Source organism: Shinella sp. M27 (genome assembly GCF_049199905.1).
GTDB lineage: Bacteria > Pseudomonadota > Alphaproteobacteria > Rhizobiales > Rhizobiaceae > Shinella.
Genome location: NZ_JBLZPK010000034.1, coordinates 61,518 through 118,556, shown reverse-complemented (window position 1 = coordinate 118,556; position 57,039 = coordinate 61,518). Strand labels below are relative to the sequence as shown.

The following is a 57,039-nucleotide window of genomic DNA, read 5'->3' as shown; positions in this document are numbered from 1 at the left end:
CGACCTTGCCGACGACCGTGTACTGGCCATTCAGGAAGTCGCCGGGGGCGAACATGATGAAGAACTGCGAGTTGGCGGAGTTCGGATCCTGCGAACGGGCCATGCCAACCGTGCCGCGCTCGAACGGGATGTCGGAGAATTCCGCCGGCAGGTCCGGCTGGCTGGAACCGCCCGTGCCGGCAGCCTGCGCCTGATAGCCATCGGCCATATCGCCGTACTGCACGTCGCCGGTCTGCGCCATGAAGCCCTTGATCACGCGGTGAAAGGCGACATTGTCATATTCGCCGGCCGCGGCCAGCACCTTGATGCGCTCGGCATGCTTCGGCGCCTTGTCGTTCAGCTCGATGACGACGGGGCCGTCCTTCAGCTGGATCGTGATGAAATCGGCAGCCTGAGCGACGAATGCGCCGGTGGCGGTTGCCAGGAACAGGGCTCCTGCAAAGGCGGTACGAAGAATGTTCATGATAGCTCCCTTGAGGGGTTCAGGATGATTGGGCTCAGCCCTTCTGGCGGGCTTTGAGAGCCGCGAAGACGGGCGCCGGCACGAAAGCGCTGACATCGCCGCCCATGGCCGCGATCTGGCGGACCAATGTGGCGGTAATGGGCCGCGAGGCGACGCCTGCCGGCAGAAACACCGTCTGCACGTCGGACGCCATCTGGCGATTCATGCCGGCCATCTGCATTTCGTAATCGAGATCCGTGCCGTCGCGCAGACCCCGGATAAGGAGGCCCGCCTTGTGGCTACGTGCCGCATCGACCACCAGATTGGAGAAGGACACGACGCTGACATCCCCTGCCCGCTCCGGCAATGCTTCGGCGATGGAAAGACGGATCAGCTCGGCGCGTTCTTCGAAGGAAAACAGCGGTGTCTTGCCGGGGTGGATGCCGATCGCGACGATGACCTTGGGCGCGACGTTCAGCGCCTGCACGAGCACGTCGATATGGCCGTTGGTGATCGGATCGAAAGAGCCAGGATAGAAAGCGACTGTCATCGGCAGGGTCCCGTTTGCCGCCTTTTGTCATGGTCCGCCGTGATCCGCAAGGGTGCCCGCCGTCGCATCCCGAACTGTCCCCTGCCAAGACGATGAACCCGGGATGAACGGGTCGTTCAAGAGCATTTCAGCTGCACCATGCATAAATACCAGCATGGACGTCGGGAACAAAGGTCGCAATCGCGCATTTCCCCGACCGAACACAACGGAACAAGTAACGCGTTTCCTTAGGCTGGAAGGAATACGAAAATGGCACTCGCTCTACTCTGCATGACCATGTTCATTGCGCTTAGCGTGGCGACGATCCATGCGCTTCGCGAAGAGGATCGCCCGGCCGCTTCGAAGCTCGCGGCGCGCGGCAAGTGGCTGCGCTGAGCGAGGACACAACCATGGTCGGTCTCACCATTCTTTTCACAGTCTTCATAAGCGTGGTCTTCACCTTCGACTTCACGCGCACGATCCTCGACCTGAAGCGGGATCGCGCGGTGCTGAAAGCCACAAAGCTGAAAACAGAAGCAGGCGGCTTCGGCGTCTAAAGCGCCCCCTTGCCGCCGACCCTGCGGGTGGCCTTTCCTCCGGGCTACCCGCAATAAATGAAAAGCCGGACGGTCGTTCCCTGCCCGTCCGGCTTTTTCGTGTCTTGATGTGGCGAGGATGTTATGCCTCGCCCTCGCCTGCATCGCCGGCCTGAACGTTACCGTCGGCTACTGCCGCTTCCGCCTCGATCTCGGCGTCTTCATCGCCTTCCGGCTCGCTGATGCGTTCGACGGAGACCACCTTCTCGTCCTTGGCGGTCGAGAAGATCGTGACGCCCTTCGTGGCGCGGCTTGCGATGCGGATGCCATCGACCGGTACGCGGATGAGCTGCCCGCCGTCGGAGACCAGCATCAGCTGGTTCTTCTCCTCGACCGGGAAGGCGGCGACGAGTTCACCGATCTCATTGGTCTTGGAGGTGTCGGTGGCGCGGATGCCCTTGCCGCCACGGCCCGAGGTGCGGAAGTCGTAGGACGAGGAGCGCTTGCCGAAGCCCTTCTGCGAGACGGTCAGAACGAACTGTTCCTGCGCCTTGAGCGCCTGATAGCGCTCCTCGGAGAGATCACCGATCTCGCCGATCTCCTCGCCGACCAATGCGATATCCTCCTCATCGACACCGCTCGCGCGGCGCTCGGTGGCGGAGCGCTTGAGATAGGCGGCACGTTCCCACGGTTCGGCATCGACGTGGCTTACGATTGTCATCGAGATTATGCGGTCGCCGGCACCCAGATTGATGCCGCGCACGCCGACCGAGTTGCGGCCGGCGAAGACGCGCACGTCATCGACCGGGAAGCGTATGCACTGGCCGAGCGCCGTCGTCAGGAGAACGTCGTCCTGCTCGGTGCAGGTCTCGACGTTGAGGATCTCATCGCCCTCTTCCTCCAGCTTCATCGCAATCTTGCCGTTACGGTTGACCTGGACGAAGTCGGACAGCTTGTTGCGGCGTACCGTGCCGCGGGTCGTCGAGAACATGACGTCGAGGTTTTCCCACGTCGCCTCGTCCTCGGGCAGCGGCATGATGGTGGTGATGCGTTCGCCGGGCTCGATCGGAAGCATGTTGATCAGCGCCTTGCCCTTGGACTGCGGCGTGCCGATCGGCAGGCGCCAGACCTTCTCCTTATAGACGATGCCGCGCGAGGAGAAGAACAGGACCGGCGTGTGCGTGTTGGCAACGAACAGGCGGGTCGCGAAATCCTCGTCCTTCATGGCCATGCCCGAGCGGCCCTTGCCGCCGCGACGCTGCGCGCGATAGGTCGCGAGCGGCACGCGCTTGACATAGCCGGCATGCGAGACCGTCACGACCATGTCCTCGCGGGCGATGAGGTCCTCGTCGTCCATGTCGGGACCGCCCTCGGCGATCTCGGTACGGCGCGGCGTGCCGAACTCGTCGCGCACGGCAATGAGCTCGTCCTTGACGATGGTCATGATGCGCAGGCGCGAGGAGAGGATATCGAGGTAATCCTTGATCTCCTCGCCGATCTTGTTCAGTTCCTCGTCGATTTCATCGCGACCGAGCGCCGTCAGGCGGGCGAGACGCAGTTCGAGGATCGCACGGGCCTGCTCTTCGGAGAGATTGTAGGTCAGGTCCTCATTGATGCGGTGGCGCGGATCGTCGATGAGCTTGATCAGCACGTCGACGTCCTTGGCCGGCCACCGGCGCTCCATCAACTGCTCGCGCGCCGTCTGCGGATCGGGCGCGCGGCGGATGAGGGCGATCACCTCGTCGATATTGGCAACCGCGATGGCGAGACCGACCAAGACATGGGCGCGGTCGCGCGCCTTGCGCAGCAGGTACTTCGTGCGGCGGCTGACGACTTCCTCGCGGAAGGAGACGAAGGCGCGCAGCATGTCGAGCAGCGTCATCAGCTCCGGCTTGCCGCCGTTCAGCGCCACCATGTTGCAGCCGAAGGAGGTCTGCAGCGGCGTGTAGCGATAGAGCTGGTTCAGGATGACATCGGCATTGGCATCGCGCTTCAGCTCGATGACGACACGGTAGCCGTCGCGGTCGGATTCGTCGCGCAGATCGGAAATGCCCTCGATGCGCTTGTCGCGCACCAGTTCGGCCATCTTCTCGATCATCGTCGCCTTGTTCACCTGGAAGGGAACTTCCGTGATGATGATCTGCTCACGGTCGCCGCGCATCGGCTCGATGGTGGCGCGGCCGCGCATGACGACAGAGCCGCGGCCGGTCTCATAGGCCTGGCGGATGCCGGCGCGGCCGAGGATCAGAGCGCCGGTCGGGAAGTCCGGACCCGGAATGTGCTGCATCAGGTCGAGCAACTCGATTGCCGGATTGTCGATCAGCGCGATACAGCCGTTGATGACCTCGGCGAGATTGTGCGGCGGGATGTTGGTCGCCATGCCGACGGCGATGCCGCCCGCGCCGTTGACCAGCAGGTTCGGGAACTTCGCGGGAACGACAACGGGCTCGCTCATCGTGCCGTCGTAGTTGTCGCGGAAGTTGACCGTTTCCTTGTCGAGGTCGTCGAGCAGCGAGTGCGCGGCCTTCTCAAGGCGGCATTCGGTGTAACGCTGTGCCGCCGGCGGGTCGCCGTCGATGGAACCGAAATTGCCCTGGCCGTCGATCAGCGGCAGGCGGAGCGACCAGTCCTGCGCCATGCGCGCCAAGGCGTCGTAGATCGCCGAGTCGCCGTGCGGATGGTATTTACCCATCACGTCACCGGTCACGCGGGCCGACTTCACGTATTTCTTGTTCCAGTCGACGCCCATCTCGCTCATCGAGTAGAGGATGCGCCGGTGCACGGGCTTCAGGCCGTCGCGCACATCGGGCAGCGCGCGCGACACGATTACGCTCATGGCGTAGTCGAGATAGGACCGCTGCATTTCCTCGATGATGGAAATCGGCTCAATGCCGGGAGTCTTGCCGCCGGGTGTCGATTGTTCTGTCAATTTCGGTCACGATCGTTGTTCAGAATCAGATGCAATTTTATAGCCTACCGAGGCTGGAAGCGCCAATTTCACCAGGGGTTGTGAACAGGCTTTTCCCAGGAAATCCGCCAATTTGCGCATTTTCATGGCCACTTTCCGGCCACCCTTCCCTTCCTCTCCACGCTCGCCTAACAATGGGGCGGCAAGGCCGTCGAAAACGGCCGCTCAACGGCGAGGGGAACGCCTGACATGCTCAATATCGATCTCGTGGTCAACGCGATCACGACCCTGCTCGTGACCATCGATCCGCCCGGCCTCGCGCCGATCTTCCTCGGCCTCACGGTGGGCATGACGCGGCCGCAGCGCAAGCAGGTGGCGTTGCGCGGCTCCATCATCGCGTTCTGCATCCTTGCCGTCTTCGCGCTGACGGGTGCGGGCGTGCTGTCGCTGCTCGGCATCTCCATCGGCGCCTTCCGCATCGCCGGCGGCCTGCTACTCTTCTGGATCGCCTTCGAGATGATTTTCGAGCGCCGCAACGAGCGCAAGGAGAAGACCAGCGAGGTGGCGATCACCCGCGATCACATCCACAACATCGCCGTCTTCCCGCTCGCTTTGCCGCTGATTGCCGGCCCCGGCGCGATCTCCGCGACGATCCTGCTCTCCGGCTCCTTCCCCTCCGCTCTGGAGCGCTCCGCCCTCATCGGCGTGCTCGCGCTCTGCATCGGCATCCTGTTCCTGGCGCTGGTCATCGCCGACCGCATCGACCGCTTCCTCGGCAACACCGGCCGCGCCATCCTGACACGCCTGCTCGGTGTGATCCTGGCGGCGCTGGCGGTGCAGTTCGTCGTGGACGGGGTGAAGTCGGCCTTCGCGCTTTGACAGCTTTCCGGAGCTCGCACGGACCCGCAACGTCTAGGGATTGTCTGGAAACCATTTGGCGATAGCCGGCATATTTTCCTCGAAACCACCGGGCAGGAAGATGTTGAGCAGGCCGACCCGCTCGTCCGTCCGGTTCTCGAATTCGTGCATCACGGTTGCCGGAATGCGTACGAAACTGCCGGCCGGCGCCTCCAGCCAGTCCTCGCCGGCCAGAATGCTCGCCACGCCCGAAAGCACGTAGAAGAGCTCGACATTCTCCTCATGGGAATGCGCACCCGGTCCCGGCGTCCTCGGCTCCAGCCACCATTCGGAAACGCAATAGGCATTGTCCGTCTCGCCGTGATCGGCCTTGAAGACCGCACTCATGCGCCCGAGCGGATAGGTTCGCCCCTCGCCCGGCCGGAGGAAAAGTACGTCCGTCCCGGTCTTTTCCATGCACCCGCCGCGCCTCCCGCGCACCCTTTCACCCCGTCCGCACCAAAGAAAAAGGCCGGCGCTTTGCCGGCCTTTGTCCGTTCTCAGAACGGAATGTCGTCATCCATATCGCGTGATAGCGAACCGCCGCCACTACCGCCCGAACGGTTGCCGCCTCCGCTGCTGCTGCCACCGCCCGAAGCGGGCCGCGAGCCGTAATCGTCATAGCTCGGCGCGCCGCCGCCGAAATCGCCGCCGCCACGGCTTGCACCACCACCTTCGCCACGGCCATCCAGCATAGTAAGCGTCGAGTTGAAGCCCTGCAGCACGATTTCCGTCGAATAACGGTCGTTGCCGTTCTGGTCCTGCCACTTGCGGGTCTGCAGCGCGCCTTCGATATAGAGCTTGGCGCCCTTCTTCACATATTGTTCGACGACCTTGCACAGGCCTTCATTGAAGACGACGACGGTGTGCCATTCGGTCTTCTCGCGGCGCTCGCCGCTGTTGCGGTCGCGCCAGGTTTCCGAAGTCGCGATGCGCAGGTTGGCGATCGGTGTGCCGGATTGCGTGCGCCGGATTTCCGGATCCGCACCCACATTCCCGATCAAGATCACCTTGTTGACGCTTCCAGCCATACCCGTACTTCCCGTTGTCGCGCCGGGCATCTGGCGCCCGACATCTTTTCACTACACGAATGCGCCATCTTATCGGCTGCCGCGCCGCCGCGCCGCCCCGCAAAAGGAATAATCCACAGATCAATTGCGAAATTTCGTTCTTTTTTTGTTCTAATAATTCCCTACACTCTTGTCAACCGAATCGGAAACGGGCACGGAATCTTCTGACCGCGCGATGGACAGGCCTCGATCAATCCCTACATAGGGGCCTACCCCTTTTAAGAATGCGCAACGACTTCTGACGCTGGATACCATGAGCGAACTCAAGACCATTTCCATTCGCGGCGCACGCGAACACAATCTCAAGGGCATCGATCTCGACCTGCCCCGCAACAAGCTGATCGTAATGACCGGGCTTTCGGGCTCCGGCAAATCGTCGCTTGCCTTCGACACGATCTATGCCGAGGGCCAGCGCCGCTATGTCGAGAGCCTGTCGGCCTATGCGCGCCAGTTCCTCGAGATGATGCAGAAGCCGGACGTCGACCAGATCGACGGTCTGTCGCCGGCCATTTCCATCGAGCAGAAGACGACCTCGAAGAACCCGCGCTCGACCGTCGGCACGGTCACCGAGATCTACGACTACATGCGCCTGCTTTTTGCGCGCGTCGGCGTGCCGTATTCGCCGGCGACGGGCCTGCCGATCGAAAGCCAGACGGTCAGCCAGATGGTCGACCGCATCATCGATTTCGGCGAAGGCACGCGCCTCTATATCCTCGCGCCCATCGTGCGCGGCCGCAAGGGCGAGTACAAAAAGGAACTCGCCGAGCTCATGAAAAAGGGCTTTCAGCGCGTCAAGGTCGACGGTCAGTTTTACGAGATCGCCGACGTACCCGCCCTCGACAAGAAGTACAAACATGACATCGACGTGGTGGTCGACCGCGTCGTTGTGCGTGCCGATCTTTCCTCGCGCCTCGCCGACAGTATCGAAACCTGCCTGAAGCTCGCCGATGGCCTCGCCATCGCCGAATTCGCCGATAAGCCGCTGCCCGTCGAGGAAACGTCGGCCGGCGGCTCGGCCAACAAGTCGCTGAACGAGACGCATGAGCGTGTCATGTTCTCCGAAAAATTCGCCTGCCCGGTGTCCGGCTTCACCATCCCGGAAATCGAGCCGCGGCTGTTCTCGTTCAACAACCCCTTCGGCGCCTGCCCGACCTGCGACGGCCTCGGCAGCCAGCAGAAGATCGACCCGGACCTCATCGTGCCGGAAACCGAACGCACGCTGCGCGACGGCGCCATCGCGCCCTGGGCCAAGTCCTCTTCGCCCTATTACAACCAGACGCTGGAAGCGCTCGGCGCCGCCTATGGCTTCAAGCTTTCCAACCGCTGGTCGGAACTGTCGGAAAAGGCGCAGAACGCCATCCTGAAGGGCACGGACGAGAAGATCGAGTTCAACTACAAGGATGGCGCGCGCTCCTACAAGACGGTCAAGACCTTCGAAGGCATCGTGCCGAACCTCGAGCGCCGCTGGAAGGAAACGGATTCAGCCTGGTCGCGCGAGGAAATCGAGCGCTACATGTCGGCCGCGCCCTGCCCGGCCTGCGCCGGCTATCGCCTGAAGCCCGAGGCGCTGGCGGTCAAGATCAACAAGCTGCATATCGGCGAGACGACGGCCATGTCGATCCGTGTCGCCCGCGACTGGTTCGAGGCGCTGCCGGAGCACCTCAACGCCAAGCAGAACGAGATCGCGGTGCGCATTCTCAAGGAAATCCGCGAGCGCCTGCGGTTCCTGAACGATGTCGGCCTAGAATATCTTTCGTTGTCGCGCAATTCCGGCACGCTGTCGGGCGGCGAAAGCCAGCGCATCCGGCTGGCGTCGCAGATCGGCTCCGGCCTGACGGGCGTGCTCTATGTGCTTGACGAGCCATCGATCGGCCTGCACCAGCGAGACAATGCGCGCCTGCTCGATACGCTCAGGCATCTCCGCGACATCGGCAACACCGTCATCGTCGTCGAGCATGACGAGGACGCGATCCTGACGGCGGATTATGTCGTCGATATCGGTCCCGCCGCCGGCATCCACGGTGGTGAGGTCATCGCGCAGGGCACGCCCGGCGAGGTCATCGCCAATCCGGCCTCGCTGACGGGGAAATATCTCTCCGGCGAACTCTCCGTCGCGGTGCCCGCCGAGCGCCGCAAGCCGAAGAAGAAAAAGGAAATCAAGGTCGTCGGCGCCCGCGCCAACAACCTGAAGAACGTCACGGCCTCCATTCCGCTCGGCGTCTTCACGGCGGTCACGGGCGTTTCCGGCGGCGGCAAGTCGACCTTCCTGATCGAGACGCTCTATAAGTCGGCCGCCCGCCGCATCATGGGCGCCCGTGAAATCCCCGCCGAGCACGAGCGCATCGACGGCTTCGAATATATCGACAAGGTCATCGATATCGACCAGTCGCCGATCGGCCGCACGCCGCGCTCCAACCCGGCGACCTATACCGGTGCCTTCACGCCGATCCGCGACTGGTTCGCCGGCCTGCCGGAGGCCAAGGCGCGCGGCTACCAGCCGGGCCGCTTCTCGTTCAACGTCAAGGGCGGCCGCTGCGAGGCCTGCCAGGGCGACGGCGTCATCAAGATCGAGATGCACTTTCTGCCCGACGTCTATGTCACCTGCGACGTCTGCCACGGCAAGCGCTACAATCGCGAGACGCTCGACGTGGCCTTCAAGGGCAAGTCGATCGCCGACGTGCTGGACATGACCGTCGAGGAAGGCGTCGAGTTCTTCGCCGCCGTGCCCGCCGTGCGTGACAAGCTGGTCACGCTGAACCAGGTCGGTCTCGGCTATATCAAGGTCGGCCAACAGGCGAACACGCTGTCGGGTGGTGAAGCGCAGCGCGTCAAGCTCGCCAAGGAACTGTCGAAGCGCTCCACCGGCCGTACGCTCTACATTCTCGATGAGCCGACGACCGGCTTGCACTTCCATGACGTGGCGAAGCTGCTGGAGGTGCTGCACGAACTGGTCAATCAGGGCAACTCCGTCGTCGTCATCGAGCACAATCTGGAAGTCATCAAGACCGCTGACTGGATCATCGACTTCGGCCCCGAAGGCGGCGATGGCGGCGGCGAGGTAATTGCCGAGGGCACGCCGGAAGATGTCGTGAAGGTCGAGCGCTCCTATACCGGCCAGTTCCTGAAGGAGCTGCTGGAGCGTCGTCCGATCAAGAAGATCGCGGCGGAGTAGCCGGATGATCCTGATCGGCCAGTACGATTCGTCCTATGTGCGCCGTGTCGGGATCGCGCTCAGGCTCTACGATCTCCCGTTCGAACACCGGCCCTGGTCGGTGTTCAGCGAGGGCGAGAAGGTTCAGGCGGTCAATCCGCTGATGCGGGTGCCGACGCTGGTGCTCGACGATGGCGAGGTGGTGGCCGACAGCAACTCTATCCTCGATTATCTCGACGGCCTCGTACCGGCGGAGAAGCGGCTTTTGCCACAGGTCGAGCCGGAGCGCCGTCAGGTTCTGAAGGTGATGACCTTTGCGACCGGTTTCGCCGACAAGGGCATCAGCCTTTTCTACGAGCTTCATCTGCACGAGACACCGTCGGCCTACTTCGCCGAGCGTTGCCGTTCACAAATCCTGACGGTGCTTGCTGCGCTGGAGGACGAGCGCGCTAAGCGGTCCGGAATATTCTGGTTCGGGCGGATCACCCATGCCGATATCGCCGTCGCCTGCGCCTGGCGGCATATGCGCGAGGCGCATCCGGGCCTCATCGACCCGGCCGCCTATCCCGCGCTCGCAAACCATTGCGCCGGCATGGAGGCCCTGCCGGTGTTCCAGGAGATTTCCCAGCCTTTCATCGCGCCCGCCTGATCGGCGCGCCGCCATCCGTCTGTCGAGGAGAACTGACATGAGCACATCCGGCACCATCAGAACCGGCATCGGCGGCTGGACCTTCGATCCGTGGGAAGGCACGTTTTATCCGGAAAAGCTGACAAAGAAGCGGCAGCTGGAATTTGCCAGCCGCGAGCTTGCGGCCATCGAGGTCAACGGCACCTATTACGGCTCACAGAAGCCGGAAACCTTCGCCAAATGGGCCTCCGAAGTGCCCGACGGTTTCATCTTCTCGCTGAAGGCCAGCCGCTTCACGACCAATCGCAAGGTTCTGGCTGATGGCGGTGAATCCGTCGAAAAGTTTTTGACGCAGGGCCTCACGGAACTCGGCGATCATCTCGGCCCGATCCTCTGGCAGTTCCCGCCGACGAAGAAATTCGAGCCCGACGATTTCGAGGGCTTCTTGAAACTGCTGCCGGAAAAGCTCGATGGCCTGACGCTGAAGCACGCGCTGGAAGTGCGCAACGAGACGTTCATGACGCCGGAATTCGCCGCTTTGGCCCGTAAATACAACGCGGCCATCGTCTATGCGCAGCACGAAGAATACCCTGAGATCGCCGATGTCACGGCCGATTTCGTCTATGCACGTCTGCAAAAAGGGTCCGACGACATCAAGACCTGCTATCCGGAAGACGCGCTCGACGAATGGGCCGGGCGGATCAAGGACTGGGCTGCCGGCGGCGAGCCGTCGGATCTGCCGAAGATCGCCCCCGACACGAAGCCGGCCAAGGTAGCGCGCGACGTCTTCGCCTTCTTCATCACATCGGGCAAGGTGAATGCGCCAAACGGCGCGCGGGAACTGCAAAAGCGCGTGCGCTGAGAAAACTCGATCCAGGCGGCAGCCGATGCCGCCTGGATCTGCTTCGCCTTGGGAGCACAAAAGCGGCGCGTCCCCGAACCGCACGGGTCCTATGGCAAATATAGGCCGCCCCTGCCTGTGGCCTGCTTACAGACACGAGTGCGTCGAGACGTTCAGTTCGAGCCTTCTCGACCGCACCAAAATAGAGTCATAGATCCACCCAGGCAGGAATGGCGGCCGACAGGTCTTCAGCGGTCAGCCCCTCGCCCGCGATCTGCCCAGCCTTGCCATGGCGCCAGACGGCGCTCGCGGCGGCCTCGAAGGTGGGCATGCCCTGCGCCAGATGGGCGCCGACGATGCCGGCCAGGACATCGCCGGAGCCGGCCGTCGCAAGCCATGGCGGGGCGTTGTCGTTGACGAGCACGCGGCCGTCAGGGGCGGCGATGACGGTATCGGCTCCCTTGAGGATGACGACGCCGTTGCTGCGGGCGGCGGCCTTGCGGGCACGGTCGATCTTGGAGAGCGTGGCGTCGTCGGCGAGATCGGGAAAGAGCCGGGCGAATTCGCCGTCATGCGGGGTGAGGACGAGCCGCGGGCTTTCCGTGGCAAAGAGGGAGAACAGAGCCTGCGGATCGTCGCGGAAGGCGCTGATGCCATCGGCATCCAGAACCAGCCGGTGATCCTGTTCGGCGAGCAGGCGAACATATCGCCTCGCCATGTCCGGATCGCCGAAGCCGGGGCCGAGCACGAAGGTTTTCAGCCGTTCGTCCTCCAGCAGTTTGGACAGGTCTTTTTCACCGTCGATGATCTTCAGCATGACGGCGGTCAGCTGGGCGGCATTGGCGGGTGCGGCCTCTTGCGGCGAGAGCACGGTGACGAGGCCGGCGCCGGCGCGAAGACCGGCCGCGGCGGACAGCCTTGCAGCGCCGGTGGCAACGGGCGGACCGGAAAACACGGCGAGATGGCCGCGGACATATTTGTGGGTCGCGCCGGTCTGCGCCGGCCGGGCCAGGTGCCAGATGGCCGGCCTGTTGACCCGCATATGGTCGCCATGCTGCGCGAGAAGGCGTCCGGGAATGCCGATGTCGAAGATTTCCAGTGCGCCGGCGCGATCTCTGCCGGGGAGCAGCAGATGGCCGGGCTTTCGGCACAGGAAGGTGACGGTCGCCTCGGCCTCGAAGGCAGCACCCCTCATCTGCCCCGTGCGCCCGTCGACGCCGGAGGGAAGATCGACGGCGAGCACGGCAATGGCGGCCTTGCGCACCGCATCGATAACGCGCGCCACCGCGTCGGGAACATTACGCGACAGGCCGGCGCCGAACAGGGCGTCGATGACGACATCGCCGGTGCGTGGCGCATAGCCCGAAAGCGGTGCAACGCGGCCGTGGAAGGCGGCGATGGCGATGGCGGCGTCGCCCGTAAGCGTGGTCGGGTCGCCGAGGGCGTGCACGGTCACCGTAGCCCCCGTGTCCATCAGCGCCCGCGCGGCGACATAGCCGTCGCCGCCATTGTTGCCGGGGCCGCAAAGCACGGCGAAACGCAGCGCGCCGGGATATCGGCGAAGGGCCGCCGCTGCGACGGCCTGGCCTGCCCGCTCCATGAGACCGTAGCTTGAAAGGCCCGATGCGGCGGCGACGCGGTCTATATGGCCCATATCCTCGGGCGTGACGATCAGCGTATCGATTTCCTGGTGCATGCCCCACCATGCCCGCAAAGGACAGGCGGAGACAAGCCCGGCGGCAAATCCATGCATTCGCTCATTTATTCGGCATCTGCATAGTCTATGTGCTCAAATTTGCAGCTTTGCGCGCCACTCCTGAGCGAGGCGCTGTATGCCGCTGCCTGCCGACGTAGAAAGTGACAATTTTTAGGCAGATTCCACTAGCCCTTTTACACGGAAAGCCGCATCATCGCAGCGTGATGACGAGCAGGATCAACAAAGACACGAAATTCGTCCGATCTGGCATGCATTCTGCTTCAAGTTGGCATGCTACGTGCATTTGGAGTTTGCAGCGGGCGCAAACCGCGCGCGAACGGGAGAAGCGGAGAGACATTTTCTCATGAAAAAGATCGAAGCGATCATCAAGCCCTTCAAGCTCGATGAGGTGAAGGAGGCGCTGCAGGAAGTCGGCCTGCAGGGTATCACCGTCACCGAGGCGAAGGGCTTTGGACGCCAGAAGGGACACACGGAACTCTACCGTGGTGCCGAATATGTTGTCGACTTTCTGCCCAAGGTGAAGGTCGAGGTCGTTCTGGCGGACGAAAACGCGGAGGCCGTGATCGAGGCGATCCGCAATGCGGCCCAGACTGGCCGCATCGGCGATGGCAAGATCTTTGTCTCCAACGTCGAAGAAGTCATCCGCATCCGCACCGGCGAGACCGGCGTCGACGCCATCTGATCCCGCCCGGCCGTCCGGCCGAGGCTTATCCACTCGTCATTTCACACAGGGACCAATACACATGACGACTGCCAACGAAATCCTCAAGCAAATCAAGGAAAACGACGTCAAGTTCGTCGACCTGCGCTTCACCGATCCCAAGGGTAAGCTGCATCACGTCACGATGGATGTCGGTTGCGTCGATGAAGACATGTTCGCCGATGGCGTCATGTTCGACGGTTCCTCGATCGGCGGCTGGAAGGCCATCAACGAGTCCGACATGGTGCTGATGCCCGATCCGGCAACGGTTCACGTCGATCCGTTCTTCGCGCAGTCGACCCTCGTTATCATGTGCGACATCCTCGACCCGGTCTCGGGCGAAGCCTATAACCGCGACCCGCGCGGCACCGCCAAGAAGGCCGAAGCCTACCTCAAGGCCTCTGGTATCGGCGACACGGTCTATGCCGGCCCGGAACCGGAATTCTTCGTGTTTGACGACGTGAAGTACAAGGCCGACCCGTACAACACGGGCTTCAAGCTCGACTCGTCCGAACTGCCGTCCAACGATGACACCGACTACGAGACCGGCAACCTCGGCCACCGTCCGCGCGTCAAGGGCGGCTACTTCCCGGTTCCCCCGGTCGATTCGTGCCAGGACATGCGCTCGGAAATGCTCACGGTCCTGACCGAGATGGGCGTCACCGTCGAAAAGCAGCACCATGAAGTGGCAGCCGCCCAGCACGAGCTCGGCGTAAAGTTCGACACGCTCGTTCGCAGCGCCGACAAGGTGCAGATCTACAAATACGTCGTGCACCAGGTCGCCAATGCCTATGGCAAGACGGCCACCTTCATGCCGAAGCCGATCTTCGGCGACAACGGCTCGGGCATGCACGTCCACCTGTCGATCTGGAAGGATTCCAAGCCCCAGTTCGCCGGCGACGAATATGCCGGCCTGTCGGAAAGCTGCCTCTACTTCATCGGCGGCATCATCAAGCATGCCAAGTCGATCAACGCCTTCACCAACCCGACGACGAACTCCTACAAGCGTCTCGTTCCGGGTTATGAAGCGCCGGTTCTGCTCGCCTATTCGGCCCGCAACCGCTCGGCCTCCTGCCGCATTCCGTTCGGCACGGGTCCGAAGTCAAAGCGCGTCGAAATCCGCTTCCCCGATCCGCTTGGCAACCCCTATCTCGGCTTCGCCGCCATGCTGATGGCCGGCCTCGACGGCATCAAGAACAAGATCCATCCCGGCAAGGCCATGGACAAGGATCTATACGACCTGCCGCCGAAGGAACTGAAGAAGATCCCGACGGTCTGCGGCTCGCTGCGCGAAGCGCTGGAAAGCCTCGACAAAGACCGCAAGTACCTGACGGCCGGCGGCGTGTTCGACGACGACCAGATCGACAGCTACATCGAGCTGAAGATGGTCGAAGTCATGCGTTTCGAAATGACCCCGCACCCAGTCGAATTCGACATGTACTATTCGGCTTAAAACAGACTTGAGAAGGCTTCTCCGTGAGGCCTTCTCAAAAAGCATACAGTTGCGAAGGCTGGCGTTTTGGGCCTAGCCGAAGCACCACCTCGCAACTGTCGTGCCATGCTCCGCAAGCGCCTGACGACGTCGGAACTACCGTGCATCGCCAGATTGAAAGAAATGAAGGGCCAAGTCTGCTTCCCGTCGAATTGCAGCAATCTCGTCCTTGCCAGCCTTACACTCCTCCAGGAGCAGGCCGATCATTCTGAAGTGGTCGGCAAAGGAGAAGGTTGCGGCGTCGATCTTTTCCCTGGTCAGCACATTCCAGATGACGATCGGTTTTTCCTTGAAATCGTAACGCACGAACGGTCGGTTGAACCAATGTGCATCGCGATCGAGTGCTCTCGTCGTCCGCTCATATCCTCGAATACCGCCCATCTCATCGGCATGGACGGCCGTAGTCACCGAATGAACGAACATCCAGGCATAGGCCTCCGCGAGGGATGGCACGCGGTTGGCGCGGACTTCCTTCCAAGCCTTGTTCAAGGTCGCGATGGGTACAGTGTGTTCTATGTGAATTGTACGCCCGCTTCGCGCCTTGCCGCACCGATTGCCTTGAGCGGTTTTCATAAAGTTTTCCGTCCGATAAAGGGCGCCGGAGCAAAGGCCAAGCTTGTCCAGACTATCACCGGCCTTCCAGCCGAAAAGATTGTGGCTGTGCCGGAAGGACATGCCGAAGGTTTCTTTCTTCGGATCGATCAGTGCCCGGACCGAGGCCCTAGGCTCGCTCATCCACCCCCTCGAAAGAGCAATCTTCCAAACCGAAACCAATTGCTCGTGCTCACAAGAAAGATCAAACATATCATCCCCTCACTCGAATACAGCAACCAAAGTATGGGTGCTTTGTTTGGGGCAGGCTAATCTCGCGGAGATAAATTAATCGTTTCAAAATCGTTGCAGGTTCGAAGCGGTTTCTTCGCCCCGCTTTTTCACGCAAGTGATTGATATGACCACAACGAAAGCACAAAAAACCCGGCCAGTGGCCGGGTTTTTCTTGGTGTGCCGTGGACTTATTGCTGCAGCCGCTTCTTCAAGAGATCCAGATATTCCTCATTCGAATCGTCCGCACCGCCGGATGCGGCGCCGGCGGCCGGTTTGCAGCTCGGCTTGTAGTCCATCGCCATGCCGGCCTTCACGCAGACGCCGACCTGCCAGCCGGGTGGCAGGGCCGTGAGGTCAACGGTCTTCCACTTCGGGTGCCCCGTCGTCTTCAGCTTGTCGAGGCCCGTGATGATGAGGTTGGAGAAGTCGGCGACCGTCTTGCAGCTGTCGCGATGATAGGCGTTGCGCTTGATGTCGTAATCATAGGTCATCATCACGGCCTTTACCGCGATGAGATCGACCGGCTGGTCCTGGAAGGAATAGGTGCCGGCCTCGATGCGCGACGGCGTATAGGTCGCGAGCAGCGGTGCTTCGGTGATCGGCAGGAGATGGAATTTCGCCTTGTCGATCGTGGTGCTGGTGAAGAGCGATGCGGGCGCGCCGGCGACATAGAAGAAGGCGTCGATCTCGCCGGAGAGCAGTTTCGGCAAGGCCTCGTCCGGGTTGATATCGAGCCGTTCTTCGGCCTTCACGCGCAGAATGTCCATGATGAGCGTCGCCGTCAGGAAGGTGCCCGAATCCTTCTTGCCGACCGCGATCTTCTTGCCGGCAAGGTCCTTCATGCCGGCAATGTCCTTGCGCGCCAACACATGGATCTCTTCGTTGTAGAGCGGGAACATGATGCGCACGCCCTTGACCGCCTTCTGAACCTCCGGGTCGTTCGCCTCGAAGGTCTTCAGATACTCCAGCACGTCGCTCTGCACGATGCCGAATTGCGTGTTGCGCCGGTTGCGCACGCCGACGAAGTTTTCGAGCGAGCCTGCGCTTTCCACCACATTGAGGTTCAGGCCGCATTCAGCGCCGAGGGCTGCGATATCGCGGCCGATCTTGATATAAGTACCCTGCGGACCGCCCGTCATGATGTTGCGCTCGAAACTCTGCGCGGATGCGCCGCCGACGGAAAGCGCAAGGCCGAGCGCGGCCGCCAGAACAGATCGCTTCATCGAAATCTCCTTCCCAGACCCGGCAAAGCGCCGGTGTGATTAACAGCCGCTGTCGAGATCGCGCATCAGGTTGCGCATCGCCAGCGCCGGTATGTGCTTGAAGACGCCGCCGAGCGCAATGGTGACGCATTCGCCCGAGACAAGCGTGCGCTCGAGCTGGTCACGCTGGTCGCCGGTCAACCGGTCGAGACCCGGCATCACGCGTATCGCCGCGGCCACCAAAGCTGCATTGCGCGGGCTGCGTCCGTCTGTTGCGGGTTTTGCGTTGTCGAGCGCCGGCTTGGTGCCACCGTCCTTCTGGCCACCCGGCTTTGTGGCGGCGGCCGCGGCCTCCAGCGCCTCGATACGCGCCGTCAGCGCCTGATTGCGCGCATTCAGCGTGGCGACCTCGCGTTCCTTGGTGGCGATGCCTTCCTGCAGGATCGGGATTTCCTTCGCGCGCAGCTGTTCTTCCGCGTTTTGCGCTTCCTCGAGTTCACGGCGCAGCGTATCGGCCTCGGCCTCGAGACGCTCGGTCTCGGCGTTCTGCGTCGTGTTCCGGGTGCTGCGGGCCTCATCCAGCGCCTTTTCCAGCCGCGCGATCTGGTCGGCCTGTAGCGAAAGCCGGCGCTCGCGGTCGAGCACGGCCTCCTCGGCACGCTTTTTCAGGGCTTCGGCATCGGCGACGCGCTGGCCGGCAAGCTCGAGATCGTTTTCAAGTTTCGGCAAGACGTCGCGATTGAGGCGGGTGTTTTCGGCCACGGCATCGGCTGCATCGCTCGCGGTGGTGTTGCTCCGAAGGGATTCGACCTGACGCTTGAGTGTGCCGTTCTCCTCGGTCAGCGCCTGCGCCTTCTGGCTGTTTTCCTCGACCTGGGCCGCGCGGGCATCGAGCTCCTTGGCAAGGTCGGCGATGCGCTGGTCGCGCGCCTTGATCTCGCCTGCCGGAGCCGCATCATCCATCACGCGGAAGGCGCCGTAGCCCCCGGCCCCGCCGAGCGCCAGGCTGACGACGACGGCAAACAGGATGCCGCCGATGCCGCCGCCACCCGAGGTCTGTCCGTTGCCGCTCCTGCCCCACTGATTGTTCATGCTGCCCGATCCGCCTGAGATGCCGTCCTTCGAGGTACGCCGAAACCGCTGGAGGCGCAAGCGCCACACCCCGTCTATGAAAGATGTATGACAGCAGCGGAACTATTGATGTTTCTCAGCAATTACCCAAATATAAGGGGAAAGGTAGGTACGCCATGAAGATGCGTAACGCAAAATTTGCCATCGGCGACATCGTCCGCCACCGGGTCTTTCCCTTCCGTGGCGTGGTCTTTGATGTCGATCCCGAATTCGCCAATACGGAGGAGTGGTGGAATGCCATTCCGGCGGAAATCCGGCCGTCGAGGGATCAGCCCTTCTATCACCTGTTCGCCGAGAACGCGGACAGCGAATATGTCGCCTATGTCTCCGAGCAGAACCTGGTGGCCGACGATAGCGGTCAGCCGATCCGTCACCCGCAGGTTCGCGCGCTGATGGACGTGGACCAGGGCCACTATCGCTGGAAAGAAGAGACCGGCGTCTTCCACTGACCGGTCTTCCCCGACGCCAGACAACAAAAAACCCGGCCATTGGCCGGGTTTTCCATATCTCGGATGAAGCGGGACGCTTACTGGCTCTTGGCAGCCTTCTGGGCGTCTTCGAGCTTCTTGCGGGCTTCCTCGGCCTTCTTCTGCATTTCGTCCTGCAGCAGGCGCTGGCGCTCTTCGAGCTTCGACTGTTCGATCGGCTCGCCGTCGAACACGCCGGTGAAGCCTTCGAGCGACATCTTGATCGGGTTCGGCGCGCGCTGGAAGTTGATCGAGGTCAGGACCAGCTCGCCGCCCTTCTTGAGGCTTGCGATCATCTGGTCGGTGAGCAGCACTTCAGCAACGCACTTGTCGGGCATGCAGATGGCGTAATCGAGCTTCAGGCCCTTGCCGCCGTCGATCTGCATCTGGATACCCGGCGGGATCAGGCGTGCGCTCGGAACCGAGACCTGCATGATCTTGCGGTTGGTCTTGCCGGTGACGGTGATGAGGCCGACAGCCGTGATGAGCTGGCCGCTGCTGGCCGTCAGCAGGTTCTGCACGATGCAGACGTCGTTGTCTTCCTGCTTGGTGCAGACCTTGAACCAGCCCTTCGGCGGAGCGGCCTGCTGTGCGAGCGATACGGAAGGAGCCGCCGCCAGGGCAACCGACGCGGCGAAAGCGGAAAGCACGGTCCGCTTGATGAGGTTCGATGTGAAGATCATACGAGTTCGGTCTCCTGAAAATCCGGTGCCGGAGCAACGACGCTCCTCCAAGCCCCTCTGGCGTGGGTCAGTCGTGCGCTCTCCTGTCGGCGAATTGAGGCATTTGCATGACCCGCTTCGGCGACACCTGTTACAATGGGCCGCGCCGGATATCCAGCCTTTCCTTGCGAAATTCGCCTGTAGGACCGATTTCCGGCACCCGCCGCCCTATTGTGTCTATTGCGCGCAGTATAAAGACAGGAATCATATGGAATTGACGAGGAGAGCTTCTTTGCGCCCCATCCTGACGGCCCTCGCGGCCTGCATGTTCGGCCTGCCCGTTTCGCTGGGCCAGGCCGCCCCCCTGCACGGGATCGCGATGCATGGCGAACCGGCGCTGCCGGCGGATTACAAGCACTTCTCCTACGTCAATCCGGATGTGAAGAAAGGCGGGCGCATTGCCTACGGCGTGGTCGGCACTTTCGATAGCCTCAATCCCTTCATCCTGAAAAGCATGCGCACCACCGCACGCGGCATGTGGGATCCGGAATTCGGCAATCTCATCTACGAATCGCTGATGGTGCGCTCGCGCGACGAGGCCTTCAGTATGTATGGCCTGCTTGCCGAAAGCGTGGAATGGGACGGCGACCGCAGCTTCATCGAATTCCACCTCAATCCGAAAGCACATTGGGCGGATGGGCAGCCGGTCACACCCGAAGACGTGATCTTTTCGTTCGAACTGCTGCGCGACAAGGGACGCGCGCCGTTCAGCACCCGTTTGAACGTGGTCGAGAAACTCGAGAAAACCGGCGAGCATAGTGTTCGCTTCACCTTCAACGACAAAAGCGACCGCGAGGCCCCTCTCCTGATCGCCTTCTCGCCGATCCTGCCCAAGCATGCGATCGATCCCGAAACCTTCGACCGGTCGTCGCTCGCCTTGCCGCTCGGCTCCGGCCCCTACAAGGTCAAGGCGGTGAAACCGGGCGAGCGGATCGTCTATGAGCGCGATCCAAACTACTGGGGCAAGGATATTCCCTCCAAGGTCGGTTTCGACAATTACGACGAAATCTCCGTCGAATATTTCCTGCAGGACAATTCGCTGTTCGAGGCTTTCAAGAAAGGCGTGATCGACGTCTATCAGGAAGGCAATCCGACGAAGTGGACGCGCAATTACGATTTCCCAGCGGTCCAGACAGGCACCGTCATCAAGGACGCGGTGAAATCGAAACTGCCCCCCGTAATGTTCGGTTTCGTCTTCAATACGCGCCGGCCGGTCTTCCAGAACGCGGAACTGCGCAAGGCCCTCTCACTCGCCTTCGATTTCCAGTGGGTCAACCGCACGCTGTTTGAAAACGCCTATACGCGCACGGAAAGTTTCTGGCAGAATTCCGAGCTGTCGTCGCTGAATGCCCCCATCGATGCACGCGAGCGTGAGATCATCGGCGCGGCGGCAGGCCGGATCGATCCTGCTGTAGCAGATGGCACCTTCCGTTTCCCCGTGACCGACGGCTCCGGCCGCGACCGCAAGGTACTGCGTCAGGCGATGGATCATTTCGAGAAGGCGGGATATTCGATCAAGGACGGTCGCATGGTGGATACTTCCGGCAAGCCGCTCGCCTTTGAGATCATGACGCAGAATGCCGACCAGGAGAAGCTGGCGCTGGCCTACCAGCGCTTCCTCGCCGCGCTCGGCGTTCGTGTAAGCCTCCGGACGGTCGATGATTCGCAATATCAGAGCCGCAGCCAGACCTTCGACTACGATGTCATCATGAAGGCCTTCCTGTCGTCGCTGTCGCCCGGCCTGGAGCAGGTGCGGCGCTGGGGAACGGACGCGCGCGATCGCCAGGGCAGCGAGAATTTCGCCGGTGTCGCCGATCCCGATCTCGACCGCGTCATGGCCGCCATTCTCTCCGCCCGCACGGCAGAGGATTTCCGCTCCGCCGTGCGCCTTCAGGACAGGATGCTGCTGTCGGGCAATTACATCGTCCCACTCTATCATCTGGGCGAGCAGTGGATTGCCCGCAACAAGCATATCGGGCGGCCGGAGATGACGCCGCTCTGGGGTTTCCAGCTTCCCGCATGGTGGGACGAGAACGCGCAGTAAAGGGGCTATCCCCAGAATTGCGGTTACCTTGAGGTAACCTGTTGAAAGCTGTGGCCGGTGGGCCTATCTCGGCGGTAAGTTTGAAGTGACGGCGCGAGGCCTGCACAGGACCGCGCCAAAGCCGGAGATCCCGGCCTCTCGAAAGGATACCCGGATGGAAGCCATTACGATCGATGTCGTCTCCGATGTCGTCTGCCCCTGGTGCTACCTCGGCAAGAAACGGTTGGAACAGGCAATCGAGAGCGTGAAGGACGATCTCGCCGTCTCGGTGACGTTTCGCCCCTATCAGCTGAACCCCGACATGCCGCCCGAGGGCGTGGACCACAAGAAGCACCTCGCCGAAAAGCTCGGCGGCAAGGATGCCGTGGACCGTGCGCACGACATGCTGGCAGGCCTCGGCAAACAGGATGGCATCGCCTTCGATTTCCCGGCCGTGAAGATCAGCCCGAACACGCTCGACGCGCACCGCCTGCTGCGCTGGGCGATGATCGAAGGTCCCGAAGTCCAGAGCCGCGTGGCCGTCGCCCTGTTCAAGGCCTATTTCGAAGAGGGCCGCAATGTCGGCGACCGCGCCGTGCTGCTCGACGTGGCGGAGGCAGTCGGCATGGACCGCGCCGTCGTCACCGCGCTGTTCTCCGCCGGTGCGGACGTCGATTCGGTCAAGGAAGAGATCGGCATGGCCCGCGACATGGGCGTCACCGGCGTGCCCTGCTTCATCATCGACAACAAATATGCTGTGATGGGCGCCCAGTCCGTGGATGTGCTGACCAACGCTTTGCGGGAGATCGCGGCGATGAAGGCGCAGGAACGCGTCGGCCAGAACTGAATATGTCGAAAGCTCTGAAAAGCCGCCCGTTCAAACCGGGCGGCTTTTTCATGCCTGCTGTTTTGCCAGTCCCGCCAGCTGCGTCATCACCTGTGCCGCGCCCGTCAGGCGCCTTTCCGGCGTCGGATAATCGCGTGACAGGAACAGGCTCTGGTCCGCCCGGATCTTCACCAGCGTGCCTTGCTTGGCGATATAGCCGACGAGCGCCGCTGGGTTCGGGAACTGCTTGTTGCGGAACTGTACGACGACGCCCTTCGGGCCGGCATCGAGTTTTTCGACATTGGCCACGCGGCAGAGCGACTTGATATAGACGATCTTCAGAAGGTGCTGCACCTCGATCGGCAGCGGCCCGAAGCGGTCGATCAGCTCGGCGCCGAAGGCGTCGATATCGCCGAGTTCGGTGATCTCGCCGAGGCGGCGGTAGAGGCCGAGGCGCAGGTGCAGATCCGGCACGTAGTCGTCGGGGATCATGACCGGCGTGCCGACGGAAATCTGCGGCGACCAGCCGCTGTCCGCGACCTCCTCGTCCCCCTTGATCTCGGCGACGGCCTCTTCGAGCATCTGCTGGTACAGCTCGAAGCCGACCTCCTTGATATGGCCGGACTGCTCCTCGCCGAGCAGGTTGCCGGCGCCGCGGATGTCGAGGTCGTGGCTGGCGAGCTGGAAGCCTGCGCCCAGCGTATCGAGCGATTGCAGCACCTTGAGGCGTCGCTCCGCCGTGCCCGTCAGCGTCCGGTTGACCGGCAGCGTCAGCAACGCGAAAGCGCGCACCTTGGAACGACCGACGCGACCGCGCAGCTGGTAAAGCTGGGCGAGACCGAACATGTCGGCGCGATGAATGATCATCGTGTTCGCCGTGGGAACATCGAGGCCGGATTCGACGATGGTCGTCGAGAGCAGCACGTCGTACTGGCCCTCGTAGAAGGCGTTCATGATGTCTTCGAGTTCGGTTGCCGGCATCTGGCCATGCGCGACGGCGACCTTCAGTTCCGGCACATCCTGGCGCAGAAAGTCGTGGATTTCCGAGAGGTCGCTGAGACGTGGGCAGACATAAAAGCTCTGGCCGCCGCGATAGTGCTCTCGCATCAGCGTCTCGCGGATGACCAGCGGATCGAAGGGCGAGATGAAGGTGCGCACCGCCATGCGGTCGACCGGCGGCGTGGTGATCAGCGAAAGCTCGCGCACGCCCGTCATGGCAAGCTGCAGCGTGCGCGGGATCGGCGTCGCCGAAAGCGTCAGCACATGCACGTCGCTCTTCAGCTCCTTCAGCCGCTCCTTGTGCTTCACGCCGAAATGCTGCTCCTCGTCGATGATCAGCAGGCCGAGATTGGCGAATTTGATCGACGAGCCGAGCAGCGCATGGGTGCCGACGACGATATCCGTCTTGCCCTCGGACAACTCCTTCTTCGTCAGCGCCAGCTCTTTCGAGCCAACGAGGCGGGACGCCTGCTGGACGCGAATGGGCAGGCCGCGGAAGCGTTCGGAGAAGGTCTTGAAATGCTGGCGGGCAAGCAGCGTGGTCGGTACGACGACGGCGACCTGCACGCCGTTCATCGCCGCGATGAAGGCGCCACGCAGCGCCACTTCCGTCTTGCCGAAACCGACGTCGCCGCAGACGAGGCGGTCCATCGGCCGGCCCGCGCCGAGATCCTCGCGCACGGCGTCGATGGCGTTGGCCTGATCGTCCGTCTCGTCATAGGGGAAGCGGGCGGCGAATTCGTCGTAGATACCGTCAGGTGCCGCCAGCACCGGCGCATGGCGCACAAGACGCGCGGCGGCGATCTGGATCAGGCCGCCGGCCATGTCGAGCAGGCGCTTCTTCAGCTTGGCCTTGCGTGCCTGCCAGGCGACGCCGCCGAGCTTGTCGAGCATCGCATCCGTGCCCTCACCGCCATAGCGCGTGAGAAGATCGATGTTTTCGACCGGCAGGAAGAGTTTAGCGTCGTCGGCATAGACGAGTTCGAGGCAGGCATGCGGCGCGCCCGCCGCCTCGATGGTGCGCAGCCCGACGAACCGGCCGATGCCATGCTCGGCATGCACGACGATCGAGCCCTCGTCGAGGCCAGCAACCTCGGTGAGGAAATCCGCGCCGCGCTTGCGTCGCTTGGAACGCCGCACCATGCGGTCGCCGAGAATGTCCTGTTCGCCGATGACGACGACATCGCCGGCCTCGAAACCGCTTTCGAGGCTGAGAACGGCGGAGCCCGCCTCGCCCGGTTTCAGTTTCGCGAGATCGCCGAATTTCTCGATCGGAACGACATTGCCGAGACCATGTTCGGAGAGAACCTGCAACAGACGGTCGAGCGAGCCTTCTGACCAGCCGGTCACAAGCACTTTCGCGCCGGAGGCCCGCTTGTCGGCGATATGTTTCACGGCTTGATCGAAGACGTTGACGCGGGCGCCCTCAGCATCCTCGCTGCCCGAAGGCCGCGCCCAGCGCTGACCGGTGCGCGCCTCGACGGTCACGACCTGCCGCGCCTCGCCTTCATGCTCGTTGAAGGGGGTCAGACGGATGGCGTTGCGTTCGTCGAGTTCGCGCGCAAAGCGCTCGGCATCGAGATAGATGAGGCCCGGCGGCACCGGCTTGTAGGGCGTCGATTGCGCGACGTGTCCCTTGCCAGGTGTCGCGGAGGCGAGACGCGCATCGTAATAGTCGCGCACGAGGCGGGAGCGTTCGACGGCGGCCTCACGCACGGTATGGTCCGTGACGATGCGGAAGCCGTCGAGATAGTCGAAGGCGGTTTCCAGTTCGTCGTAGAACAGCGGCAGCCAGTGCTCCATGCCCGCATAGCGCCGGCCCTCGGAAACGGCCTGATACAGCGCGTCGTCGCGCGTCGCCGCACCAAAGGAGGAGAGATATTGCTTGCGGAAATGCGAGATCGTCTCCGGGGTCAGCGTCACCTCGCTCATCGGATTGAGATCGAGCGAACGCGCCTGCCCCGTCGTGCGCTGGCTGGCCGGATCGAAGGAGCGGATGCTCTCCAGTGTATCGCCGAAGAAATCGAGGCGCACCGGCTCCAGGCTGCCCGGTACGAACACGTCCAGAATGCCGCCGCGCACGGCGAATTCACCGACCTCGCGCACCGTCGCGACGCGGTCGAAACCATTGCGCTCCAGCCTTGCTGCGATGTCGTCCATACGGACGGTATTGCCGGGCTTGGCCGAGAAGGCGAGGCTTTCGATTGTCGTGCGCGGCGCCGTCTTCTGCAACATGGCATTGACGGTCACGAGAACGATCGCCGCATGCGGCTTCTTCTGGTGCGCAATCAGCGCCGACAATGCCGAAAGGCGGCGGGCGGAGACTTCGGCGCTCGGCGAGACGCGGTCATAGGGCAGGCAGTCCCAGCCCGGCAGCGTCAGAACCGGAATGTCGGGCGCGACGAAACCGAGCATCTGCTCCAGATCGGAAATGCGCTGGCCATCGGACAGCACATAGGCAACGGGGCCGGTCTTGCGGGCGAGATCGGCAAGGATCAGCGGCTCGACGCCCGCGGGAACGGCGCCGATCGTCAGCGGTCGGCCGGCGGCCGCGATGCGTTCGGGAGAAAATCCGGGGATCATGCGTTTGCGTCTTTGAAGAGCGGAGAGAAATCGGGGCGGTAGGCGGCAATGCGCGGGAAGAGACCGTCGCGGAATTCCTCCGGCACCGGCTTTTCGCCGGTCACCCATTTGACAAGATCGTTGTCCTCTTCGGCCATAATGCGCTCGAGCTCATCCAGTTCCATGTCGGAGAGCGTCGCGATCTCGGCATCGGCAAAACTGCCCAGCACCAGGTCCATCTCGCGGATGCCACGGTGCCAACAGCGGAAGAGGATGCGCTTGCGGCGCGGGTCGATCTCGGCGCTCGAGCGTGTCGTTCCCGTCATGATCGTCCTGCCTTCCCTGAAATGCGGTCCGGCGCTTCTATAAACCGGCAAAAGCCGCTTGTCAGCCTTGCCAAAGGCACCATCTCCGGCGATTTTGCCCGCCATGAGACCCGCATTGCTTGATCCCCTCTTCGCACCGCTCTCCACGCTTCCCGGTATCGGCCCAAAGCTTGGCGAATTGTTTGCACGCCTGCTCGGGCAGGAAAGCATCGAGGATTGCCGGGTCATCGATCTCGTTTTCCATTTCCCGCATTCCATCGTCGACCGGCGCAACCAGCCCGGCATCGCCAATGCGCAGCAGGGCGTCATCGTCACCATCACGGGGCGCGTCGACCGTCACCAGCCACCGCCGCCCGGCAAGTCGAACATGCCCTACCGCGTCTTCCTGCACGACGAGACCGGCGATATTGCGCTCACCTTCTTCCGCGCCAAGGGCAACTGGCTGGAAAAGGCATTGCCGATCGATGAAACCGTCGTCGTCAGCGGCAAGGTGGACTGGTTCAACGGCCGCGCCTCCATGGTGCATCCGGATTATATGGCGCGGCTCACCGAGGCGGACAACGTGCCCTTGGTCGAGCCCGTGCATGGCCTGACTGCCGGCCTCACGTCGCGCGTGTTGCGCAAGGCGGTGGAGGCGGCGGTCGCCCGTGTGCCGCATCTGCCGGAATGGATCGATCCGCCGCTTGCCCAGCGCCAGAGTTTTCCCAGCGCCTACGACGCGATCCACCGCCTGCACGACCCGCGCGACGAGACCGACCTCGACCCGCAGGCCCCCGCCCGCCGCCGCCTCGCCTATGACGAATTCCTGGCCGGACAGGTTTCGCTCGCCCTCGTGCGCCAGCGCCTGCGCAAGGTCGCCGGCCGGCCGGTGATCGCCACGGGTGCATTGAGCCGTCCCGTGATCGATGCCCTGCCCTTTTCGCTGACCAACAGCCAGCAGACGGCAATTGCCGAGGTGCTGAAGGATATCGCCGGCGAGCAGCGCATGCTGCGGCTTCTGCAAGGCGATGTCGGCGCCGGCAAGACGGCCGTGGCGCTGATGGCCATGCTCGCCGCCGTCGAATCCGGCGGGCAGGCCGTGCTGATGGCCCCCACGGAAATTCTGGCCCGGCAGCATTTTGCGACGATCTCCCGCATGGCGGCACCGGCCGGCGTCACCATCGACGTGCTCACCGGCCGCACCAAGGGCCGCGAGCGCGACGCCATCCTCGAACGCATCGCGTCCGGTCAGACGCAGATCGTCATCGGCACGCACGCCCTCTTCCAGGACAACGTCGCCTACAAGGACCTCGTGCTGGCCGTGGTGGACGAGCAGCATCGCTTCGGCGTGCACCAGCGCCTGCGGCTGACGGCCAAGGGTATTTCCCCACACATGCTCGTCATGACGGCAACGCCCATTCCGCGCACGCTTGTTCTGGCCGCCTTCGGCGACATGGACGTCTCGAAACTCACGGAGAAACCGGCTGGCCGCAAGCCGATCCAGACCGTCACCGTACCCCAGGAGCGCGTGGGAGACATCGTCGACCGCCTGCGCGCGGCTCTTGCCGAAGGCAAGAAGGCCTACTGGATCTGCCCGCTGGTCGAGGAGACCGAGGAAAGCGAGTTGATGTCCGTCGAGGAGCGGCATGCCACGCTTGCCAGCGTTTTCGGCAATGCCGCCGGCCTCGTGCATGGGCGCATGAGCGGACCGGAAAAGGATGCCGCTATGCTGGCCTTCAAGAACGGCGAGACGCGGCTTCTCGTGGCAACCACCGTCGTGGAGGTCGGCGTCGACGTGCCCGACGCCTCCATCATGGTCATCGAACATGCCGAGCGCTTCGGCCTTGCCCAGCTCCACCAGTTGCGTGGCCGCGTCGGGCGCGGTGAAGAGGCATCGAGCTGCGTCCTGCTCTACAAGGGTCCGCTCAGTGAGAACGGTCAGGCGCGGCTCTCCATTCTGCGCGAGACGGAGGACGGCTTCCGCATTGCCGAGGAGGACCTGAAACTGCGTGGCGAAGGCGAGCTTCTCGGCACCCGCCAGTCCGGCACGCCCGGCTTTGTCGTCGCAAGCCTCGAGGCGCATGGCGATCTCCTGGAAATCGCCCGCAAGGACGCCGCCTATGTGCTGGAACGCGACCCGGAGCTGACAAGCGAGCGCGGCGAAGCGATCCGCACGCTGCTCTATCTCCACCGCCGCGACGAGGCGATCCGGTTCCTGCGGGCGGGCTGATCCACAAAATCGTGATTTCGCCTTATCGGCGTTCGAAGGCATACTTCTTTCCGCACCAGCGAAGAAGGAGAAATGCCATGAAGACAGTTCTCGTAGTGGCAGCGACGCTCGGCCTTTCGGCATCCGCAGCCTTTGCGGACTGCGCCTGGCATACCAAAACCTCGGCAGAGGTCAACGTCGACAAGACCATCACGACTGCCAGCGTCACCACCACGGAAAAACAATCCCGCCTTCCGGCCGAAGACGGCAAGGTGCTCGTGGGTGACCAGAAGAGCGCCGACGTAACGGAATAATGCGCTCGAGTCGTCTCGTTTTCAAGACGGCTCGAAATTCCGATCACATCCCGGACGCCTCCTTCATCATCCTCAGGCTTGACCGAAGGATCCACGCGGCAAACTCAGCGGGTGTGGCTGGATCCTCGGGTCAAGCCCGAGGATGACGACGGATAGGGCACCGCTCATAGATGACGGGTGGAGCGTTGGTTAGAAAAAGAAAGCGCTCGCGCGTTTTCCTCAGCCCTTTTTTTTTGCCTTGCGCTCTTCGTTCTCGATGAGCTGCAATGCCTTCTCCGGCGGCGTGACGAGGCCGACGGAGATGATGAGCTTGGCGGCATCTTCCGCGCTCATATCGAGCGGCACGAGTTTTTCCCTGGGAACATAGACAAGCCAGCCGGCGGTCGGAAACGGTGTCGGCGGCAGGAAGCAGGCAACCATGTCCTTGCCCATCGACTTGAACTTCGTCGCGATCTCGCCGCGCGCATCCGTCGCCACGAAGACGATGGCCCAGAGCCCCGGCCCCGGATATTCGATCATCGCGGCCTTGTTGAACGAAGACCCCTTGTCCTTCAGCACGGTCTCGAAAATCTGCTTCAGGCTCTTGTGCACCGTGCGCACCAGCGGCGTGCGGTTGAACAATCCGTCGCCGAATTCGACGATGGAGCGGCCGATCAGGTTCTTGCCAAGGAAGCCGACGAGCGTGATCAGCACCAGCGCGATCAGCAGGCCGAAGCCGGGAATGGCGAACTGGAGATAGCTTTCGGGGTTATAGCGCGCGGGGATATAGGGTTTCACCCAGCTGTCGGCCCAGTGGATGAAGGTCCAAGTCAGCCAGATGGTGATGGCGATCGGCGCGCAGATGACGAGGCCGGTCAGGAAATTGTTGCGCAGCCGCGTCGCCAGCGACTGTCTCGGAAGTAGGTCGGTCATCGGATATCCAGCTTGGGCGAGCGTGGGAGGTCGCTCAGCCGTAGAAACCCGGATGATAGGAAACGGTTCCTCCGCCGTAAACCGGAGAAAACGCCACATGCATGAAATACTCCGGGGGCACGCCGTCCAGCGTCAGTTTGGGATCCGACACAAAGCCGAAGCGGCTGTAGTAGGCCGGATCGCCCAAAAGCACGCATCCAGCCGCGCCGAGCGCCTTTAGCCGCTCCAGCCCTTCATGGATGAGCATGCCACCGATACCCTCGCCCTGATGCGCCGGATCGACCGAGATCGGCCCGAGGCCGTACCAGTCCGCACTGTCATCGGAAAGCGAGACCGGGGAAAAGGCGACGTGGCCGACGACTCGGCCATCGGCCTCCGCCACCAGCGAAAGGGTCAGCGCCCCGGCCGCACGCAGGCGATCGATGATCAGATGCTCGGTGCCGTCAGCATGCGGCGCGGTTTTGAAGGCCGTTTCCGTCAGTGTGCGGATCGCATCGATATCGCCTTGGCGCTCGGGCCGCAGGATCATTCCACCGTCACCGACTTTGCGAGGTTGCGCGGCTGGTCGACGTCGGTGCCCATGAAAACGGCCGTATGATAGGCGAGCAGCTGGATCGGCAGCGAATAGATCATCGGCGCGACGATCTCGTTGACCTCGGGCAGGATGATCGTCGCCATGGTCTCCAGCTTCGAGGCGGCAGCACCCTTCGCATCGGTGATGAAGATGATCCGGCCGCCGCGGGCCGCAACTTCCTGCATGTTCGACACGGTCTTTTCGAAGAAGCGGTCATGCGGCGCGATGACGATGACCGGCATGTTCTCATCGATCAGCGCGATCGGGCCATGCTTCAGCTCGCCGGCGGCATAGCCCTCGGCGTGGATATAGGAGATTTCCTTGAGCTTCAGCGCGCCTTCCATGGCCAGCGGATAGCTGGTGCCGCGGCCGAGATAGAGCACATCCTTGCACTTGGAGAGATCGCGCGACAGCTGCTCGATCGACGGCTGGATGGTGTTGAGAACGCTCGCCATGATGCGCGGCATCTCGGCGAGATGGCGCACCAGCTCCTTTTCGTCCGCTTCGCTGATCGTGCCGCGCGCACGGCCGGCGCCGACGGCAAGGGCTGCCAGAACGGTCAGCTGGCAGGTGAAGGCCTTCGTCGAGGCGACACCGATTTCCGGGCCGGCGAGGATCGGGAAGACCACGTCGGATTCCCGCGCAATCGTCGATTCCTTCGTATTGACCACGGCGCCGATCTTCAGGCCGTGCTCCTTGCAATAGCGCAGCGACGCCAGCGTATCGGCGGTCTCGCCGGATTGCGAGATGAAGAGGGCTGCCGATGCCGGGTTGAGCGGGATCTCGCGATAGCGGAACTCCGATGCGACATCGATCTCGACCGGCAGGCGGGCATAACGCTCGAACCAGTATTTGCCGACGAGGCCGGCAAGATAGGCCGTGCCGCAGGCGGAAATCGCAAGGCTCGGCGTCCTGGCAAAGTCGATATCGACAGCCGTCGGGCGCACGGTGTGCGAGAGGAAATCGACATAATGGCTGAGCGCGTGGGAAATCGCCTCCGGCTGCTCATGGATTTCCTTTTCCATGAAGTGGCGGTGATTGCCCTTGTCGACGAGATAGGCGGCAGCGGACGAAATCTGCCTGGGGCGTTCCACCGGGTTGCCGTCGAGGTTGAAGACATGGGCGCCGTCGCGGCCAAGGATCGCCCAATCGCCATCGACGAGATAGGTAATCTCATTGGTGAAGGGAGCGAGCGCGATAGCATCGGACCCCAGGAACATCTCGCCCTTGCCGTGACCGATGGCGAGCGGCGGGCCGTTGCGGGCGGCCATGATGGTCGACGGATCGTCCTCGAAGATTACGGCGAGCGCATAGGCGCCGGTGACGCGGCGCAGCATGGCATGCATGGCTTCACGACGCCCAAGGCCGTCGCGGCGGAGTTTCGCGATCAGTTGCGCAACGACTTCGGTATCGGTCTGGGTGGTGAAGGTTGCGCCGGCAGCGGCAAGCTCATCTTTCAGTTCCGAAAAGTTCTCGATGATTCCGTTGTGCACGACGGCAACGCCGTCGACGAAGTGCGGATGGGCATTGCCTTCCGTGGGAGCGCCGTGGGTTGCCCAGCGGGTGTGCGCAATGCCGATCGTGCCTGCAAGCGGTTCTTCGGAAAGACGCTTCTCAAGGTTGAACAACTTGCCTTCGGCACGGCGACGCGCGAGTTTACCCTGGTTTATCGTGGCAACACCGGCGGAATCATAGCCCCGATATTCGAGGCGCTTCAAGGCATCGACAAGTCTGCCAGCAACGGGCTGGTTTCCAACGATACCGACAATTCCGCACATAGGTTGCTTCCTTCATTCGAAAGGCTTCGATTGCACTCCTTCGTAGAGTGTTTTTATGGCAGTGCAACAACACTGAACTCACTTTCGATTGCATGCGTTAATGTGGGCGCGCCCACCGCGATTTTACAGCGCGGACTTCTTTTTCGCATCCTTGATCGCTCGGTTGCGCTCACGGATCAGCACGGCACGGCCTTCCTTGTTTTCCTGGCGCGCGCGGCCGAAGGCGACGGCATCATCCGGCACGTCCACGGTGATAACGCTGCCGGAGGCGATATAGGCGCCGTTGCCGACGGTCACAGGCGCAACGAGCGACGTATTGGAGCCGATGAAAGCATCGGCACCAATACGGGTGATATGCTTGTTAATGCCATCATAGTTGCAGGTGATGGTGCCCGCGCCGACATTGGTGTGGGCGCCGATGAAGGCATCACCTATGTAGCTCAGATGGTTGACCTTGGCGCCGGCACCGATTTCCGCCTTCTTCACTTCGGTGAAATTGCCGACCTTGGAGCCTTCGCCAAGTTTTGCACCGGGGCGCAGACGCGCATAGGGTCCGATTTCGGCATTGGCACCGACCTGCGCACCCTCGATATGCGAGAAGGAATGGATGACGGCGCCGCTTTCAACAGTGACGCCGGGGCCGAAGACGACATTCGGCTCGATGGTCACGTCGCGGGCAATCTGCGTATCAAAGGACAGGAAGACAGTCTCCGGGGCGATCATCGAGACACCGTCGATCATCATCTGATGCCGGCGGCGCTGCTGCCAGAGGCGTTCGATGACGGCGAGTTCGGCGCGGGTGTTGCAGCCGGTCAGCTCTTCCTCGGGCGCCTCGACGGCGATCGCGCGTCCGCCGTCGGCCCTGACGACCTCGACGATGTCGGTCAGGTAATATTCGCCCTTGGCATTGTTGTTGCCGATGCGGTCGATCAGCCCGAGCGCCTTGCGGCCGTCGATGGCCATCAGGCCGCCGTTGCAATAGGTGATGGCGCGTTCGGCTTCGCTGGCATCCTTGTGCTCGCGGATCGCCAAAAGCTCGCCATTCTCGACCAGAAGGCGGCCATAGCCCGTCGGGTCGGCGGTGCGGAAGCCGATGACCACAACATCGGCGCCGGCAGCAAGCCCCTCGCGGGCGGCGATTAGCGGTGCTTCGGTGATGAGCGGCGTATCGCCGAAGACGATGAGCACGTCGTCATAGCCCTTGGCGATCGCGTTACGGGCGGCCAGCACGGCATGCGCGGTACCGAGACGCTCGGTCTGGAGATGGACGGAGCTTTGGATGGCGGCGTTCTTCGCAGCGGCTTCGACCTTGTCCGCATCGCGGCCGAGCACCAGCGCAATATCGGAAATGCCCGCCTTTGCCAGCGCTTCGACCACATGGGCAATCATTGGCCGGTTAGCGACGGGATGCAGCACCTTCGACTGCGCGGACTTCATGCGCGTGCTTTCGCCGGCAGCCAGGATAACGGCCAGGCAGGTGCGTTTCGTCCGGTCAGCAGTCATGGAATCCCTCGTTCATCCGAATTGACGGCGTTTCTTAGCAAGATCACCGCAGGGAAGACAAAGGGATTTCTTACTTGGCGCTGCGCAGGCGGCTTTCGGTGAGGAGGCCGTTTTCGTCGAGGATCGGATAGGCGACGGAGACGAGGTGGGCATTGACGCGCTTGAGGTCGCGCAGCATGTCGAGATGCAGCGAGCTCGTCTGGAGGCTGTCGAGGCGGCCGTCGCGCAGGCGCTCCAGATGCCGCTCGGACGATTGTTTCTCCATGCGCCGCACATCGACCTTCACCTCCATCAACTGACGGGCAAGGCCGGCGTCGCGCGTGACGAAGATCGTTTGCGCAATGCGCAGGTTCTCGATCGTCAGGTTGAAGAGGTTGGCGAGTTCCTTGTAGCCGTCCTCGGAGAATTTCAGGCCGTTGGCGATCTTCTTGCGCACCTGCTCCTGCAGGCCTTTCTCGATGATGTCGCCGACATGTTCGAGATTGATGGCATAATCGATGATGACGATAGAGCGCGCCGCGCATTCGCCGGTCACACCCTGGCGGCCGAGACGGGAAAGGTAGATCTTCACTTCTTGCTGAAGGGCATCGACCTGGCGCTCCAGCTCGCCGATATCCTTCATCGGCGCGAGGTTGTTGTCGTTGAAGGCGCGCATGGTGCGGATCAGCATGGATTCGATGAGATCACCGACGCGTAGCACCTCGCGCGTCGCACCGGAGAGCGCCACGACCGGGCTCGAAAGCGCGGTATCGTCGAGATATTTCGGTCCGGTCTCCGGCTGCTTCTCTTCGGGAATGAGTTTTTCCATGAGCCGCGACAAGAGACCGGAGAGCGGGAAAAGCACCAGCGCGACCACCACATTGAAGGCAAGGTGCACGTCGACGGGCAGTTTTGAGGCGGGAATGGGCAAGGTTGCAAGGAGCGCTGCGACCTGGCCGGCAAAGGGCAGGACGACGAGGCATCCCACACCGCGCACCAAAAGGTTGCCGAGCGTGACGCGACGCGCCGAAGCGGTCGATTTCAACGTCGCGATGACGGGCGGAACCGCGCCGCCGAGATTGGCGCCGAGCACGAGGATGACGGTCAGAGCCGGCGACAGGATGCCCATCGCCGTCAGCGACAGGATCAGCACGACCACCGCGAGGCTGGAGGAAGAAATGATGGCGAGCACCGTCGAGAAAGCGAGCGCGACCGGCCAGGCGCCATCGAGCAGCTTCAGGAAGGCGGCGAGCGCCGGCGATTGGCGCATCGGCTCCGTCGCCAGGCTGAGCAGGTGCAGCGACAGAAGCATGAGGCCGATGCCGACGAGCGCGGAACCAAGGCCCTGCCGCGCGGTGGAACTGCTCGATTTGTAGAGCACGACACCGACGAGGATGATCAGCGGCGAGACCGATTCGATGCCCGTGGCGACAAGCCACGCCGTGACTGCCGTGCCAACATTGGCGCCGAGCAGCACGATCTGCGCCATGCGGGCTCGCACCAGATTGCGCTCGACGAAGGAGGACACCATCAGCGCCGTGGCGGTGGAGCTTTGCAGGGCGATGGTCGCGACGAAGCCGGCGAAGAAGGAACGGAACGGCCCGCGCGTGCCGAGTGCCAGCCCGGAGCGCAGTTTCACGCCGAAGGCCCGCGTCATGCCATCCTTCACCTGTGCGAGGCCGAACAGGAGCAGCGCGACCGCGCCGAACAGGTTGATCATGACAACAGTCGATTCCACCGTAATATTCCTCCTGTCCCTCGGAAGGGACTCAAACCCGCCTCACCCCGTATCGGATCACGTTCCACGCCGTACCGATAGGGTATTGTGACAGGAATACGTCAATAATTTCAAAAAAATTTGTTTCGCCGACGAACAAAATCGGCATGCGATATCCGATCAGCGCCGGGCGTGATTTTCCCGTAGCATCAAGGCGGTCTGCGCACTTCAATTCGCGCAAACTTTCCGATAAGAGACGAACTCCGGCCGCATGGCCGCCGATATTGAGGAAATGTAGACGATGCTCGAAGCCCTGAGAAGCGCCGCCCAGACCTGGGTGGCAAAAGCCCTGATGATCGTATTGGTCGGTTCCTTTGCGATCTGGGGTGTTTCGAGTTCGCTGGTGACGGGCGCATCGAATTCCGTCGTCACAGTCGGCGATGTCAGCGTATCCCCGACGGATTTCCGCCTCGCCTATGAGCGCCAGGTCGCGACGCTGTCGCAGCGCTTCGGCACGCGTCTCAATGCCGAGCAGGCTCGCGCCTTCGGCGTCGAAAATCAGGTCTTTGCCGAACTCGTCGCGGGTGCCGCGCTCGATCAGCTGTCGCGCGACATGAACCTCGGCCTCTCCGAAGGCCGCCTTGCGCAGCTGATCGCCGACGATCCGGCCTTCAAGGGCGTCAACGGCCAGTTCGACCGCACCGCCTTCTCCGCCGTGCTGCGCAATGCCGGCCTGCGCGAGAACGACTACATCAACAACCGCAGCCAGGTCGCCGTGCGCACGCAAATCGTCGAAGCGGTGTCCGACGGCTACAAGGCGCCGGAAACGCTGACCACCGCGCTGCGCCAGTATCGCAACGAATCCCGCACCATCGATTTCCTGCTCTTGAGCAACGCCAATATCGACCCGATCAAGACGCCGGGTGACGACGTGCTGGCGCCCTGGTTCGAACAGAACAAGGCGAAGTACCGCGCGCCTGAGTACCGCAAATTCGTCTATGTCGCGCTGGAACCGAAGGATCTCGTCGACACCGCCGCCATCACCGAGGATATGGTGAAGGCCGAATACGAGCGCATCAAGGACAAGTACCGCATGCCGGCCACGCGCACGATCGAGCAGCTGACCTTCAAGGACCGCGCCGCCGCCGATGCCGCCGCCGCCAAGCTCGCCGCCGGCACGACCTTCGACGCGCTGGTGACCGAAGAGGGCAAGACCGCAGCTGACGTGCTGCTGGGCGATTTCACGCAGGCGAACGTTCCCGACCAGAAGCTTGCCGAGCCGGCCTTCGCCATTGCGGCAAACGGCGGCACGACGCCCGTCATCGACGGCACCTTCGGCCCGATCATCCTGCGCGTCACCAATATCCGTCCGGAAACCACCAAGACCTATGACGAGGTCAAGGAAGAACTGCGCAACGAGCTTGCGCTTTCCGAAGCCGCCGACGGTATTCTCGCCGTGCACGACCGCATCGAGGACAGCCGCGCCGAAGGCCTGACGCTGGCCGAGGCCGCCGCCAAGAACAACCTCAAGGCCGTGACGGTCGATGCTGCCGACGCGCAGGGCAACGACCAGAAGGGCGACGAGATCGCAGCGCTTCCGGAAAAGGCCGCCCTGCTTGGCGAAGTCTTCAAGACCGATGTCGGCACAGAGACCCAGCCGATCAATGTCGGTCGCGAAGGCTATGCCTGGTTCGAAGTGCTCGACGTGGTTCCGGATCGCGACCGCACGCTCGACGAAGTGCGCGAGCGCGTCGCCGCCGACTGGACGGCCGAGCAGCAGCGCCAAGCGCTTGCCAAGAAGGCCGGCGAACTGGCCGAGCGCGTACGCAAGGGCGAGGATCTCGCCGCCATCGCCAGCGAGTTGGGCCTGACCGTCGAAAACAAGACGGGCCTGCACCGCGGCGCGCAGGATGCGATCCTCAGCCCGGCGACCATTGCCTCGGCGTTTTCCGGCCCGGTCGGCACCGTCGCCAACACGCCCGGCACGGATGGCGAAGGCCAGATCCTGCTGAAGGTGACGGAAGTCAATGCGGATGCGACGACCGACGCGCTGTCCAACGACGAGCAGCAGATCGAAGCCGTCGCCCGCGCCAGCGGCGACGACATCCTCGACCAGATGGTGAGCGCGCTCCAGACGTCCTACGGCGTCTCGATCAACCGCACGCTCGCCGAGCAGAACATGACGCGATAGGGAGACGGGAGCCGCATGTCCGACCTGAAACCCTTTATCGCCAAGGTCGCCGCCGGCAATGCGCTGGACCGCGAGGAAGCCCGCGGCGCCTTCGAGATCATCATGTCGGGTGCCGCCACCCCCTCGCAGATCGGCGGTTTCCTGATGGCGCTGCGCGTGCGCGGCGAGACCGTGGACGAGATCTACGGCGCCGTCGGCTCCATGCGCGCCCGCATGCTGCCGGTCAGCGTCCCCGCCGATGCCATGGATATCGTCGGCACGGGTGGTGACGGTGCGGGCACCTACAACATCTCGACGCTCGCAGCGATCATCGTCGCGGGTGCCGGCGTTCCGGTCGCCAAGCACGGTAACCGCGCGCTGAGCTCGAAATCCGGCACCGCGGATGCCCTCTCCTGCCTCGGCGTGAAGCTCGATATCGGCCCGGCCGAAATCGCCCGCTGCGTGCACGATGCCGGCCTCGGCTTCATGTTCGCGCAGCTGCACCACTCCGCTATGAAGCATGTCGGCCCGTCGCGCGTCGAACTCGGCACGCGCACGATCTTCAACCTGCTTGGGCCTCTGTCCAACCCCGGCGGCGTCAAGCGCCAGCTGCTCGGCGTCTTCTCGCCGCACTGGCTGGTGCCGATCGCCGAAGTGATGCGCGATCTCGGCTCGGAAAGCATCTGGGTGGTGCATGGCGAAGGCCTCGACGAGATCACCACGACGGGCACGACGCAGGTCGCCGCGCTTGAAGACGGCAAGATCCGCACCTTTGAGTTGACGCCCGCGGATTTCGGCCTGCCGCAGGTGGTGCTCGACGATCTGCGCGGCGGGGACGGTGCGCACAATGCAGCCACCCTGCTCTCCGTGCTCGACGGCGCACATATGCCCTATCGTGACATCTCGCTGGCCAACGCTGCGGCGTCGCTTGTCGTTGCCGGCAAGGTGGAGACGCTGAAGGACGGCATGAAGCTCGCAACCGAATCGCTCGAAAGCGGCCGTGCCCGCACCGTGCTGGAACGCCTCGTTGCGGTTTCCAACGAAGGCGCGGCGGAGTAGGATTGGCCATGACCGATATCCTGAAGAAGATCGAAGCCTACAAGCTCGAAGAGATCGCCGCCGCAAAGGCCAGCGTCGCGCCGGCTGAACTGCGTGCCCGTATCCGCGATCAGGAGCCGCCGCGCGGCTTCTTCGCCAGCCTCAAGGACAGACAAGCGCAGGGCCAGTTCGGCCTGATCGCCGAAATTAAGAAGGCGAGCCCTTCCAAGGGGCTGATCCGCCCGGATTTCGATCCGCCGGCCCTTGCCAAGGCCTATGAGGCCGGTGGTGCCGCCTGCCTCTCCGTGCTCACGGACACGCCGAGTTTTCAAGGCGCGCCCGAATTCCTGGCCGCCGCCCGCGAGGCCTGCGCGCTTCCGGCCTTGCGCAAGGATTTCATGTTCGACAGCTACCAGATGCTGGAAGCCCGCGCCTGGGGTGCGGATTGCATCCTGCTCATCATGGCTTCGCTCAGCGACGACACGGCCAAGATGCTGGAAGACGCCGCCTTTTCGCTCGGCATGGACGTGCTGATCGAGGTGCATGACGAAGAAGAGATGGAGCGGGCGCTGAAGCTCAAGTCCAAGCTCGTCGGCATCAACAACCGCAACCTGCGCACCTTCGAAGTCGATCTCGCCGTCTCCGAAAAGCTCGCCGGCATGGTGCCGGAGGATCGTCTGCTCGTCGGCGAAAGCGGCATCTTCACCCATGCCGATTGTACGCGCCTCGGCAAGGTCGGCATCTCCACCTTCCTCGTCGGCGAAAGCCTGATGCGCAAGGACGACGTGACGGGCGCCACGCGCGAACTGCTGACCGGCTCCGCCGGCATGCTGGCAGCGGAATGATGGCCGAGAACGGCCGCACGCTCACCCATATCGGCGCCTCCGGCGAAGCGCACATGGTCGATGTCGGCGACAAGGCCGAGACCGTGCGCATTGCCGTGGCCGAAGGTTTCATCCGCATGGCGCCGGAAACGCTCGACCTGATCCTCAAGGGCGACGCCAAGAAGGGCGACGTCATCGGTACGGCACGACTGGCCGGCATCATGGCCGCCAAGCAGACGTCCAATCTCATCCCGCTCTGCCATCCCTTGATGCTGACCAAGGTGACGGTCGATATCCGCGAGGACCATGCCCTGCCCGGTCTGCGGATCGAAGCGATGGCGAAGCTCACCGGCCGCACCGGCGTCGAGATGGAGGCGCTGACCGCCGTCAGTGTCGCGTGCCTCACGATCTACGACATGGCCAAGGCGGCCGACCGCGAAATGGAGATCGGCGGCGTGCGCCTTGCCGAAAAATCCGGCGGCCGCTCCGGTGATTACAAACGCAGAGATCCCTGATGTCCCTTCTTCCCGTTGCCGACGCCCTCGACCGCCTGCTTTCCGCGGCCAAGCCCACGCAACGGACGGAAACGGTTTCGCTCCATGACGCGGGAGGCCGCGTGCTGGCAGAAGACGTCGCCGCCCGCCTCACCCAGCCGCCCTTCGACAATTCCGCCATGGACGGCTACGCCGTTCGCCATGCCGATATCGCCGCGCTCGGATCGATCCTCAAGGTCGTCGGCACCTCGGCGGCCGGTCACGCCTTCGAAGGAACAGCCGGCCCCGGCGATGCCGTGCGCATCTTCACCGGCGCGCCGCTGCCTGCCTTCGCCGATACGGTATTGCTGCAGGAAGACGCCGAAAAGCTGGACGATGGCCGCGTCCGCACCACCTTCATGACGCCCAAGGGCCGCCATATCCGCCCGCGCGGCCAGGATTTTTCGGAAGGCGACGTCCTGCTCAAGGCCGGCGACGTGCTCGATTCCGGCCGCCTCACCGTCGCCGCCGCGATGAACCACGCCGAGCTCACGGTCTACGCCCGCCCCCGCATCGCCGTGCTCGCCACCGGCGACGAACTCGTCACGCCCGGCACGCCGCCCGGCGCCAGCCAGATCATCGCCTCCAACACCTACGGCGTCTCCGCCATCGCGCGCGCTTCCGGTGCCGAGATCATCGACCTCGGCATTGTCGGCGACGACAAAAAGGCGATCCTCGAGGCCGTGCAGAGGGCACTTGCCTTGGATATCGACGTGCTCGTCACACTCGGCGGCGCCTCGGTCGGCGATTTCGATCTCGTGCAGCCGGTGCTCGGCGAAGCCGGCATGGAACTCGATTTCTGGCGCATCGCCATGCGTCCCGGAAAACCGCTGATGGTCGGCCGCCTTGGCGATATCCAGATCGTCGGCCTGCCGGGCAATCCCGTCTCCAGCCTCGTCTGCGCGCTGCTTTTCCTGGAGCCGCTGACGCGCCGCCTCGCCCGCCTGCCGGCGAATGACCGCGTTTACAAGGCCGTCACCGCCGTGCCGATCAAGGAAAACGACCACCGGCAGGACTATGTTCGCGCGCGTATTACCCGCGGTCCGGATGGAGAGCTTCGCGTGACACCCTTCGACAAACAAGATTCCTCGATGATGCGGATCTTCGCCGAATCCGAAGGCCTGCTCATCCGCCCGCCGAACGCGCCCGCCATCGAAGCCGGCTCGCCCTGCGACGTGCTTCTGGTACGCCAGCCAACCCTCTGAACTGTATTATTGTTTCAGCAGCCCCTTGCGGAACACATATGGAACATATAGTGTCTGTTCTGGATTTGTTTCACGATTCTCGGTGGAGAGACCATGCTGACGCGCAAACAACAGGAACTGCTCCTGTTCATTCATGAGCGTATGAAGGAATCCGGTATTCCGCCGTCTTTCGACGAGATGAAGGATGCCCTGGATCTGGCCTCCAAATCCGGCATCCATCGCCTCATCACGGCGCTTGAAGAGCGCGGCTTCATCCGCCGCCTGCCGAACCGGGCGCGGGCACTGGAAGTCATCAAGCTTCCCGAGGCCTATTCGCCGAGCCAGCAGCCCCGCCGTGGGTTCTCACCCACCGTCGTCGAAGGCAGCCGCGGCAAACAACCGATGGCGCCGGCGCCCTCCCAGCGTGTCGCAACACCGCAGTCGGATGTCATGCCCTCCTCGGTCTCCGTACCCGTCATGGGCCGCATTGCCGCCGGCGTGCCGATCTCCGCCATCCAGAACAACACGCATGATATCACTGTCCCGGCCGAAATGATCGGCGTCGGCGAGCACTATGCGCTCGAGGTAAAGGGCGATTCGATGATCGAAGCCGGCATCTTCGATGGCGACACGGTCATCATTCGCGATACCAGCAGTGCCAATCCCGGCGAAATCATCGTAGCCCTCGTCGACGATGAAGAAGCCACGCTGAAGCGCTTCCGCCGCAAGGGTGCGTCGATTGCGCTGGAAGCCGCAAACCCTGCTTATGAAACCCGCATCTTCGGTCCGGATCGCGTCAAAATCCAGGGCAAGCTTGTGGGCCTTATTCGGCGCTACAACTAACCAGGCCAAACTCGAGACTTCGTACGTGCCCCCAGGACATTGGCTTTCATGGACTGTGCGGCCTTCGAGGTGAAGGTGCGGGAGCTTTTGGTTCAGGAAATGGTTTATGCTGCCGGCCAACTCAGCTGCTCAATTCAGAAGTCGCTCGAAATGGCTGCGTCGGTTTCATTGATTTCGCCTTGAGTGTCGCGTTGAGGGCGTTCTCCCTCTGCGTTGCCACTCGTATACGTTCCGGTTCGCCAATCATAAGTCCGATGGCGCGACCACGGGCGATCCAGCGTTTCGATAGCTGGTATTATGCTGGCTTCCAGTATCAACGGTGCATTTTCCTCTTCGCCGGGGATGATTTCCAGGGCGCCGGTTCGCCGTAGATGACGAGCGGTGATGAGCCTTGCGCCGGAGCGGCACGCAGCGATCCGAAGCGGCGCCTGCGTGACGACGAGGTCTGCGGCGTCGCAGGCCGTGCCAAGAAATGCGACGTCGTCAAGCGTGACGATGCGCCATTCGTTTGATGAAACAGCCACGCAGAAAGCCTTCGTCTCGCAGATGAAACCCGCCTGGCTTGCTGCCGCGTAGAACGCAGACGCCATGGCCGCTTTCGCCTTTTCGCGGTTTACCCGGTGGCGTGACGATTTTCGCTTTTTCGCGGTTTCGACTGCGGTAGCTTCCTCTTCAACTGTCAAACCGGCGGACTTTCTCATCGTCGGCTTGACGACGTCGCCCAGCCGCAAGGCCCGGCGCCATTGCGCGTAGACGAAATCCGGCGGACGGGCACGGTTCGTTGCAACGCCATCGTCGCGCAGGATAGCAACGAGGCGACCGTCCTCCGAGATCAGGACCTCGGGCCTTACGGGATCACCTGGCCAGAATGCGATGGCAACGCCGATCAGCACGAGCAATGTACCGGCATGGCGAAGGTGTGTGCGCAGGATGCAGACGAGCCCGCCGCCGAAGCCGATCAGCAGGAAGGCGGCAGGCGGAATGCGGCCGGTGACGATCTCGCCTTTCCAGCTGGCCACCCAGTTGGACAGGGTGATCATCCACTCGATCCCCTTGCCCATGATGGCGAAAGGGACGGCATCCAGTCCGAAGGGCATCAGCAGCACGGCGACAAGGCCGAAGGGCATGACGATGGCGCTGATGGCGGGCATGGTGAGGAGGTTGCCCGCCAACCCGTAGGCCGGAATCCGGTTGAAGTGGTGGATCGAATAGATCAGCGTCGAAAAACCGCCGATCAGCGAGGAGAGCACCAATCCGCCGAGGAAGCGGCCGGTCAAACCGCCGGCAGCCGGCAACACGCCGCCCCGGCCCTCCCGTTTCACCGGTCGCTCGCGCCATGCCGCATAACCGGCGACCAGCCCCAGCGTTGCGGCATAGGACATCTGGAAACCGGGATTGGTGATGGCCGAGGGCGTGACCACTAGGATGAGGATGGCCGAAAGGGCGACGTTGCGCAAGCTGATCGCCGACCGTCCGAACAGCACGGCGACGAGCATGACACAGATCATGATCCACGAACGCACCGCCGAAAGTGCCCCACCCGACACGAGTATATAGAGCGTCACCATGACGAGCGCCCCGACGGCGGCGATTTTCTTTGCCGGATATCGCTCGGCAAAGCCGGGGATCAGTGCCATCAGCATGCGTGCGCCGACAAGAAATGTGCCGGCCGCAAGCACCATGTTCAGCCCGGAAATCGCCAGCACATGGGCAAGCCCCGCCTGCCGCAACGCCTCCACCGTTTCCGGGCTGATCGCACGCTGTTCGGCCGTCACCAAGGCGGCGGCGATCGCGCCGGCATCACCATCGATCCGGCTACGGATATGCTCGGTCAGATTGTTGCGCCACGTCGCGATTTCCTTCCGGATCCGCTCCTCCAGACCGGCCGGCGCCGCTGCAACCCGTTCGGGCGCCTTGTAGAAATAGCCGACCGCCCCGGTGCCGGCGAAATAGGCGTCGAAGGCAAAATCGTTGAGCCCGGTCAATGCGGGACCGGAGGGCGGATTGAGCCGCGCGCGGCCGGCAATGCCGTCGCCGATCGCGATCGGTTCGTGCCTGTTGCGGGCGAGAACCGTCACCACATCAGGCGCACGTTTCAAGGTGGGATCGCGTGTCGCCGTAAGGGCAATGCGATAGCGTATTGCACCTCGCCCGTCGCTTTCGCGCGACAGCACGCGGCCGGTGATCTCGGTGGTCACGGGCGCATCGAGCAGGACGGTGTCGAGCCGGGCGCTTTCGAAGGCCGCCAGCAGCATGCCGATGGGCACGAGAAACGCAGCGCCTGCGGCAAGCGCTCGCCAGTCTTCCCGGTGTCGCAGGCGCCAGGCAGGCCAGAAGGTGATGAAAGCGATGAAAAGGAGGGCGAGAACGGAGGGATCGGAGATAGCCGCAAACCAGAGTGCTGCTCCCGCGCCGAGGAAGACCGGCACGAACAGAAAGAAATGGCCGTGTGCCCGCTCCTCCGCAAAGGCGGCGTGCACGTCTCGCCACGGCAGGAGGACGTGGCGAAGGCGGCCTTCGATCCGCCCCAGAGTGGCTAGCGGCGCTTTCGGGCGTGTACCATCCTCGAGCACCGCCGGTGGCGAAGAGACATCAGAAAGCGTCCGCCAGGCATCGGCCTCGCGCAGCGCTTCCCGTCCCTCCGCCTCCTTCACCTTGGCCATGGCCTCGGCCCCTTTTCCTGCCACCATAATGCAATCGACGACAAAAATCCTCAATCAACAGTAGGCGCGAAAAATACTAAGTCAGCAAGAAAGGATGCGCCCTCCGCAATTGCGCGAGCACTCTCAAAGGTTGCTTGCAACTTCACCGAAACGGTAGATATTGCGTTGCCGGAAAGCTTATTTTCGCAGTGCACAATTTGCCTTTGGTATCGCTTGGCAGGGCACCGTAAATGGGCTAGCAAAACGAGCATGTTCATGGGTGCGGCACAACTGCGTGCCACCATTCGAAACAACGGAGGATCGTCATGACAGGAACTAGCGCGGGTGTATCGATCGGTGGCAAGACAGTTGAGCTGCCGACGCGATCCGGGACGATCGGCCCCGATGTGATCGACATTGGCACCCTCTACAAGAATACCGGCGCCTTCACCTACGATCCCGGTTTCACCTCCACGGCGTCCTGCGAATCGAAGATCACCTATATCGACGGTGACGAAGGCGTGCTGCTGCATCGCGGCTATCCCATCGACCAGCTGGCGGAACATGGTGACTTCCTGGAAGTCTGCTACCTGCTGTTGTACGGCGAACTGCCGACGAAGTCCCAGAAGGACGATTTCGATCACCGCGTGACGCACCACACCATGGTGCACGAGCAGATGAGCCGCTTCTTCACCGGCTTCCGACGCGACGCGCACCCGATGGCTGTCATGTGCGGCTGTGTCGGCGCGCTCTCGGCCTTCTACCATGACTCGACCGACATCACCGATCCGCACCAGCGCATGGTCGCGTCACTGCGCATGATCGCCAAGATGCCGACGATCGCCGCCATGGCTTACAAGTACCATATCGGCCAGCCCTTCGTTTACCCGAAGAACGATCTCGACTATGCGTCGAACTTCCTGCGCATGTGCTTTGCCGTGCCCTGTGAAGACTATGTGGTGAACCCGGTTCTGGCCCGCGCCATGGACCGCATCTTCATCCTGCATGCCGACCACGAGCAGAACGCATCGACCTCGACGGTTCGCCTTGCCGGCTCCTCTGGCGCCAATCCGTTCGCCTGCATCGCCGCCGGCATTGCCTGCCTCTGGGGCCCGGCGCATGGCGGTGCCAATGAAGCCGCACTCAACATGCTCGCCGAAATCGGCACGGTCGATCGCATTCCGGAATATGTCGCCCGCGCCAAGGACAAGAACGACCCGTTCCGCCTGATGGGCTTCGGCCACCGCGTTTACAAGAACTACGACCCGCGCGCCAAGATCATGCAGAAGACGACGCATGAGGTTCTCGGCGAGCTCGGCATCAAGGACGATCCGATGCTGGAAGTCGCAATGGAGCTCGAGCGCATCGCGCTGACGGACGAGTACTTCATCGAAAAGAAGCTCTACCCGAACATCGACTTCTACTCCGGCATCACGCTGAAGGCGCTGGGCTTCCCCACCACCATGTTCACCGTACTCTTCGCGCTCGCCCGCACGGTCGGCTGGATCGCCCAGTGGAACGAGATGATCGAAGACCCGGAACAGCGCATCGGCCGTCCGCGCCAGCTCTATATCGGCGAGCCGAAGCGCGATTACATGCCGGTCTCCAAGCGCTGATCGCAGCGATCCTGAAAAGAAAAAGCCCGGTCATTTTTGACCGGGCTTTTTTGTTGCGAGAAGATCGAGGATCACCGCCGCGCCGGTCTCACCGGGCGGGCGCGGCGTTTGCATGCGGTCATAGACGAGGTCATAGCCTTCCAGCATGGCGCGGCGTTGCGTGGTGTCGGCCGACAGGCGCTCGAACCAGCGCGCGAGGCTGCCCGGTCGAACCTGCTCGTTCAGATATTCCGGTACGACCGTATAGTCCGCGATGAGATTGGGGATCGCCGCGGTCCAGACCTTTATCCTGCGAAGAAAGAGATTGGCCAGCCAATCGAATCTGTAGGTGGAAATGACAGGCACGCGGGCGAGCGCCAGTTCCAGGATGACCGTGCCGGACGCCGCGATGGCCGCATCCGCCTGCGCAAAAGCCTGCCACTTCTCATCCTGAGAGGTGGTGATGACGGGCTTCACCGGCCAATCGGCGGTCAGCCGCCGCACCAGCGCCTCCTGACGCGGCACGGTGGGCAGGAGGAAGCGAGTACCCGGATTGCGAAGCGAAAGCTCCCTTGCCGTTTCACCGAACACCGGAAGCAAGCGGGTGATTTCCGTGGAACGGGAACCGGGAAGCAGCAGGCACATTTTTTCCGCAGGGCCGCGATCGGCACGGGAAAGCCGGGCGGCGCGAACCTCTAGGACCTGCGGATCACTGATCAGGCGATGGCCGACATAGATGGTCTCGGGGCCGCCGAGGCGCTGCATGGCGGCGGGCTCGAAGGGCAGCAAGGCGAGCACGCGATCGACATAGCCGCGCATGCGCGGTGCGCGCTCTTCCTTCCACGCCCACACGCTCGGGCAGACATAATTGACGACGGGCAGGTCCGGCAGGGCCTTGCGCACACGACGCGCGACACGATGGGTAAAATCCGGACTGTCGATTATGATGAGCAGATCGGGACGGGCGGCGATCAGGGCGTCCGCCGTCTGGCGAATGCGGCGCAGCAGCGACGGCAGGCGTTTGAGCACCTGCGAAATGCCCATGATGGAGAGCTCGGAGAAATCGAACAGGGATTTCAGGCCCTGCCGTTCCAGCGCTTCCCCGCCGATACCGACGAGATCGATAGGGCCGGCATAGGCCTCCCGCAGCGCCGCGATCAGATCGCCGCCCAGAAGGTCGCCGGAGACTTCGCCGGCGATAATGCCGATCTTGAGCGCCTTGTCTGCCATGCCTTCACTCCGTTCGCGATGGCAGGATGCCGGTGACAAAAAGGCCTTGCGCATCCGCTTCGGCCACCATAGCTGCGCGCTCCAGCACCAGCGAGCGTCCGGCCTCCACGGCGATGCCGGCTAGGCCCGCGGCCCGTGCCCGCCGCAGCGTTTCGAGGCCGATCGACGGCAGGTCGGCGCGTAAGTCCTGTCCCGGCTTGCAGAGCTTGACCAGCACGCCCTTGCGCCGCTGGGAAATGCGTCCCTCGGCGCGCAGCTGCGCTACGCGCTCCAGCATGCCGTCCGTGCCCTCCGCGCCCTCCAACGCCACCACGCGGCCACCCACGGCGACGGCGCCCTGACCCACATCCAACCGGCCGAGCGCCAGTGCAGCGGCGGAGGCGGCCGCGATATCGCCTTCCGCAGCGGCATCCGGCGTAAGGGTTCCGAGCGGGCCTTCTGTGCCGAGGAGATCCGGCACGATTTCATGCGCGCCGACGACGCGCACCCCCTCGCTCTCGATCAGGCGGATGACCATCTTCAGAACGGTATCGTCGCCGCCGTTCATGAGTGTGCGCACGACGGAGGGAATGGCCAGCAGCGCCTTCCAGGGAGCATGAATATCCCGCCATTCCGGCCGGCGGCGCACGAAACCGGAAAGCACGGCGCGGCCGATGCCCTTCGCCCGGAACGCGGCGCCGATGCCGGCATAATTGCCTATCGAAATCGCCTCATGGTCGAAGTCGGACCAGTTTTCAGCGGATTCGTTGCTGAGAGCGAGAATATAGGGATTTTCGCCGCGGGCGCGGGCAGCATCCGCCACATAGCGCGGTAGCAGGCCGCCGCCGGCGATGATGGCCAGCCGGCCGTGTTTCTCGGCCCGGCCGTCCGTCATGGTGGTCAGCCCTTGCCCCGGTTGGGCGAGGAGAGCGCGCGGTCGCTGTCGGCGGCGATGAAATCGAGGATGTGCATGACCGGAACGCTGCCGGCATACTCATCGCGGATCGCCGCAGCATTGACGCGGATCGAGCCTTCGCCTTCGAAAATCTGCTTGAAGGCGCGGCGCACCTCGTGGATGACAGCCTTTTCGATACCGGAGCGGCTCATGCCGACGACATTGAGACCGCCGAGAATGCCCGGATTGCCGTTCAGCATGCCATAGGGAATGACATCGTAGGACACCGCCGAGAGGCCGCCGATAAAGGCCTGGCGGCCGATGCGGGTGAACTGGTGCACCGCCGAGCCGCCGCCCAGGATGACGCGATCCTCGACCACGACATGTCCCGCCAGCATCACATTGTTCGACATGACGATATGGCTGCCGAGAATGCAGTCATGCGCCACGTGGGAATTCGCGAGAAAGAGATTGTTGTCGCCGATAACAGTCTTGCCGCCGCCTTCGGTCGTGCCGGTGTTGACCGTCACGCCTTCACGGAAGGTGCATTTCTCGCCGACGGTGAGCGTGGTTTCCGCCCCGTCGTGGTGCAGGCTCTGCGGATCGCCGCCGATCACGGCATTGGAAAACACGCGGCAGCCGCGGCCAAGAACGGTGCGGCCGGTGACGACCGCATGCGCAAGAAGCTCCACGTCATCGTGCACAACGACCTTAGGCCCGACATAGGAGAAGGGGCCGACGACGACGTTCTCGCCGATGACCGCTCCGTCTTCCACGACGGAGAGCGGATGGATCTTCGCGCTGGCGGCAATCATTTTCAGGCGTCTTCCTTTTTCACGATCATCGCGCCGATATCAGCTTCCGCGACGAGTTGCCCATCAACTTTTGCGTCGCAATGAAACTTCCAGATATTGCCGCGCTGCTTCTGCTTGACGACGTGGAACTCGACGCGATCGCCGGGAACGACCGGCTTGCGGAAACGGGCATTGTCGATCGTCATGAAATAGACGAGGTTCGACCCCGAACGCGACTTGCGCGCGCAGATCGCGCCGGCGGTCTGCGCCATGCCTTCGATGAGCAGGACGCCGGGCATGATCGGGTGGTCGGGGAAATGGCCCATGAACTGGGGCTCGTTCACCGTGACGTTCTTGATGCCGATCGCCGAATTGTCGTCGTCGATCTCGATGATCTTGTCGACCAGTAGGAACGGGTAGCGGTGGGGAAGCAGCGTGAGGATCTCACGCAAATCAGCCACGCCGAGCGTCGCCTTGGTTTCTTCACTCATCGTTGCCCCCCTTTTTCTGGACTCGAGTGCTGGAGCGCGTGACGATCTCCGCCATGTCGCGCAGGAAATCGCGCATCGGGCGGGCCGGAACCCCGCCATATTTCTCGCCCGCCGGAATATCGGCGATGACACCGCTCATGGCGGCGATCTGCACGCCGTCACCGATGGTGATGTGGCCATTGATACCGGACGCGCCGCCGATCATCACGCCATCACCGATGCGCGTGCTGCCGGCAATGCCGACCTTGCTGACGATGCCGCAATGGCGGCCGATGCGCACATTGTGGCCGACCTGAACCTGGTTGTCGATCTTCGTCCCCTCACCGATCACGGTATCGTCCATCGTGCCGCGGTCGATCGTCGTGTTGGCGCCGATCTCGACATGGTCCTGGATGATGACGCGGCCGATCTGCACGATCTTGATCATGCCGGGCTTGAGGCCGGGTGCATAACCAAAACCATCCTGGCCGATGCGGGCGCCGGGATGAATGATGACATTGTTGCCGATAAGCGCACACTGGATGGTCGCGCCCGCCGCAATGGTGCAGTCGCGCCCGATCTTCACATTCGCCCCGATGATCGCGCCCGCACCGATATGGCTGCCCTCGCCGATCTCCGCACCCGCGCCGATCACAGCCATGGGTTCGACGCAGACGGCGGGTTCGAGGCGTGCGGCGGGATCGACATAGGCTGCCGGAGAAATCGAGGCTGTCGCGGAGGTCATCGCTTCCGGACGCATCGCGGACGGATACAACAATTCCCCTGCCCGCGCGAAATCGGTGTGCGGGCGCTTCGAGACCAGAACACCGATGTGAGCGGGAATCAGAGAGACCAACGCGCGATCACAGAGGATCGCCGTCGCCTCGCTCGTCTCGAGTTCAGCGCGAAATTTGCGTGAGAGAATATAGCAGAGATCGCCTTCTTTCGCCCGGTTGACGGGCGAAACGCTGCGCACGATGCGACCAGCATGCGCAGCATCGGCAAGTTCCGCCCCGAGCGCGCTCGCTAGGTCACCCAGCCGAAGTCCGTCGTTGGGCGGAAAAAACCGGGTATGCTCCATCGGCAAGTCTCCAGAACGTCCGTGTGCTCTGAGGTTCTGGACGGCCGTCGTCAGAACTGCGTCGCGATACCGAACTTGAAGCGCTGCGTATCGTCGTACTTTTCCTTCTTGATCGGAATAGCATAATCGAAACGCAACGGACCGAACGGCGAGGCCCAGATCACACTGGCGCCGACGGAGGCGCGTAGGCTCATGTCAGTGCCCTTGACCTTGTCGTCAACACCGCCAACGTTCACCTTCACATCATTGCCGTAGAGGGTACCGGCATCGACGAAGACGGCACCACGGAAGCCGGAGTCACGCGCAATACCCGGGATCGGGAACGACGCTTCGGCAGAAGCCGTGAAATACGTCGTGCCGCCGAGCGAGTCGCCCGTCGACGTCGCGCGCGGACCGATACCGCCCGACTCGAAGCCACGTAGGTCATTTGCCGACAGCGTGAACTGGTCGTAGACCCGCGTGGTGCCGAAGCCCCACATATGACCGCCGCTCACGGCAACCGAGCCGATAACGTCAGCATCTTCCATTAGCGTGTGGAAGTAACGGGCCTTACCGTAAATCTTGTAGTATTCGGAATCACCACCGAGGCCGGCAACTTCCTGCGTAATCTGAGCAAAGATGCCATCACGCGGCAGCGTCCGATCGTCGATCGTGTCATAGGTCAGGCTATGCGCGACTGCAGAGCGAACCCATGGACCGTTGTTGACGACATCCTGGTATGGCGTAGACAGCTTGGCCAGATTACTGGAGTTATAATCTAGGCGCGCATAGTTGTAGCGGAGCGTCGTCGAGAGGTCTTCGGTGATCGGCGCCGTTACGCGCAGAGTGAAGCCCTTCGTGTTGAGCGTGTAATAATCTTCGCTCTCGTCCTTGTTGCTGAAAATATCAAAACCAGCAGCAAGGCGATAACCGAGGAAATAGGGCTCGGTGAACGACAGGCTGTAGTCGCGTGAATTGCGGCCCGTGCCGGCAGCAACGCGGATATACTGACCGCGGCCGAGGAAGTTCTTTTCCTCGATCGAGGCTTCGATCTTGAAGCCGCCGTTTTTGCCCGTCTCGTAGCCGGCGCCGATGCCGAATGAACCGGTCGACTGGTCCTGAACATCGACGACAAGCACGACGCGGTCGGACTGGCTGCCCGGTGCGGTCGTGATGTTGACGGACGAGAAGTAACCGAGAGCTTCCAGACGACGCTTGGCGCGCGTGATCACTTCCTGGTTGAAGGCGTCGCCTTCACCAATATCGAACTCGCGGCGAATGACGTAGTCGCGCGTGCGGCTATTGCCACGAATTTCGATGCGCTCGACATAGGCGCGCTCGCCCTGGTCGACGAGATAATCGACGGCGATCGTGCCGTTGCCGAGGTCGCGGTTGCCGCGCGGCGTCACGCGGGCAAACGGATAGCCGGCAGCCGCGACACGCTGGGAAATCGCGGACATCGTGTCCTGCACATCCTTGGCGCGATACGTCTTGCCTTCGCGGGTCTCGATGAGGCCCTTCAATTCTTCCGGATCGATGCCTTCGACGGTCGATTCGACATTCACGCCACCGAAATTGTAACGCTGGCCTTCGTCCACCGTAAAGGTGACGACATATTCGTTCGAGGCTTCATCCAGCACGGCTTCCGAAGAAACGACGCGGAAGTCGGCATAGCCGTTGTTGAAGTAGAACTGGCGCAGCGATTCCTCGTCGGCGCGCAACTTCTCTTCGCTGTAAACGTCCTTGCGGGTCAGGAACGACAGGAAGTTCGACTTCTTGGTGACGATGACGGCCTGCAGGCGGCCATTGCTGTAGGCCTGGTTGCCGACAAAGTTGATCTGCGAAATCTTCGTACGGTCACCTTCATCGACGACGAAGGCAAGGTTCACGCGACCGTTGCCGAGCGGATAGGTCTGCGTCGTGACCGTGGCGTCGCTGCGGCCGATCGAGGCATAGGCGTCGCGGATCGTCTGCTTGTCGGCTTCGATCGCGGTTTCGCTGTACGGACCGAGCGACTGCGAGCGCAACAGGCCGACGAGCTTTTCGTCCTTGATCTTCTTGTTGCCGTTGATGACGACCTGATTGATGAGCTGGTTTTCATTGACGGTCACGACGAGCGTGCTGCCGGAAACCGAAATCTTCACATCCGAGAAATAGCCGGTCGCAAAGAGGCGGCGCACGGAGGCGTCGATATCGGCGTTCGAGAAGCTCTTGCCCGGCACAATGGTGACATTGGCCTTGACCGTTTCAGCACTCACACGATCCGCACCGCGGACCTGGATGCTGCGGATCGTGGCCGCTTCCGCGACGGATGCGGAGACAAGCGTGGCAAAAGAGCCGCCCGTGACAACCATACTGGCCGACAATGCAACGGCCGACACGGCGTTCAAAAAGTTTGAACCAGCTTTCATCTTCACTACTTACCTTCGTTTCAACGTCCCGGCGGGCGTGCACCCGAGTCCGGTCACGTTTGCCGTTTTAACCGCTTTTGCCATACAAGCAAGGTCACGCGTTAATTTCTGTTTACTTCAATTCAAACCGTGGCCCTAAGGCCACTACCTGCGTTTCATTACGGTAAACAGACCCTTAGCATTCACACCTGCGGCAGGCGGCTCCCCTTATATTCCTCAACCGGCCGAAGCCGGTACTCTCAGCCCAGAAGCATCGAAATATCGTTCCAGGTCGCAAAGACCATCAGCATGAGCACCAGCGCCATGCCGATGCGAAATGCGATCTCCTGCGCCCCTGGCCCGACAGGTCTGCCCCGGATAGCTTCCACCGCATAGAACATCAGATGGCCGCCATCAAGTACCGGAACGGGCATCAGGTTCAAAAGTCCAATGGAAACAGACAGAACGGCGGCAAGCTGAAGCACGGCGGCAACACCGAGCGTCGCCATCTGGCCGGAAGCCTGTGCAACACGGATGGGACCGCCCAGCTGATCGGCCTTCATGCGGCCGCTGACGAGGTTCGACAGATAGTCGAACGTGCCCGTCACGATATGCCAGCTCTGAAGCACTCCCTGCCCCACGGCCTCCACCGGTCCATATTCCACGACGCGGAAGTTGCCGGTTTCCTGATTGGTGACGATGCCGATCAGACCAAGCTCCATCTTGTTGCCGAACTGATCGGTGATCTCGGTGCGCTGCGGTATCATCGGCAGGTCGAGATCCGCGCCGTCTCGGCGCACGGTCACGGTGATCTTCAGTTCGGGCCGCACACTGACATAGCGGCGCACATCGTCAAAGGTCGCTACCGGATTGCCGTCGAGAGCGACGAGCAAGTCGCCCGGATGGACGCCGGCGGCCTCAGCAGCACTGCCGGGGCGCACTTCCGCGACGATCGGATCGGCAACCTGGCGGCCATAGATGGAAAACATCACCGCGAAGATGGCGATGGCGAGAATGAAATTGGCGATGGGGCCGGCTGCCACCGTGATGGCGCGTTTCCACAGGGCAGCTCCCAGGAAGGTGCGCTTGCGCTCTGCTTCCGGCAGGGACGCGAGTGCGTCGTAATCCGGAATCGAGGCCGCATCCTCATCGCCCAAGAACTTCACATAGCCGCCAAGCGGAATGGCGGAAAGCTTCCAGCGGGTGCCGTGCCGGTCGTTGAAACCGATGATCTCTGGACCGAATCCGATGGAAAAGGCCGTGATCCCGATTCCCGACCACCGGCCGGCCAGATAGTGGCCGAGTTCGTGAATGAACACGATCAGCGTGAGCACGAGCAGGAAGGGAACGATATAGCCGGTCAAGAAAGCGACCGAGCCAGTCAGCATGTCCATGTTTCAGTCCCCAGTCTTTCGTGAGTACGGGCGCGGGTTACGGGCCGAAAAGGAACACGCCCGCCGGCGCATTTGCGGCACCCGACACGATCGCATCGCCAAGGGCAATGAGGAACGCGGCGAAGCAGGCGAAAACAAGGCCGTCGACACGGTCCATGACCCCGCCATGGCCCGGAATGAGACGGCTGGAATCCTTCACGCCGAATCGGCGCTTGATGAAGGATTCGAAGAGATCGCCGATCTGGCTGCAAACGGAGAGGACAAACGCGATGACGGGGATCCACAAACCGTTGAGCGGGAAGAAGGCGGCGTGCACGAGCGTGCCTGCGATGACGGCCGAGACCGCACCGCCGATGGCACCGGACCATGTCTTGCCGGGAGAGATCGGCGGCGCGAGCTTCGGGCCGCCGATGGCGCGTCCGACGAAATAGGCCAGGATGTCCGTTGCCCAGACGACGGCGAAGATGAAGATCATCGCGGCGAAGCCTTCGCCGGTGTCGCCGCGGATGGCGGCCAGCGAGATCGAGGTCAGGCCGGAATAGGCGATGCCGCCCGCAAGCCAGCCATTCTTCGTGACAGCAAGGGCATAGACGATGCTGAGAACGGTCGCGCTCAGGAGCACCGGCAGCGCCAGTTCATCGAAGCCGAAGATTACGAGGCCGGCGATGCCAGCGACGGTCGCCCAGCCGAAGGCGTTGCCGCGGAAATCCGAATCGGGAAGCCGCGTGATTGTCGACCATTCGTAATAGACGAGCACGGAGATTGTGGCGGCGAGCAGGCGGAAGGCAAAGCCGCCGTACCAGGTGGCGGCAAGAACCACGGCGGCAAGCACGATGCCGGAGAGGATGCGCAGACGAAGTTCACTCTGCATCACGAACCAACCGCAAGTGTGGGAGCGGGCTGCAGGCCACCGAAACGGCGTTCACGTGCAGCATAGCGCGCGAGCGCCGTGCGAAAGGTGTCGCGTGAAAAATCCGGCCAGAATTCAGGAATGAACATGAGTTCGGCATAGGCCGCCTGCCAGAGCAGGAAGTTTGACAGACGCTCCTCACCGCTGGTGCGGATGACGAGATCAGGGTCGGGAATGCCTGCCGTGTCGAGCGAAGCGCTGATCCGCTCGGAGGTCAGCTGCGATGGGGCGAGACGACCGGCGGCGACCTCCTCGGCGAGTTTGCGCATGGTGCGGGCAATCTCGTCGCGCGAGCCGTAGTTGAAGGCGATGACCAGCGTGATGCCGGAATTGCCGCGTGTCGTCTCCTCGGCTTCCAGAAGCAGCGGCAGGATGTCGCTCGACAGGTTTGCCCGGTCGCCGATCACACGGATGCGGACATTCTGCTTGTGCAGCACGGCAAGGTCACGCCGGATGAAGGTCTTCAGGAGCCCCATGAGGTCCGAGACCTCACTTTCCGGCCGGTTCCAGTTCTCCGAGGAGAAGGCGAAGAGCGTGAGGTAGGAGACGCCGCATTCGGCCGCCGTCTTCACGGCCTCGCGCACGGCCTCGACACCCTTGCGGTGCCCCATGGCGCGCGGCAGGCCGCGTGCGTTCGCCCAGCGTCCGTTGCCATCCATGATGATGGCGACGTGTGCCGGTACGGTGCTGGGCGAAAGCTGGTTCATGGACAATCCGAAAAAGAGAAAAGAATGCAGGTGGCGAACGCCTTAAACCTGCATGATTTCCCTTTCCTTCTCGGCAAGCAAGCGATCGACGTCCAAAATCGTGTCGTCCGTCATCTTCTGCACCTTTTCGGATTGGGCGCGGCTCAGGTCCTGACCGATATCGCCATCCTTTTCGGCTTTCTTGAGGTCATCCATGCCGTCGCGGCGCACGTGACGGATCGCGACCTTGGCCTTTTCGGCATAGTCATGCGCGACCTTGACGAGCGACTTGCGGCGCTCTTCGTTGAGCTCCGGCAGCGGGATGCGCAGGTTCTGGCCGTCGATGATCGGGTTGAGGCCGAGATTCGATTCGCGGATACCGCGCTCGACGGCGCCGACCATGCCCTTGTCCCAGACGGAGACCGACAGCATGCGCGGCTCAGGAACGGAGATGTTGGCGACCTGGTTGAGCGGCACGCGCGAGCCATAGGCTTCGACCTGCACCGGGTCGAGCACGTTGGCCGAAGCACGGCCGGTGCGCAGCGACGCGATGTCGTTCTTGTACGCGGTGATCGCGCCATCCATGCGGCGCTTCAGTTCCTTCAGGTCGATACCTTCACTCATCGGAATACTCCCATTATCATTCAGCGGTTGCACGCGCCCAGCGTGCACCGTCGTGAGAATCAGTTGTCAGTTACGATGGTCCCGCGTCCGCCACCGGTCAATATTTCGGCAAAACCGCCCTTTTCATGGATGGAGAAGACGATGATCGGGATGTGGTTTTCACGCGCCAGCGCGACGGCCGCGACGTCCATGACGGCAAGGCCCTTTTCGAGCACTTCGCTGTGCGTCAGCCGGTCGAAACGGGTGGCATCAGGATCCTTCTTCGGATCGGCCGAATAGATGCCGTCGACCTGCGTGCCCTTGAAGATCGCTTCCGCGCCCATTTCGGCGGCGCGCAATGCGGCAGCGCTGTCGGTCGTGAAGAACGGGTTGCCGGTGCCGCCGGCGAAGATCACCACGCGGCCGAGCGACAGATGGTAGAGCGTCGCGCGCTGCGAAAAACTTTCGCAGATTTCCGGCATGGCGATGGCCGAGAGCACGACCGTGTCGATGTCGAGCTTGCGCAGCGAGGTGGCGAGCGCCAGCGCGTTGATGACGGTCGCAAGCATACCCATGTGGTCGCCGGTGACGCGATCGCCGCCCTTGGAGGCCACGGCCACGCCGCGGAAGATGTTGCCGCCGCCGACAACGACGCCGACTTCCACGCCCATGGCGCGGGCTTCGGCGATATCGGAGGCGATGCGGTCGGCAACCGCGACATCGATACCAAAGCCCTGCGAACCCATCAGGGCCTCGCCGGAGCATTTCAGCAGAACACGTTTATAGATTGGCTTGGCGGTCATTGTCGCTCCTGAACTCGTGCACCCTGCTCACCCGATC

The 57,039-nt window shown here is 62.7% G+C and carries 49 protein-coding genes (1 of these 49 cut by a window edge); 20 read left to right on the top strand and 29 right to left on the bottom strand.

Annotation, left to right across the window (positions count from 1 at the left end):
• On the bottom strand, nucleotides 1-463 hold the 5' portion of the coding sequence (locus ACOZK4_RS14520) for a peptidylprolyl isomerase (RefSeq protein ID WP_421592486.1). The gene continues 104 nt to the left of window position 1, outside the view; the window shows 463 of its 567 coding nt (coding positions 1-463); it begins with the start codon at nucleotides 461-463; its stop codon lies off the left edge, out of view.
• A 34-nt stretch (nucleotides 464-497) separates the two neighbouring features.
• On the bottom strand, nucleotides 498-992 hold the full coding sequence (gene coaD, locus ACOZK4_RS14515; protein ID WP_313530341.1) for a pantetheine-phosphate adenylyltransferase: 495 nt from the start codon (nucleotides 990-992) through the stop codon (nucleotides 498-500).
• A 249-nt stretch (nucleotides 993-1,241) separates the two neighbouring features.
• Here coaD and ACOZK4_RS14510 point away from each other — a divergent pair, with 249 nt between their 5' ends.
• Nucleotides 1,242-1,367: a hypothetical protein gene (locus ACOZK4_RS14510; RefSeq protein WP_280518833.1), complete on the top strand. Its 126-nt coding sequence runs from the start codon at nucleotides 1,242-1,244 to the stop codon at nucleotides 1,365-1,367.
• A gap of 14 nt (nucleotides 1,368-1,381) precedes the next feature.
• On the top strand, nucleotides 1,382-1,528 hold the full coding sequence (locus ACOZK4_RS14505) for a hypothetical protein (protein ID WP_421592485.1): 147 nt from the start codon (nucleotides 1,382-1,384) through the stop codon (nucleotides 1,526-1,528).
• Nucleotides 1,529-1,649: 121 nt separating this feature from the next.
• Here ACOZK4_RS14505 and gyrA read toward each other — a convergent pair whose 3' ends face one another.
• Nucleotides 1,650-4,436, bottom strand: a complete 2,787-nt coding sequence (gene gyrA / locus ACOZK4_RS14500) for a DNA gyrase subunit A (RefSeq protein WP_421592484.1) — start codon at nucleotides 4,434-4,436, stop codon at nucleotides 1,650-1,652.
• 228 nt (nucleotides 4,437-4,664) lie between these two features.
• On the opposite strand from gyrA, the gene ACOZK4_RS14495 reads away from it, so the two are divergent.
• Nucleotides 4,665-5,294 carry a MarC family protein gene (locus ACOZK4_RS14495; protein ID WP_421592483.1) on the top strand — a complete coding sequence of 210 codons (630 nt, stop codon included), beginning with the start codon at nucleotides 4,665-4,667 and terminating at the stop codon, nucleotides 5,292-5,294.
• Between the two features lie 33 nt (nucleotides 5,295-5,327).
• Here the strand turns inward: ACOZK4_RS14495 and ACOZK4_RS14490 are convergent, their stop codons facing one another.
• A complete protein-coding gene (locus ACOZK4_RS14490) occupies nucleotides 5,328-5,729 on the bottom strand; it encodes a cupin domain-containing protein (RefSeq protein ID WP_421592482.1) in 402 nt (133 codons plus the stop codon).
• An 83-nt stretch (nucleotides 5,730-5,812) separates the two neighbouring features.
• Complete coding sequence (locus ACOZK4_RS14485; protein ID WP_421592481.1) at nucleotides 5,813-6,343, bottom strand: single-stranded DNA-binding protein; 531 nt, start codon at nucleotides 6,341-6,343, stop codon at nucleotides 5,813-5,815.
• A gap of 292 nt (nucleotides 6,344-6,635) precedes the next feature.
• Here ACOZK4_RS14485 and uvrA point away from each other — a divergent pair, with 292 nt between their 5' ends.
• Genes uvrA through ACOZK4_RS14470 form a run of 3 tightly spaced genes read left to right on the top strand, consistent with a single transcriptional unit; the run spans nucleotide 6,636 to nucleotide 11,023 of the window.
• A complete protein-coding gene (gene uvrA, locus ACOZK4_RS14480; RefSeq protein WP_421592480.1) occupies nucleotides 6,636-9,554 on the top strand; it encodes an excinuclease ABC subunit UvrA in 2,919 nt (972 codons plus the stop codon).
• A 4-nt stretch (nucleotides 9,555-9,558) separates the two neighbouring features.
• Nucleotides 9,559-10,182 (top strand): glutathione S-transferase family protein, encoded by a 624-nt coding sequence (locus tag ACOZK4_RS14475; RefSeq protein ID WP_421592479.1) that lies wholly within the window; start codon nucleotides 9,559-9,561, stop codon nucleotides 10,180-10,182.
• Between the two features lie 37 nt (nucleotides 10,183-10,219).
• A complete protein-coding gene (locus ACOZK4_RS14470; protein WP_421592478.1) occupies nucleotides 10,220-11,023 on the top strand; it encodes a DUF72 domain-containing protein in 804 nt (267 codons plus the stop codon).
• A gap of 187 nt (nucleotides 11,024-11,210) precedes the next feature.
• On the opposite strand, the gene ACOZK4_RS14465 is transcribed toward ACOZK4_RS14470, so the two are convergent.
• Nucleotides 11,211-12,698: an NAD(P)H-hydrate dehydratase gene (locus ACOZK4_RS14465; protein ID WP_421592477.1), complete on the bottom strand. Its 1,488-nt coding sequence runs from the start codon at nucleotides 12,696-12,698 to the stop codon at nucleotides 11,211-11,213.
• 364 nt (nucleotides 12,699-13,062) lie between these two features.
• Between ACOZK4_RS14465 and ACOZK4_RS14460 the strand changes: the two genes are divergently transcribed.
• The gene (locus ACOZK4_RS14460) at nucleotides 13,063-13,401 is read left to right on the top strand and encodes a P-II family nitrogen regulator (RefSeq protein ID WP_003515720.1); all 339 of its coding nucleotides are present in this window, start codon (nucleotides 13,063-13,065) and stop codon (nucleotides 13,399-13,401) included.
• Between the two features lie 61 nt (nucleotides 13,402-13,462).
• Complete coding sequence (gene glnA / locus ACOZK4_RS14455; protein WP_257950711.1) at nucleotides 13,463-14,872, top strand: type I glutamate--ammonia ligase; 1,410 nt, start codon at nucleotides 13,463-13,465, stop codon at nucleotides 14,870-14,872.
• Between the two features lie 135 nt (nucleotides 14,873-15,007).
• Here the strand turns inward: glnA and ACOZK4_RS14450 are convergent, their stop codons facing one another.
• The 3 genes from ACOZK4_RS14450 to ACOZK4_RS14440 all read right to left on the bottom strand — a co-directional run bounded on the left by ACOZK4_RS14450 (nucleotide 15,008) and on the right by ACOZK4_RS14440 (nucleotide 18,030).
• Nucleotides 15,008-15,715 (bottom strand): hypothetical protein, encoded by a 708-nt coding sequence (locus ACOZK4_RS14450; protein WP_421592476.1) that lies wholly within the window; start codon nucleotides 15,713-15,715, stop codon nucleotides 15,008-15,010.
• Nucleotides 15,716-15,924: 209 nt separating this feature from the next.
• Nucleotides 15,925-16,959, bottom strand: a complete 1,035-nt coding sequence (locus tag ACOZK4_RS14445; protein WP_421592475.1) for a TAXI family TRAP transporter solute-binding subunit — start codon at nucleotides 16,957-16,959, stop codon at nucleotides 15,925-15,927.
• Nucleotides 16,960-16,998: 39 nt separating this feature from the next.
• Nucleotides 16,999-18,030: a hypothetical protein gene (locus ACOZK4_RS14440; RefSeq protein WP_421592474.1), complete on the bottom strand. Its 1,032-nt coding sequence runs from the start codon at nucleotides 18,028-18,030 to the stop codon at nucleotides 16,999-17,001.
• Nucleotides 18,031-18,185: 155 nt separating this feature from the next.
• On the opposite strand from ACOZK4_RS14440, the gene hspQ reads away from it, so the two are divergent.
• Nucleotides 18,186-18,518 carry a heat shock protein HspQ gene (gene hspQ, locus ACOZK4_RS14435; protein WP_313530371.1) on the top strand — a complete coding sequence of 111 codons (333 nt, stop codon included), beginning with the start codon at nucleotides 18,186-18,188 and terminating at the stop codon, nucleotides 18,516-18,518.
• A gap of 77 nt (nucleotides 18,519-18,595) precedes the next feature.
• On the opposite strand, the gene ACOZK4_RS14430 is transcribed toward hspQ, so the two are convergent.
• Nucleotides 18,596-19,219, bottom strand: coding sequence for an invasion associated locus B family protein (locus tag ACOZK4_RS14430; protein WP_313530373.1), 624 nt, complete (start codon nucleotides 19,217-19,219; stop codon nucleotides 18,596-18,598).
• Nucleotides 19,220-19,499: 280 nt separating this feature from the next.
• Here ACOZK4_RS14430 and ACOZK4_RS14425 point away from each other — a divergent pair, with 280 nt between their 5' ends.
• Nucleotides 19,500-21,302, top strand: coding sequence for an extracellular solute-binding protein (locus ACOZK4_RS14425; protein ID WP_421592551.1), 1,803 nt, complete (start codon nucleotides 19,500-19,502; stop codon nucleotides 21,300-21,302).
• A gap of 154 nt (nucleotides 21,303-21,456) precedes the next feature.
• The gene (locus ACOZK4_RS14420) at nucleotides 21,457-22,128 is read left to right on the top strand and encodes a DsbA family oxidoreductase (RefSeq protein ID WP_421592473.1); all 672 of its coding nucleotides are present in this window, start codon (nucleotides 21,457-21,459) and stop codon (nucleotides 22,126-22,128) included.
• A gap of 48 nt (nucleotides 22,129-22,176) precedes the next feature.
• Here ACOZK4_RS14420 and mfd read toward each other — a convergent pair whose 3' ends face one another.
• The gene (mfd, locus tag ACOZK4_RS14415) at nucleotides 22,177-25,689 is read right to left on the bottom strand and encodes a transcription-repair coupling factor (protein ID WP_421592472.1); all 3,513 of its coding nucleotides are present in this window, start codon (nucleotides 25,687-25,689) and stop codon (nucleotides 22,177-22,179) included.
• On the bottom strand, nucleotides 25,686-25,994 hold the full coding sequence (locus tag ACOZK4_RS14410; RefSeq protein WP_313530382.1) for a succinate dehydrogenase assembly factor 2: 309 nt from the start codon (nucleotides 25,992-25,994) through the stop codon (nucleotides 25,686-25,688). Before ACOZK4_RS14410 ends, mfd begins: the two co-directional genes overlap by 4 nt.
• 103 nt (nucleotides 25,995-26,097) lie before the next feature.
• Here ACOZK4_RS14410 and recG point away from each other — a divergent pair, with 103 nt between their 5' ends.
• Both recG and ACOZK4_RS14400 read left to right on the top strand, forming a co-directional pair.
• Nucleotides 26,098-28,203: an ATP-dependent DNA helicase RecG gene (gene recG, locus ACOZK4_RS14405; protein ID WP_421592471.1), complete on the top strand. Its 2,106-nt coding sequence runs from the start codon at nucleotides 26,098-26,100 to the stop codon at nucleotides 28,201-28,203.
• Between the two features lie 77 nt (nucleotides 28,204-28,280).
• Nucleotides 28,281-28,496, top strand: a complete 216-nt coding sequence (locus tag ACOZK4_RS14400) for a hypothetical protein (protein WP_313531341.1) — start codon at nucleotides 28,281-28,283, stop codon at nucleotides 28,494-28,496.
• Nucleotides 28,497-28,715: 219 nt separating this feature from the next.
• Here ACOZK4_RS14400 and ACOZK4_RS14395 read toward each other — a convergent pair whose 3' ends face one another.
• The 5 genes from ACOZK4_RS14395 to ACOZK4_RS14375 form a co-directional block, all read right to left on the bottom strand.
• Complete coding sequence (locus ACOZK4_RS14395) at nucleotides 28,716-29,408, bottom strand: DUF502 domain-containing protein (RefSeq protein ID WP_313531339.1); 693 nt, start codon at nucleotides 29,406-29,408, stop codon at nucleotides 28,716-28,718.
• A gap of 34 nt (nucleotides 29,409-29,442) precedes the next feature.
• Nucleotides 29,443-29,937 carry a GNAT family N-acetyltransferase gene (locus tag ACOZK4_RS14390; protein ID WP_421592470.1) on the bottom strand — a complete coding sequence of 165 codons (495 nt, stop codon included), beginning with the start codon at nucleotides 29,935-29,937 and terminating at the stop codon, nucleotides 29,443-29,445.
• On the bottom strand, nucleotides 29,934-31,760 hold the full coding sequence (gene glmS / locus ACOZK4_RS14385) for a glutamine--fructose-6-phosphate transaminase (isomerizing) (protein WP_421592469.1): 1,827 nt from the start codon (nucleotides 31,758-31,760) through the stop codon (nucleotides 29,934-29,936). Before glmS ends, ACOZK4_RS14390 begins: the two co-directional genes overlap by 4 nt.
• A gap of 123 nt (nucleotides 31,761-31,883) precedes the next feature.
• Nucleotides 31,884-33,263 (bottom strand): bifunctional UDP-N-acetylglucosamine diphosphorylase/glucosamine-1-phosphate N-acetyltransferase GlmU, encoded by a 1,380-nt coding sequence (gene glmU / locus ACOZK4_RS14380; protein WP_421592468.1) that lies wholly within the window; start codon nucleotides 33,261-33,263, stop codon nucleotides 31,884-31,886.
• 70 nt (nucleotides 33,264-33,333) lie between these two features.
• Nucleotides 33,334-34,980, bottom strand: a complete 1,647-nt coding sequence (locus ACOZK4_RS14375; protein ID WP_421592467.1) for a Na/Pi cotransporter family protein — start codon at nucleotides 34,978-34,980, stop codon at nucleotides 33,334-33,336.
• Nucleotides 34,981-35,260: 280 nt separating this feature from the next.
• On the opposite strand from ACOZK4_RS14375, the gene ACOZK4_RS14370 reads away from it, so the two are divergent.
• From ACOZK4_RS14370 to lexA, 6 genes are all read left to right on the top strand, one after another.
• On the top strand, nucleotides 35,261-37,150 hold the full coding sequence (locus tag ACOZK4_RS14370) for a SurA N-terminal domain-containing protein (RefSeq protein WP_421592466.1): 1,890 nt from the start codon (nucleotides 35,261-35,263) through the stop codon (nucleotides 37,148-37,150).
• 15 nt (nucleotides 37,151-37,165) lie between these two features.
• Nucleotides 37,166-38,188: an anthranilate phosphoribosyltransferase gene (gene trpD, locus ACOZK4_RS14365; protein ID WP_421592465.1), complete on the top strand. Its 1,023-nt coding sequence runs from the start codon at nucleotides 37,166-37,168 to the stop codon at nucleotides 38,186-38,188.
• An 8-nt stretch (nucleotides 38,189-38,196) separates the two neighbouring features.
• A complete protein-coding gene (gene trpC / locus ACOZK4_RS14360) occupies nucleotides 38,197-39,012 on the top strand; it encodes an indole-3-glycerol phosphate synthase TrpC (protein ID WP_421592464.1) in 816 nt (271 codons plus the stop codon).
• Nucleotides 39,012-39,506 (top strand): cyclic pyranopterin monophosphate synthase MoaC, encoded by a 495-nt coding sequence (moaC, locus tag ACOZK4_RS14355; protein WP_421592550.1) that lies wholly within the window; start codon nucleotides 39,012-39,014, stop codon nucleotides 39,504-39,506. Before trpC ends, moaC begins: the two co-directional genes overlap by 1 nt.
• Nucleotides 39,506-40,729: a gephyrin-like molybdotransferase Glp gene (glp, locus tag ACOZK4_RS14350; RefSeq protein ID WP_421592463.1), complete on the top strand. Its 1,224-nt coding sequence runs from the start codon at nucleotides 39,506-39,508 to the stop codon at nucleotides 40,727-40,729. The genes moaC and glp overlap by 1 nt, the downstream gene beginning before the upstream one ends.
• A gap of 93 nt (nucleotides 40,730-40,822) precedes the next feature.
• Entirely contained in the window at nucleotides 40,823-41,551 is a 729-nt protein-coding gene (gene lexA / locus ACOZK4_RS14345; RefSeq protein WP_421592462.1) for a transcriptional repressor LexA, read from the top strand.
• Nucleotides 41,552-41,685: 134 nt separating this feature from the next.
• On the opposite strand, the gene ACOZK4_RS14340 is transcribed toward lexA, so the two are convergent.
• Complete coding sequence (locus ACOZK4_RS14340) at nucleotides 41,686-44,214, bottom strand: ComEC/Rec2 family competence protein (RefSeq protein ID WP_421592461.1); 2,529 nt, start codon at nucleotides 44,212-44,214, stop codon at nucleotides 41,686-41,688.
• 305 nt (nucleotides 44,215-44,519) lie between these two features.
• On the opposite strand from ACOZK4_RS14340, the gene gltA reads away from it, so the two are divergent.
• Nucleotides 44,520-45,809, top strand: a complete 1,290-nt coding sequence (gene gltA / locus ACOZK4_RS14335) for a citrate synthase (RefSeq protein WP_313531317.1) — start codon at nucleotides 44,520-44,522, stop codon at nucleotides 45,807-45,809.
• A gap of 30 nt (nucleotides 45,810-45,839) precedes the next feature.
• Here the strand turns inward: gltA and lpxB are convergent, their stop codons facing one another.
• From lpxB to pyrH, 11 genes are all read right to left on the bottom strand, one after another.
• Nucleotides 45,840-47,018, bottom strand: coding sequence for a lipid-A-disaccharide synthase (gene lpxB, locus ACOZK4_RS14330; protein ID WP_421592460.1), 1,179 nt, complete (start codon nucleotides 47,016-47,018; stop codon nucleotides 45,840-45,842).
• Nucleotides 47,019-47,022: 4 nt separating this feature from the next.
• Entirely contained in the window at nucleotides 47,023-47,892 is an 870-nt protein-coding gene (locus ACOZK4_RS14325; protein WP_421592459.1) for an LpxI family protein, read from the bottom strand.
• Nucleotides 47,893-47,897: 5 nt separating this feature from the next.
• Nucleotides 47,898-48,713, bottom strand: coding sequence for an acyl-ACP--UDP-N-acetylglucosamine O-acyltransferase (gene lpxA, locus ACOZK4_RS14320; protein WP_421592549.1), 816 nt, complete (start codon nucleotides 48,711-48,713; stop codon nucleotides 47,898-47,900).
• Nucleotides 48,710-49,177, bottom strand: coding sequence for a 3-hydroxyacyl-ACP dehydratase FabZ (gene fabZ / locus ACOZK4_RS14315; RefSeq protein WP_257950766.1), 468 nt, complete (start codon nucleotides 49,175-49,177; stop codon nucleotides 48,710-48,712). Before fabZ ends, lpxA begins: the two co-directional genes overlap by 4 nt.
• Entirely contained in the window at nucleotides 49,170-50,237 is a 1,068-nt protein-coding gene (gene lpxD, locus ACOZK4_RS14310) for a UDP-3-O-(3-hydroxymyristoyl)glucosamine N-acyltransferase (protein WP_421592458.1), read from the bottom strand. The genes fabZ and lpxD overlap by 8 nt, the downstream gene beginning before the upstream one ends.
• Before the next feature lie 50 nt (nucleotides 50,238-50,287).
• Complete coding sequence (gene bamA / locus ACOZK4_RS14305) at nucleotides 50,288-52,627, bottom strand: outer membrane protein assembly factor BamA (RefSeq protein ID WP_421592457.1); 2,340 nt, start codon at nucleotides 52,625-52,627, stop codon at nucleotides 50,288-50,290.
• A 239-nt stretch (nucleotides 52,628-52,866) separates the two neighbouring features.
• Nucleotides 52,867-53,994 carry an RIP metalloprotease RseP gene (gene rseP, locus ACOZK4_RS14300; protein ID WP_409530348.1) on the bottom strand — a complete coding sequence of 376 codons (1,128 nt, stop codon included), beginning with the start codon at nucleotides 53,992-53,994 and terminating at the stop codon, nucleotides 52,867-52,869.
• A gap of 43 nt (nucleotides 53,995-54,037) precedes the next feature.
• Complete coding sequence (locus tag ACOZK4_RS14295; RefSeq protein WP_421592456.1) at nucleotides 54,038-54,871, bottom strand: phosphatidate cytidylyltransferase; 834 nt, start codon at nucleotides 54,869-54,871, stop codon at nucleotides 54,038-54,040.
• Entirely contained in the window at nucleotides 54,871-55,617 is a 747-nt protein-coding gene (locus ACOZK4_RS14290) for an isoprenyl transferase (protein ID WP_421592455.1), read from the bottom strand. Before ACOZK4_RS14290 ends, ACOZK4_RS14295 begins: the two co-directional genes overlap by 1 nt.
• Before the next feature lie 42 nt (nucleotides 55,618-55,659).
• A complete protein-coding gene (frr, locus tag ACOZK4_RS14285) occupies nucleotides 55,660-56,220 on the bottom strand; it encodes a ribosome recycling factor (protein WP_313525183.1) in 561 nt (186 codons plus the stop codon).
• A gap of 59 nt (nucleotides 56,221-56,279) precedes the next feature.
• Nucleotides 56,280-57,002, bottom strand: coding sequence for a UMP kinase (pyrH, locus tag ACOZK4_RS14280; protein WP_313525186.1), 723 nt, complete (start codon nucleotides 57,000-57,002; stop codon nucleotides 56,280-56,282).
• Nucleotides 57,003-57,039: the final 37 nt, after the last annotated feature.

Bases quoted from the DNA above. Each gene is read 5' to 3' on its own strand.
- coaD (WP_313530341.1), bottom strand. From the start codon at position 992: ATGACAGTCGCTTTCTATCCTGGCTCTTTCGATCCGATCACCAACGGC.
- ACOZK4_RS14510 (WP_280518833.1), top strand. From the start codon at position 1,242: ATGGCACTCGCTCTACTCTGCATGACCATGTTCATTGCGCTTAGCGTG.
- ACOZK4_RS14505 (WP_421592485.1), top strand. From the start codon at position 1,382: ATGGTCGGTCTCACCATTCTTTTCACAGTCTTCATAAGCGTGGTCTTC.
- ACOZK4_RS14495 (WP_421592483.1), top strand. From the start codon at position 4,665: ATGCTCAATATCGATCTCGTGGTCAACGCGATCACGACCCTGCTCGTG.
- ACOZK4_RS14490 (WP_421592482.1), bottom strand. From the start codon at position 5,729: ATGGAAAAGACCGGGACGGACGTACTTTTCCTCCGGCCGGGCGAGGGG.
- ACOZK4_RS14485 (WP_421592481.1), bottom strand. From the start codon at position 6,343: ATGGCTGGAAGCGTCAACAAGGTGATCTTGATCGGGAATGTGGGTGCG.
- uvrA (WP_421592480.1), top strand. From the start codon at position 6,636: ATGAGCGAACTCAAGACCATTTCCATTCGCGGCGCACGCGAACACAAT.
- ACOZK4_RS14475 (WP_421592479.1), top strand. From the start codon at position 9,559: ATGATCCTGATCGGCCAGTACGATTCGTCCTATGTGCGCCGTGTCGGG.
- ACOZK4_RS14470 (WP_421592478.1), top strand. From the start codon at position 10,220: ATGAGCACATCCGGCACCATCAGAACCGGCATCGGCGGCTGGACCTTC.
- ACOZK4_RS14465 (WP_421592477.1), bottom strand. From the start codon at position 12,698: ATGCACCAGGAAATCGATACGCTGATCGTCACGCCCGAGGATATGGGC.
- ACOZK4_RS14460 (WP_003515720.1), top strand. From the start codon at position 13,063: ATGAAAAAGATCGAAGCGATCATCAAGCCCTTCAAGCTCGATGAGGTG.
- glnA (WP_257950711.1), top strand. From the start codon at position 13,463: ATGACGACTGCCAACGAAATCCTCAAGCAAATCAAGGAAAACGACGTC.
- ACOZK4_RS14450 (WP_421592476.1), bottom strand. From the start codon at position 15,715: ATGTTTGATCTTTCTTGTGAGCACGAGCAATTGGTTTCGGTTTGGAAG.
- ACOZK4_RS14445 (WP_421592475.1), bottom strand. From the start codon at position 16,959: ATGAAGCGATCTGTTCTGGCGGCCGCGCTCGGCCTTGCGCTTTCCGTC.
- ACOZK4_RS14440 (WP_421592474.1), bottom strand. From the start codon at position 18,030: ATGAACAATCAGTGGGGCAGGAGCGGCAACGGACAGACCTCGGGTGGC.
- hspQ (WP_313530371.1), top strand. From the start codon at position 18,186: ATGAAGATGCGTAACGCAAAATTTGCCATCGGCGACATCGTCCGCCAC.
- ACOZK4_RS14430 (WP_313530373.1), bottom strand. From the start codon at position 19,219: ATGATCTTCACATCGAACCTCATCAAGCGGACCGTGCTTTCCGCTTTC.
- ACOZK4_RS14420 (WP_421592473.1), top strand. From the start codon at position 21,457: ATGGAAGCCATTACGATCGATGTCGTCTCCGATGTCGTCTGCCCCTGG.
- mfd (WP_421592472.1), bottom strand. From the start codon at position 25,689: ATGATCCCCGGATTTTCTCCCGAACGCATCGCGGCCGCCGGCCGACCG.
- ACOZK4_RS14410 (WP_313530382.1), bottom strand. From the start codon at position 25,994: ATGACGGGAACGACACGCTCGAGCGCCGAGATCGACCCGCGCCGCAAG.
- recG (WP_421592471.1), top strand. From the start codon at position 26,098: ATGAGACCCGCATTGCTTGATCCCCTCTTCGCACCGCTCTCCACGCTT.
- ACOZK4_RS14400 (WP_313531341.1), top strand. From the start codon at position 28,281: ATGAAGACAGTTCTCGTAGTGGCAGCGACGCTCGGCCTTTCGGCATCC.
- ACOZK4_RS14395 (WP_313531339.1), bottom strand. From the start codon at position 29,408: ATGACCGACCTACTTCCGAGACAGTCGCTGGCGACGCGGCTGCGCAAC.
- ACOZK4_RS14390 (WP_421592470.1), bottom strand. From the start codon at position 29,937: ATGATCCTGCGGCCCGAGCGCCAAGGCGATATCGATGCGATCCGCACA.
- glmS (WP_421592469.1), bottom strand. From the start codon at position 31,760: ATGTGCGGAATTGTCGGTATCGTTGGAAACCAGCCCGTTGCTGGCAGA.
- glmU (WP_421592468.1), bottom strand. From the start codon at position 33,263: ATGACTGCTGACCGGACGAAACGCACCTGCCTGGCCGTTATCCTGGCT.
- ACOZK4_RS14370 (WP_421592466.1), top strand. From the start codon at position 35,261: ATGCTCGAAGCCCTGAGAAGCGCCGCCCAGACCTGGGTGGCAAAAGCC.
- trpD (WP_421592465.1), top strand. From the start codon at position 37,166: ATGTCCGACCTGAAACCCTTTATCGCCAAGGTCGCCGCCGGCAATGCG.
- trpC (WP_421592464.1), top strand. From the start codon at position 38,197: ATGACCGATATCCTGAAGAAGATCGAAGCCTACAAGCTCGAAGAGATC.
- moaC (WP_421592550.1), top strand. From the start codon at position 39,012: ATGGCCGAGAACGGCCGCACGCTCACCCATATCGGCGCCTCCGGCGAA.
- glp (WP_421592463.1), top strand. From the start codon at position 39,506: ATGTCCCTTCTTCCCGTTGCCGACGCCCTCGACCGCCTGCTTTCCGCG.
- lexA (WP_421592462.1), top strand. From the start codon at position 40,823: ATGCTGACGCGCAAACAACAGGAACTGCTCCTGTTCATTCATGAGCGT.
- ACOZK4_RS14340 (WP_421592461.1), bottom strand. From the start codon at position 44,214: ATGGCCAAGGTGAAGGAGGCGGAGGGACGGGAAGCGCTGCGCGAGGCC.
- gltA (WP_313531317.1), top strand. From the start codon at position 44,520: ATGACAGGAACTAGCGCGGGTGTATCGATCGGTGGCAAGACAGTTGAG.
- lpxB (WP_421592460.1), bottom strand. From the start codon at position 47,018: ATGGCAGACAAGGCGCTCAAGATCGGCATTATCGCCGGCGAAGTCTCC.
- ACOZK4_RS14325 (WP_421592459.1), bottom strand. From the start codon at position 47,892: ATGACGGACGGCCGGGCCGAGAAACACGGCCGGCTGGCCATCATCGCC.
- fabZ (WP_257950766.1), bottom strand. From the start codon at position 49,177: ATGAGTGAAGAAACCAAGGCGACGCTCGGCGTGGCTGATTTGCGTGAG.
- lpxD (WP_421592458.1), bottom strand. From the start codon at position 50,237: ATGGAGCATACCCGGTTTTTTCCGCCCAACGACGGACTTCGGCTGGGT.
- bamA (WP_421592457.1), bottom strand. From the start codon at position 52,627: ATGAAAGCTGGTTCAAACTTTTTGAACGCCGTGTCGGCCGTTGCATTG.
- rseP (WP_409530348.1), bottom strand. From the start codon at position 53,994: ATGCTGACTGGCTCGGTCGCTTTCTTGACCGGCTATATCGTTCCCTTC.
- ACOZK4_RS14295 (WP_421592456.1), bottom strand. From the start codon at position 54,871: ATGCAGAGTGAACTTCGTCTGCGCATCCTCTCCGGCATCGTGCTTGCC.
- ACOZK4_RS14290 (WP_421592455.1), bottom strand. From the start codon at position 55,617: ATGAACCAGCTTTCGCCCAGCACCGTACCGGCACACGTCGCCATCATC.
- frr (WP_313525183.1), bottom strand. From the start codon at position 56,220: ATGAGTGAAGGTATCGACCTGAAGGAACTGAAGCGCCGCATGGATGGC.
- pyrH (WP_313525186.1), bottom strand. From the start codon at position 57,002: ATGACCGCCAAGCCAATCTATAAACGTGTTCTGCTGAAATGCTCCGGC.